We start from the raw sequence: 48,645 nt of genomic DNA, 5'->3' as shown, positions 1-48,645 counted from the left end.
AATCCACCACCGGCTCGCGATACCCCTCGAAATCCGACTCCGACCCGGAATCCGACTCCAAGTCATCCGACGAGGACAGCCTCGGATCGTACTCGGTCTCGGCCTCCGACTCCGACGAGGAATCGGAATCCGAATCCACCACCGGCTCGCGATACCCCTCGAAATCCGACTCCGACCCGGAATCCGACTCCAAGTCATCCGACGAGGACAGCCTCGGATCGTACTCGGCCTCGGCCTCCGACTCCGACTCCGACTCCGACTCCGACTCCGACAAGGAATCCGACTCCAAGTCATCCGACGAAGACCGCCTCGGCCCATAAACCGTCCCGGTCTCCGAGTCCGTATCCGACGAGGACTCTGCAACCCACTCGGGATTCAAGTCCGATTCGGAATCGGACTCGTCACTCCCGCCCGGAGGCAACTCGTTCGGCTCGCCCAAGTCGCCCGGCGCGAACACGTCGTGGTCCTGCAGCGGGTCGGCTGGGTGGATGTCGACGATCTTGCCGTTCTCGATCGTCACCTCCAGCGCCGTCCCCAGGAACCTGGCGAACACGCTCTTCGAACCGGGGCGCTCGGGGTCGTGCGTGATGCGGAGCGGATGCAGACTCACCGAGTACGCGGCGAAAAGCAGGTCCTCACTGGTCCATTCGGCGGGGAAGGCGCCCGCGGGGTGGCGGGTGCGCGGCGCGTCGGGGGCGAGGCCGGCCGTCAGTTCGTCGTGCACCTCCCGCATGCCGGTGACGACAGGGACGTCCGACGCTCCGGTGTCCGAGGGGTCGGGTTCCCTGAGGGTGGTCGGCAGGCCGAGCGGGTTGGCAAGGGAGAGGGCCCGCTCGATGGCCGCCTGCCCCCGCAGGGGATCCATGTCGCCGGTCGGCCGCCATCCGTCGGCCGCGGGAGGCACGCCGCCCGCCAACTGGGACAGGGCTTCGAGCTCTCGCGTGTCCGGCCGCACGCCCAAAAGCCTTGGCAGACCTTCCCTGATCGTCGGGGCGCTCAGCACGTCCGGCCCGACGTCGATCTTCTGGTGAGCCGTGCGCGGGTTCTCGGTGAAGACCAGGGACAGGCGCACCAGTGGCGCCCCGTCCGCACGGACCACGGGACCGTACGCGTCGGCCACCGCCGCCCGCAGACGCACCGACAGGTTTCTGGCCACGGCGACATCAGTACCGGGGGCGACGGCCAGATGGATCCGGGCGGTGAGGACAAGGCCCCGCTGTCCGCCTGCGAACAGCACGTGCCGGACGTCGTAGCCGAAGGTCCGCCCCTCGCGGGCGAAGCGTGCCGGTTCCGCGACCATCTCACCGACCGGCCTCTCCCGGGGCCATCTGAGGTACGGCTGGATCCGGGTGGGCCGGTACGCGACATGTTGGCCGTCCCGGACCAGGCCCTCGATACGGACACCCGCCGCCTCGCCGACCCAGTGATAGGTACGGCCGTCCGGCATCGGCCTGTGCGCACGTGTGGCGACGGCCGCGGCGTGGGCCCGCTCGACGGCGTCCAGTACCCGAAAGGCCGGCCAGTTGTCGGGGAACATGGTGTGACCGTCCCCGTCCCGGTGCAGCCGCCAGCGGCTGGGAAAGATCGTCAGCGGGTCTCCGCGGTGCACAGCGGGGTCCAGGAACCAGACGTCGGCCTCGTAGGTACCGTTGTCGAACAGCGTCCCCCGGCCGATCCGCAGGCCGTGATACCGCTCTTGGTCCGGCGACGGCGCATGATGGACACCGGTGCGGGTGCGGCGGTCGCCGTACCGGGCCACGTCCTCGACCCGCCGCCCGATCGCCGGACCCGACCGCGCGCGGGAGACCTCCGGCGGCGACGGCACATACGCGGGAGCCGGTGTGTCCGGCTGGTCGTCGGAGGGCCGGAATTCGGTGAACGACCCCTGCCTCAACCTCCCCTCGATCCGCACCCCCGCGTACTCACCCACCCAGGAATGGGTCCCGCCGCGCCCCTCGACCGGAACAACCGCCCCCATCCGAAGCGCCTGTAGATACGCCTGCTCCGCCGCGTACACCGCATCGTCCTCGGTCCAGTACGCCGGGAACATCATCAGCCCCCGCGCCGACCGCTCACCGACGTGCAGATCACCGACCCGCGGGAGCCACAGGTCCTCCGACGCCAGCCGCGCGATCACGCCGTCGGACTCACCGTACTCGGCACGGAACGTCCCGTTACGGTTCTCCGTCCCCTCCAGCACCACCGGCCGCGGACGAGCCGACATACCACTCGGGAGAAGATGACCGCCGCCCCCCGAACCGGGCTCCCCGTACAGCACAGCCTGCCGTGTCTCCAGCGAGAACTCCGCACGCACCGGCAAGCCGTCCGACCCGGGCTCCTCGGCGGAGAAGGCCGTGGCGGTGTCATCCCGCGGACCAGCGGCCCTCAGCGCCTCCTCGATCCCCGAACCGATCTGCCGCAGATGACGAGGCGGAATCCACCACCGACCCCGAATCGGATCGCTGCCCCAACCGCTGTCGGGGTGGTCCATGTCCACATCCGGGCGCCCTCTGCCGTCCAAGGGTGATGGACCGTCCATCAGGGCCCCGTCCTGGTACACCGGACGCCGGCCGAATCGGACGCCCTCCCGGTACTCGTCGGCCAGCCCCAGCAGGTGCCCCACCTCATGAGCCAGGACCTCGGTCTCGGTACCGAGCGCCCAGTTGAGGTGGTTCTCACGGTCGAATTCGGCATGCGCCGCGACGACGTGATGAGCGGTGTCAGGATGCGGCACGAACTCCAGGTCGAGCCGGAACAGGTCGCCGTTGGGCAGCCGGGAGCCACCGTTGTAGTGAAGGTCGGCACCTTCCTGAGCGCGCCGGGCGAGCGCGCGCAGTTGCTCCTCCGCAATGGGCGTGCCGTCTTCTGGGACGATGGCGGCGAGATGCACCCGAACAACGGCACGGGTGCCGAACCCTCCTCCCGGCAACCGGTACCGCCGCGCCTCGTACCTCCTCACGTCGTGTGCGGTCATGAAGCCCGCCCGGGCAGCCTCCGGCACCATCTGCGGCAGCACCTCGACACGGGCGACCTCCTCCGCGCCCTCGAACACCGTGCCGTCGAGCGCTGACAGCACATCGGACGGAGCCGTGGCCCGGCTGTCGGGCGCAGCCTCCGACGTCGTGTCAGATGCTGCGGTGGCCTCGCCCTCCTGCAGTACCCGGGTGTGCAGCAGCCGCTCTCCCGGGACGTCGATGTCGTCCACGTTCGGCGTGGGCAGGGCCCGGCCTTCGACGCGGGCCGACTCATCGGCGATCCGATCGGCCGAGCCGGCCCCCGGGAGGATGTCGGCGGAGCGGGTTCTGCGACGCGCGGCAGGCGACGCGGCCGTCCACAGCGTCATGGTGCGTGGCGTGTCCGGATCACCGGTGTCGGCGGTGTCGCGACCGTGCGTGCCGGGGAGTTCAGAGGATTCGCCCGCTCGGAGGCTCTCTGCCGTCACGGACGCCGGGTGCACGTCGACGATCAGTCCGTCCTCGAGCGTCACGTGCAGAGCGACTCCGGCGAACTCGCCCTGCACGGTCTCAAGATCGGAGTTCTCGGGATCCGGCGTGGTGTGCAGCGAGTTCTGGTCCACCTGATAGGCGGCGAAGCGGAGGTCCTCTCGGGACCATCCGGCGGGGAAGGTGCCTTCCGGATGCTGGGTGCGGGGGGCGTCGGGGGCGAGGGCTGTCGTCAGTTCCTCGTGCCACTCCCGCATGCCGGTGACGGCAGCGGGGCCGGACCGTCCGGTGTCGGAGGGATCAGGTTCCCGCAGAGTGGTCGGCAGGCCGAGCGGGTCAGCCAGGGCGAGGGCGTGCTCGATGGCCGCCCGGCCCTGCATGGGGTCCGTATCTGCGGCCGGCAGCCATGCGTCGGCCGCCGGAACCGCACCGCCCACCACCCGGGCCAGGGCTTCGAGTTCCCCCGTTTCCGGCCACACGCCCAGGAGCCCCTGGAGACCGTTCCAGATCGCCTGGTCGCTCAGCGCGCTCGGCCCGACGTCGATCACCTGGTGCGCCGCCTGAGGGTTGTCGGTGAAGGCCAGTGACAGGCGCACCAGCGGCCCCCCGTCCGCACGGACGACGGGACCGTACGCGTCGGCCACCGCCGCCCGCAGACGTGCTGAGAGGTTTCTGACCACGGCGACGTCGGTCCCTGGGGCAGCGGCCAGGTGGATCCGGGCCGTGAGATCGAGGCCCCGCTGTCCTCCTGCGAACAGCACTTGCCGGACGTCGTAGCCGAAGGTCTGTCCGTCACGGGTAAAGCTCGCCGGTACGGCGTCCGTCCCGCCAATCGGCTCCTGCGCCGGCCATCGCAGGTGGGGCTGCGTCGAGGTGGGCCGGTAGGCGACGTGCTCACCGTCCCGGACCAGGCCCTCGATACGGACACCCGCTGCCTCGCCGACCCAGTGATAAGTGCGGCCGTCCAACCGCACGGCCATGCTCGAGGCGTGCGCCTGCTCGACGGCGTCCAGTACATGGAGGGCGTCCCATAGGTTCGGGAACATGACATGCACCTCCCCGTCCTGGTGCAGTCGCCAGCGGCTGGGGAAGTACGCCAGGGGGTCGTCGGGGCGCAGTGCCGGGTCGAGGAACCAGACCGTGGCCTGGTAGGTGCCGTTGTCGAACTGCTCCCCGGGTTCGATCCGCAGGCCGTAGAACTCCTCCTGATCCAGCGCGACCTGGTCCGGCTCGTGGTGGGCCCCGGTGCGGGTACGGCGGTCGCCGTACCGGGCCACGTCCTCGACCCGCCGCCCGATGGCCGGGCCCGATCGCGGACGGGAGACCTCCGGCGGCGGCGGTACGTACGCCGGAGCAGGCGTGTCCGGCTGGTCGTCGGAGGGCCGGAACCCGGTGAACGAACCCTGCGCCAACTCCCCCTCGATGCGCACCCCTGCGTACTCGCCTACCCAGGAGTAGGTCCCGCTCCGCCCCGCGACTCGAACCACTGCGTCCGCCCGCAACGCCTGCAGATACGCCTGCTCCGCCGCATACACCGCATCGTCCTCGGTCCAGTACGCCGGGAACATCACCAACCCCCGCGCCGACGCACGCTCACCGACATGCAGATCACCCGCAACCGGATGCCACAACGTCTCCGAACCCAGACGCCCACCCGCACCGCCCGCACCGCCCGCACCGCCCGCACCGCCCGCACCGCCCGCACCGCCCGCACCGCCCGCACCGATGTACTCGGCACGGTAAGTCCCGTTCGCGTTGACCGACCCCTCCAACACCACCGGCCGCACACGAGACGACAACCCACGCGGCGCCAGAAGACCACCAACCCCTGACCCCGACTCCCCGTACAACACAGCCCGCCGGGTGTCCAGAGAGAAGTGAGCACGCGTCGGCAACCCGTCCGCACGAGGCAGAACCCTGTCCGCGCTGGACACGACCGCCTCGCCCTCACCCCGCAGACGCGCCGTGCCCAACGCCCCCTCGATCGCCGCACCGATCTGCCGCAGGTGACGAGGCGGAATCCACCACCGACCCGGAACCCGGTCGCTACCGAGAGCGGAGTGCTCCATGTCCACATCCGGGCGTCCCCTGCCGTCCAGGAGTGAGGGACCGTCCATCAGGGCCCCGTCCTGGTACACCGGGCGCCTGCCGAAGTCGGTGCCCTCCCGGTACTCGTCCTCCAGGCCGAACAGATGTCCCACCTCATGGGCCAGTACGACGGGCTCGGTGCCGACCGACCAGTTCTCGTGGTTCACCCGCTCGAATTCGGTATGCACGGTGACGACATGGTGGGCGTCGGCGTCATCCGGCACGAACTCCAGGTCGAGCCGGAACAGGTCACCGTTGGGAAGACGGGAGCCGAGGTTGTACCGGTCGGCGACCGCCTCCTGCGCACGCACGGCCAGCTCGCGCAACTGTTCCGCACCGACCGGCTCCCCGTCCGCCGGATCCCCGGGCCGGAAATGTACGCGGATCACCGCGCGGGTGCCGAACTCCCCCGTCGGCAGGCGGTACCGCCGCGCCTCGAAGTTCCGTACGGAGAGCGCGCCCATGAAGTCCTGCAGGGAATCCGGCTCCACCGCCCTAGGGCTCACCTCACCACGGGCGGTCTCCTGCGCACCCGCGAACTCCGTGCCGTCAAGTTCCGGCAGCCCCAGACCCAGCCACCCGGCACCGGGCTCCGAAACAGCCCCTGCCGCAGACGCCTCACCTCCCCCGGCCTGGACGTCGACCGCGCCGCGCACGTCGGACGGCCCCTCGACGTCCGGCCTGTCCCACAGCCGCGGCCGCTTCGTCTCGGGCTCGCCCTCCTGCGCCCCGCCTGACCTGAGTGCGGCCTGTCGGGCCACACCCCGCACACTCCCAGCGGCAGCGCTGCCCCCACCACCCGCCGAAGACCCGGCTGAACCAACCGGCCCGGGCGCACCGGACACCACGGACGGCGCCACATCAACCGCCCCCGGATCCGCCTCGGGATCCGCCTCGACCCGGTCGTGCCGCCGCAGGCGCTCCGCTTCCTCCATGATCCTGACGCTCGCCTGCAGACTCGGCGTGCGTCCGTCCAGGTACAAGTGCATCGTCTGGCGTTGGACGCCGATCCTCACCGCTGCCTCGCGCCACCCCAACCGGTCCCGCAGCAGCGCCACGTCCTCGCTCAGACGGGCCTGACTCTCAGCGACCCGCGTGTCCACCCACTCCAGAAGCTCCTCACCGACCAACCCCTGCTCGACGCCCCGAGCACCCCAGAACACCCGGAAAGCCACATCGAAGTGCGGTTTGACCGCGGCGTTCCGCAGATTGATCAACGTCTGCCGGCCGATACCGAGCGTGGCAGCCACGGCGGTGTCGCTACCCAGCGCCTCCCGCAGCCGATCCACATCCGTCTGAAGGCTCTCCCGAGTCGGCACATCGCCGACACCCGCCACTCGAACGTCACCGCCGCCCGGCCCCTCCCCCATCACCACATCGCCCCGGCCACCGACCGCCTCGGACAGCAACGACCCCAGATCGTCCAAAGCCTCCTCATCCAACTCCTCCAACACGAGCCCACCCAGGCCCTCCCCCATCACCACATCACCCCCACCACCAACCGCCTCGGACAACAACGACCCCAGATCGTCCAAAGCCTCCTCATCCAACTCCTCCAACACGAGCCCACCCGGCGGTTCCGCTCGCAGACGCTCCGCCTGCTCGATGATCCGGGCAGCCGTCGTGAGCGACGGGGCTCCATCACTCATGTAGACAGAGGCCCTCGCACGCGATACGCCGATCCTCCTGGTTGTTTCCTCCCAGCCCAACCGGTCCCGCAGCAGCGCGACGTCCTCCTTGAGACGGACCTGGCTCTCACGGGCCCGCGCGTCCACCCATTTCCGAAGCTCCTCACCGACCAATCCCTCCTCGACGCCCCGAGCACCCCAGAACACGCGGATGGCCACAGTGAAGTGCGGATTGACCGCGGCGATCCGCAGAGTCCTCAGCGTGGACAGGGCGACACCGACCGTGTCAGCCACAACGGAGACCTCGCCGAGCATCTCCCGCAACTGATGCACATCGGTCTGCAGGGTCTCCGGGGTCGGCACATCGTGGACACCACGCAGATGAACACTCCAGTCGGCCGGGAAGACTCCACCCCGGGCCTCCCGACCCCCAGCAGGACCGTCACCCGCCGCCTCGGACAGCGACGGACCCGGCGCGTCCGTCCCGTCCGCCGGCAGCGCGTCGTCCGTCTCCAGCCGGCCTTCCCCGGGCGTGGGAACGCGAGGGCCCGTCACCGTGGGGTAGTTCACCGCAGGCGCCATGTCAGCCGTGGCGGTCTCGTTCGCGGAGAACTCGTCGACGTCGCCTCCGTCTGTCGCACCGGACCGATCCGCCCCGGGGTCCCTGGTCCCGGTCGGCCTCGGCGCGGCCTGCCAGACCCGCCGTCCGCCGGTGGAAGCGGCGGCCCCGGGAGGCCCCTGGAGGAACTCTCCCATCAGGAAAGCAGTCTCGTCCTCGGTGAAGAACGACGTGTCGTCCGGCGACTGCCCGCCGTCAGCCGCGGTGCCGTTCCGCTCTTCGCTGTCCTCGTTCTCCTCACTGAAGTCAGCAGTTGTCCTCAGTCTCCCCGCGGTCGCGGAAGCCGGGCTCACGTCGACGATCAGGCCGTGCTCGAGCGTCACTTCCAGGACGGTCCCGGCGAACTCACCACGCATGGTCGTCGCACCGGGGCCCTCGGAGTTCCGTCTCGTGCTCAGCGGGTCGTGCGTGACCTGGTACGCGGCGAAACGTATGTCCTGGATGGTCCAGCCGGCGGGAAACGTGCCCTCCGCATACCCGTTGCGCGGCGCATCGGGGGCGAATGCCGCTGCCACCTCGCCGTCGAGCCTCTCCATGCCGGTGACGGCAGCGGGGCCGGAGCGTCCGGTGTCGGAGGGGTCGGGTTCCCGCAGAGTGGTCGGCTGGCCGAGCGGGTCAGCGAGGGCGAGGGCATGCTCGATGGCCGCCCGACCCCGCGTGGGATCGGTGCCGCTGGGCGGCATCCATACGTCGGCTGCTGGAACCGCACCACCCACCGCCTGGGCGAGGGCCCTGAGTTCACCGGCGTCCGGCCGCACACCCAGGAGCCCCGGCAGGGCGTTCACGATCTCCCCGTCGCTCAACTGCCGAACCGAGAAGGTCCGGTGCGCCGCCTCGGGGTTGTCGGTGAAGGCCAGTGACAGGCGCACCAGCGGTGCCCCGTCCGCGCGGACGACGGGACCGTACGCGTCGGCCACCGCCGCCCGCAGACGTGCTGAGAGGTCGTCGACGTCCGAGGCGTCGGTGTCTGGGGCAGTGGCCAGATGGATCCGGGCCGTGAGGTCGAGACCCCGCTGCCCGCCTGCGAACAGCACTTGCCGGACGTCGTAACCGAAGGTCTGTCCGTCACGCGTGAAGCTCGCCGGTACGGCGCCCGTCCCGCCAATCGGCTCCTGCGCCGGCCATCGCAGGTGGGGCTGCGTCGAGGTGGGCCGGTAGGCGACGTGCTCACCGTCCCGGACCAGGCCCTCGATACGGACACCCGATACCTCGCCGACCCAGTGATAAGTGCGGCCGTCCAACCGCACGGCCATGCTTGAGGCGTGCGCCTGCTCGACGGCGTCCAGCACCTCCAGTGCCGACCAGGTGTGCGGGAACATGACATGCCCGTCCCCGTCCCGGTGCAGTCGCCAGCGGGACGGAAACTCCGTCAGCGGGTTGTGCGGGTGCAGCGCCGGGTCGAGGAACCAGACCGTGGCCTGGTAGGTGCCGTTGTCGAACTGCTCACCGCGTTCGATCCGAAGGCCGTAGAACTCCTCCTGATCCAGCGCGTCCTGGTCCGGCTCGTGGTGGGCCCCGCTGCGGGTACGGCGGTCGCCGTACCGGGCCACATCCTCGACCCGCCGCCCGATGGCCGGACCCGACCTGGGAGCCATCGACCTCGGCGGCGGTACGTACGCGGGGGCAGGCGTGTCCGGCTGGTCCTCGGAGGGCCGGAACCCGGTGAACGAACCCTGCGCCAACTCCCCCTCGATCCGCACCCCACCGTACTCACCCACCCACGTGAACGCCCCCGACCGCCCCGGCACCGCAACGACCGACCCCACCCGCAACGCCTGCAGATACGCCTGCTCCGCCGCATACACCGCATCGTCCTCGGTCCAGTACGCCGGGAACATCACCAGCCCCCGCGCCGAAGGACGCTCACCGACATGCAGATCACCCGCAACCGGATGCGACAGCGTCTTCGAACCCGACCGCCCACTCACACCGCCCGCACCGCCCGCACCGACGTACTCGGCACGGTAAGTCCCGTTCGCGTTGACCGACCCCTCCAACACCACCGGCCGCACACGAGACGACAACCCACGCGGCGCCAGAAGACCACCAACCCCTGACCCCAACTCCCCATACAACACAGCCCGCCGCGTGTCCAGAGAGAAGTGAGCACGCGTCGGCAACCCGTCCGCACGAGGCAGAACCGTGTCCGCGCTGGACACGACCGCCTCGCCCTCACCCCGCAGACGCGCCGTGCCCAACGCCCCCTCGATCGCCGCACCGATCTGCCGCAGATGACGAGGCGGAATCCACCACCGACCCGCAATCAGACCGCTGTCCGGGTCCTCAGCGGAGTGGTCCATGTCCACATCCGGGCGTCCCCTGCCGTCCAGGGGTGAGGGACCGTCCATCAGGGCCCCGTCCTGGTACACCGGGCGCCTGCCGAAGAAGAGGCCCTCCCGATACTCATCATCCAGCCCCAACAGGTGCCCCACCTCATGAGCCAGGATGTCGGGCTCGGTGTCGAGCCCCCAGTTGAGGTGGTTCACCCGCTCGATTTCGGCATGCACCGTGACGATGTGATGAGCGGCGTCAGGCTGGCGCACGAACTGCAGATCGAGCCGGAACAGGTCACCGTCGGGAAGACGGGAGCCCCGGTTGTACCACTCGTTGACACCGTCCTGAGCACGCTCAGCCAGCTCGCGCAACTGTTCGCCGCTGACGGGCACGCCCCCTTCCGGGGCGCCCTCCTCGAAGAACACGCGGACCACCACGCGGGTGCCGAACTCCCCGGTGGGCAGCTGGTACCGCCGCGCTTCGAAATTCCGCACGGAGAGCACGCCCATGAAGTCAAGCAGGGCATCCGGCTCCACCGCCCGAGGGCTCACCCCACCACGGGCGATCTCCACCGCTCCCGCGAACCCCGACGCGTCGGGCTCCGGCAACTCCGACCCCCACCACGTGGCTCCCGGCTCCGAGGCGGCCTCGGCCCGCGCCTCCTCCTCGCGGCGCGCGTCCGGCCCGTCCCCCAGCCGTGGCCGCTTCACGTCGGGCGCCCCCTCGTCGGACCTGGTCTGCCTCGGCACGGTCTGCCAGACCCGCTCCGCGCCGGTCGTCGTCACCCCGCTCTGCGCGACCGCCCCTGGTCCCTCGACGTCCGCGTCGACGCCACGCCGCACGGGCGACCCGGTGTCCTCGTGCGCCGCGTCCGGCTCGGGGCCGGACTCCGTGGCGAACGCCGGCGTGAACCGCGACGGCTCCCCGTCGTGGTCGGGCTCCAGTTCCGAATCCGGCTCTCGCTCATCACTCGTCGTCTTCCCGGTCCTGCCGCCCTCGGACTCGGCGGCTGTACGGCCGGGGGCGGCCGTGGGTTGATCCACCGGGCGGGTCGGCGCGGAGGCCGGGGCAACGGGTTGAGCCGCGGGAGCAGGGGACGCTGTCGCGCCGGGGAGCGCGCCCTCGGACGTCCCGTCCACCGTCTGCACCGACAGCGCGGGCTGCTCGTCCGGCGTCCCCTCGCCCGTCCGCGAACGCTCCTCGTCCACCGCCGGATCAGCCGAAGTGCCCCGGGCGGGCCGGGACGGACTGTCCGACGAGGCCTGGGCAGACGACCCCGGTGCGGCAGACGACGATGCGGCGGACGACGATGCAGCAGATGCCGGTACCGCGGACGACGGTACCGCGGACGACGGTACGGCCGAACCGCGCGGCGCCGCCGTGCCCGTGGCTGGCTGGGCGGCGGCACCGTTGGCCGCGACGGGCGATGTCTGGGGCACACCGGTGTCCTGGGTCGCGTCGCCGCTCCTGTCAGCATCCTGGGGGCCGACGTATTCGGTGTCATCGGACGCGGGGCCGCTCCGGTCGGCGGCAGTGCCAGGTGCGCTGCTGCCTGTGCTCACCGTCGGCGGCTGCGTGGTCGATCCCGCCGAGGAGGGCTCATCGGACATGGCGTCGGCGCTCTCCGCACCGGACGACGACGGATCGGCGTCCACGGTCGTGGGCACCGGGGCGGTGGACTGAGGAACACCGGTGCCCTGCGAAGAGGTTGAGCCGGTGGGACCCGCCGCGCCGGTGGAACCAGCCGAACCGGTCGAACCGGTCGAACCGGTGGAACCAGTCGAACCGGCCGCATCGTTCCCACTGGTCGATCCGGTCGAGCCCCTCGAACCCGCCACACCCGTCGAACCGGTCGAGCCCGCCGAACCCGCCACACCCGTCTTGCCCGTCGAACCCGTCGAACCCGTCGAACCCGCCGAACCCGTCGAACCGCCGACCGACCCCGACACCCCGACATCCGAAAAGTCGGTGTCAAAACTCCCCGCATCCGAGCCGCCCACCGTGCTCGTCCGCGTCGGCCATGCCGTGGCGGTCCCGCCCTCGGCGGCGTCTTTGGTGTCAGGGTCCGTGCTCGTCGTGGTGACCGGTGTACGGGAGCCGTCGGTGTCGTCCTCGGGAGCGAGTGCGGTCTCCTGGGAGTCGGCCGTGGCGGGCGGTGTGGTGAACATGGCCCTGTTGATGGCCAGTCCGGTGCTCTGGGCGCCGCCGGCGAGCCATTGGTTGGTGTTGCCGCTGATGCCGGCGCCCAGGAAGGAGTCCCAGCTGGTCGCCCAGTTCCCGGTGGTGAGGCCGCCGCCGACGACCTCGGCCAGCGCCTCCGAACCGCCCTCGGCGACGAAGCGGTTGGTGGTCCGGGGCACCGTGCGTACGCCCTTTTCCGCCAGCGGCAGGTTCCCGGCGTCGGGCCGGGCAGCCGTCTTGCCGACCTTGGAGGTGACGTCCTCGGCGACGTTCTTGGTCACCGGGGTCTGCCGGACGGCCTGCTTGACGGAGTTGCCGATCTTGGAGCCGGCGCCGGTGTAGGCGCCCATGAACCCCCCGGCCAGCGCGCCGAAGAGGGCCTCCTTTCCCAGCGCGCCCCAGTCGAAGTTGTCGAAGCTGCCCTCGCCAGAGGTGAACGCGATCAGGCTCAGCCGCACGATGAATGCCTGGAGCGCCTCATCGAAGGCCTGCCCGATGATCGGCAGGAGGTGCGTCCTCTTGATCAGTGTGTCCAGGACGGTCAGCACCACGACCCGGCTGCGCGCCTTGGCGACGGCGACCTTGCCCGCGCTCGCGCCGCCGCTGAAGACCGACAGCGCCAGGATGACCAGCAACTCGACCATCAGCCGGATGACTTCGGCGATGATCTGCCACTTGGACTCCGTGATGTTCCACGAGGTCTTCACCCGTCCGTGGGCGATCTCGTCCACCTGCTGCGCGAACTGCTTCAGGTAGTTCGTGCCGCCGTCGTTCACGAGCAGGCCCATGGCACGCCGGTAGTCGTTGCCGACCTGGGGCGGCAGGCCCTTGCTGGCGGTGACGATCGAGTCCTCGATGGCGTCCGACAGGTCACGCAGGTCCTGGGCCAGCCGCCGGTAGGGGCCGTGGCTGCGGCGTGCCAGGTCCTCGTTCGCCTGGATGAGCCGCTCGCCGATCAGGACGAACAGCATGTTGTTGACGGACTTCGAAGCCTCGATCGCCATGGTGGGGTCAGTGCCTGCCGCTGTTGGCCGTGCTCGCGTTGCCCGCCGCCTGGATGGCCTCCAGATGGGTGGCCTGGGTCTTCAGGATGTTCTGCGCGTTGTTGTTGGTGCCCGTCGCGACGGCCACGATCGCCTCCGACAGCGTCTGCGTTGTGCTGCTCACCGTCTCGGTCTCCTTCTTCTCCTGCGGGCCGGCAGATTTGCAGAAGCTGTCGTCGACCCCGGGCCAACTACGGGTTCCGCTCACATCGCCTGCGAAGTTCAGCAGGATCCTCCGTGCGGCGAGGCTGATCTGGTCGATGGCCTCGGCGCTGACCTGCACCTGGAACGCGTTGGCTGTGTAGGAGTTGCTGCTGTCAGACATGGCGGTCCTCGTCCTCGGCGTCGTCGTTGATCTCGTCGTGCAACCGGTCGCGTGTCCTGCGGGCCTGGGCGGGATACGGCTCCTCCAGCACGTCGGATCCGAAGATCTCGGCCCAGTCGACGTCCACGCCCGTCAACTCAGGTACGGAGGAGCTGGGTTGGGTAAAGGGCCGGAACGTCTCCATCACCTGCCGGGACATCTGCGTCCGGGCGCGTTCCGTCGCCTCCAGCACACTGGCGGCGAGTTCGCCGGCCGCCATGGTGCGGTACTTGCCGTCCAGGAACCTGAGCGCGGTCAGCTCGCCCTGGTGCCCGACGGTGGCCTCCACCGCCCGGTCCTTGGAGCGTACGGTGACGGAGGCGCGGCGCAGTTCCGACTCCGCCCGGGCCACCGCCGTCTGGACCGCTTCCAGTTCGGCCATCGCGTCCGCCAGTCTCTGCTCGACCGACGCCTGGGTGGCCGCCGTCTCCTCGGGCCCGGCCGTGCCGGCGCGTCGGCCTTCCGGAGCGGTTCCGTTGCGCGTGTTCATCGTCCGATCACCGCCGGAGCTCCTCCTTCGTCCGTGCCCCACACGTCCTCGTCCTCCGTCAGCCAGCTGGACCGGTCGCGGTCGCCGCTCTCGGTGGACAGACCGCCCTGGCCGCCGGCTCCGCCCATCGGGAGATACGGCGAGGAGCCTGCCGTGGGCACTCCGCGCCGGGTGAGGATCACGTCCTCGTCCTCCTCGTCCGCCCCCGCTGCGCGCGCCCTGGACCGGCGTCGTACGGCGGCGCCGTCGCTGTCGGTCAGGACGTTGCGGACCCGTTCGGCGTTGGACTGTCCCGAGCCGCTGCCGCCCATGCCCCCCATGCCACCCATACCGCCCATGGGGGCCATGGGGGCCGAGCCGCCCATGGCGTTGAGCGCCGACGCGCTGTTCAGCGGCGTGCCGTCGTCGCCCTGCATGCCCGTCGCCGAGGTGGCGGAGGACGCCTCGTCGGCGGGCGCGCCGAGCGAGCCTCCCTCGTACGGGGTGCTGTCGTACTCCTCGTACGAACTGTCGTCCGCGCCGCCCGAGTCACCGGACGAGCCCCAGGCCGCGCCACCCGACGAGTCGTCCGTCGAACCTTGCGGGGACGAGAACAGGTCCGCGAGATCGGAGAGGGGCGACGTGAAGGCGGTGGTCGAGCTGTCGCCGACGGAGGTCCCGCCCCCGCCGTCGGTGAAAAAACTGCCGGGCGTCAGGTCGTCGGTCTGCGTGGTCGTCGTGGACCCGTCGGAGTCGAACGCGCCGGTGCTGCTGTCGTCCGCGACGCCCGTGCCGCCCGTGTTCGTCGACGGGTTCAGCTGGGTGGTGGTGACCGTGCCGTCGGGCTGAGTGGTCGTCACCGTGCCGTCGGCGCCGATGGACTGGACGGTGCCGTCCGGGTACCTCGTGGTGAGCGACCCGTCGGGGTTCAGGGAGGTCGTGCTGCCGTCCGCGTTGGTGTACGAGGCGCCGGGGTTCAGGTCCTCGCTGCTGGTCTTCCCGTCCGGTGTCGTCGTGGTGACCGTGCCGGTGTCGGGGTCGTACGTCTCGACGCTGCCGTCGGGATGGGTGGTGGCCAGCGAGCCGTCGGGCCCCAGGGTGGTGGTGCCGCCGTCGGCGTTGGCGATCGTGTCCGACGACGGGTTGAGCTGGGTGGTGATCACCGTGCCGTCGGGCCGGGTTGTCGTCACACCCCCGGTCGAGGGATCGATCACCGTGCTGGTGCCGTCCGGGTATGTGGTGGTGAGCGTCCCGTCCGGGTTGAGGGTCGTCGTGCCGCCGTCCTCGTCGGTGACCGCCGTGCCCGTGGTGAGCTTCTCGCTGGTCGACTTGCCGTCCGAGGCGGTCGTGGTGAGCATGCCGGTCGCGGGATTGAACACGCTCAGGCCGCCGTCGGGGTACGCGGTGGTCAGTGACCCGTCGGCATTGAGGGTGGTGGTGCCGCCGTCGGGGTTCCGCAGGCTGCTGACCGCGCTGTCCACGTCCGGGTTCAGGCTGGTGTCGGTCGTGGTGGACTGCCAGTCGTCGATCACGTTGGAGAAGTCGGTGGTTCCGCCGGTACGCGCGGTGTCGGTGGTGTCGCCGGGGGCGAACACGCCGTCGTAGCCGGACGTGTCGGTCGTCGACCAGTCGTTCAGACCGGTGGTGTCCGTGGTCGGCCAGTCGCTGAGGCCGGTGGTGTCGGTGGTCGACCAGCCGTTCAGGCCGGTGGTGTCCGTGGTCGTGGCATCGGTGCCCAGGGTGTCGTTCAGGCCCGCGCCGAACTCGCTCATCCCCTCGCCGATGCCGCCGAGCGCGTCGTTGAGGTCGGAGAAGGTCGCGCCCAGCCCGCCGCTCATGTCGTTGAGGCCTTCGCCCACCTTGTCGAGGGCTTCCGCGATGCCGTCACCGGTCTTCTCGGCCGCCTCCTTGCTGACTTCCGCCTCCTCCTGCTGCCACTTCTCGGTCAGGGTGCTGGTGTACTTGCTCGCCAGCGGCTCCTCGAAGGCCGTCAGGACGTCGGCCCAGCTGTTGTTGAGGTTCGACAGCGCTTGGCGGGCCACCGGGACGAGCACGTCGTCGGCGGCCGCCTGCCACTTCGCGACCGCCGCCTCACCGACCGCCTTCCACGCCGCGTCCGTCGTGAGGTCCCCGTACTGGGGATGCACCTGACGGAAGGCGGAGGAGGTGTAGTAGTCGATGACCGCGCCCTTCAACGGCTGCCGGTAGAGGCTGGGGCGGTTTGTGGTCACCACCTTCTGGACCTGGGTGATGTTGTTGTCGACCAGCCAGTCCCACAGGTCCTGCAGGAGCCGCACCACCTCGTAGTGCGGGTCGTGGGCGCCGCTGCGCTCCCACTCCTTCCACTTCTTCCGCAGACCCTTCGCGTTGCGGACCAGGCTGAGCTGCGCCCCCGCCACCGCGTCGCCGACGTTGGAGCGGGGGGTGTAGGCGGCGTCGACCGTGGTGTTCTTGCCCGCGTAGTCCTTGCCTCCGAGCTGGTCGACGTAGTCGGCGTAGTTCAAGTGCAGCTGCTTGACCAGCTGGCGGAAGACCCCGGCCGCCTGCCCCCGCCAGGAGGCCTGCTCCTCGCCCAGGCCCTTCTCCCACTGCGCCAGCACGTCGGCCCGGTCGGCGAAGAACTTCTTCGTCCGGTCCACCGCCTCGGCCGTGCGCGTGAAGGTGCTGAGACTGACGGCGTTGCCGTTCGTCACGGTCTTCCCCGCGAAGGACAGGTCCCTGGTGCTGTGATCCTCGACCAGCGCGTCGAGTGCCGTCCTGGCCCCGAAGACGTACTGGATCAGCGCCGTCGAATCCGCACCGGCGGACTCCGCGGTCGGCACGTTTCCGGGCCCCCACAGGACCGGCCGGCCGTCACTGCCGTTGAGCGCGCCGAGCAGCGAGATGCCCACCCGCTTCATCCTGACCTTCTTGTGCGCCCCGTCCCCGCCGGCCGTGTAGAAGACGATGCTGTAGTCGTAGTCGCCCTTCACGTGCCGGCCCTGGGCGGCCGCGGCGTCGAGGGGGTCCACCGGCCGTATGGTCAGGCTTTCCGTCCGATGGCTGAAGAGAGGAACTCCCTCCGGGCTCTTCAGCTTCTCGAAAAGCGTGTCCCGTGCGGGCATCGGATAGCCGGTGAAGAGCCGTACGGCCCTTTGCCAGTCTTCGAGGTCCTGCGTATCGGCCACAGAGGTGCACTCCGCGAAGTAGGGAGGAAAGGGCTGGAGGGAGAAGGGAGTTGCTCAATGCGAGAGAGGCCAAGGCCCCGGCCCGGACGGTCGGCCGTGGGGATCAGCCGTGGGCCGTCATTTCCTCGACCCGTCCTCGCCGCTGAGGTCGCTGTCCACGTCGGCGAAGATCTCGAGCAGCTTCTCGCCGTCGATGGCGGCCAGGCTGTCGCCCTGGTTCGCCAGCAGGGTCTTGATGGTCGTCTGCAGGTCGCTCTTGATGTCCTTGAACAGGGCCTGCTGCGCCTTCAGGATGTCGTCGATCGCCTGCGCCGAGCCGGTGACGGCCTCCACGAGGCTCTTGCCGTGCACGGTTTCGTCGGCCGCCAGGGCGCCGATGGCCAGGACCTGGTTCTGGTCCAGGGTGTCGGCCGTGGTGTAGCCCTCGGTCAGGGTCCGCAGCGCCCGGGCTCCGTCGGACCGGTCGTTGCGGATGGCCTTCAGTTCCCTGACGAACTCGGCCACCTCGGTCGTGAGGAATGTCTGGAGCTCCTCAGCGTTCAGATGCGTCAGGTCGGCCATCGCTCAGTCTCCTGACGGGTGTTCAGCGGCCGATGGCGATGTCGGACCACATCTGGGAGAGGGAGTTCTCGCTGTACTTGTAGCCGCCGTGGATGTCGTTGAGCAGCCCGGCGTGCGAAGTGAGCAGCCTCTCCATGTTGGTGACCGCCTGCTCCCAAGCGGCCTGCTTCTGCCGGTAGACCTCGGCGTCCGCGCCGTACCAGGTCTTCTTCAGCTCCATGAGCTCCGCCTCCAGCGAAGCCAGTGTGGTGGCGATCGCCTTGGTCTGCTGCACCATGTCGTCCGCGGCGTTCTGCACGTGCGCGTAGTCGACGTGGATGTATCCGTCGGTGAGGTTCTCGGACATCAGAGTTCTCGTCTCGTCGTCGGGATGCGGAGGGGAAGACGCCTGCGCCGGATCAGGAACCGGTGAGCGTCTGGAACACCGCGTCGGACGCGTGGGACGCCTGCTGGATGGCGTCGGTCGACGCCGTCTGCGTCTTGCCGTGCTCGACCAGGCTGGTCTGCAGCGCCTGGATCATCTCCCCCAGGTTCTTCTGGATCACGGAGCACTGCTCGTCCCACTTGGTCAGCAGCACCCCGAACTGCGCACCATCACTGCCCTGATAGCCGCGGGCGAGGTTCCCCCGGGTGTCGTCCACGTCCCGACGGGATCGCGCGACACCCTCCAGGGCCGCCTCCAGAGCACGAATCCCGTTCGTCGTCGCCTGCGCGCTTGACTGCTGTCCGCCACCGGCCATGGGCTGCCGTCCTTGAGTCGGGAGATCGATGAAGGTCCTGCGAAGCTTTCGTGTGGATCGTAAAGATCAAACCCCTGACGATGCGCCACTTCTGAGCAGAACTTGAGCTTTGAGCTGATGAACTGACGTAACGTCAAGAAGACGTATCAGAGGGCCACTTGGTCATCTGAACGTAGCGATCAGGCCAAGCGGCCTGATCCTCACTCAGTCGCAGACGCACCCGAGGAACCGGATCGCACGGCGGAACTTCTGTCATCCTGCGCGCAGTTGGGAGCAGTGCTCAGGGCGGTGCCGTCGCCCGCGGCGGCGACCGGGTCCAGGTCCGGTCCCGAGCCAAGCATCGACAGCAGTGGTGACGGCAGCGCCACCACGTCGTCCTCGCCGTACCCAAGCGCCTTCAGCGCGTCCGCGGACGGCACCCGGTACTTCACGCCGTTGTCGGCCACGAGGTAGGTGGTGTCGCCCACCGTCGCCCCGCCCGCGCCGAGCACCCTCACCAGCGCGCCGCGGCCGGGCCGGACCACCACCTCGTCCACCGCCAGGCAGGCCGCCGCCGACTCCCCCGCCGCCGCCTGGGTGACGGGGGCCAGCGCGCTGCGCGGCACCAGCACCGAGGTGATCCGGGTGTGGTCTTCGCCGGGCTGCACCTGGGCGCAGGCGGCCATGTCGTCGGCGACGCCGACCGCGCGGGGCGGGGAGTCGGGCAGCGTGGCCAGGGAGGCTGCCACGCTCTTGCCGCCGGCCAGATGCGTCCTGAGCAGGTCTGCGCCGAGTTCGAGGGCGGTGGGGGCCTTGCCGCCGTACGCCTTCGCACGGGTGGCCGGGTCGCCGAGCACGAGGGCGACACCGGTCGCGGTGAGCGGCACGAGGCCCTCCTGCCGGAGCAGGTAGTACTGCGCGGCCGAGCCCGGCACACGTACCGCGAACACCTGCCCCACCGTGCTCCTGGCGCCCCCCAGTGCCGGGCCGGCGCCGCCGCGGCCCGGCACGGCGGGCGAGGCCAGGACGGGGCCGGGGGCGAGGGCGTCGAGGAAGGCCGCGGACACCGGGCGCGGTGTCAGGGAGCCGTAGCCGAGCGAGACGGCGGCGCCGGAGTCCTTGTCCAGCCGGAGCCGGGAACCCTGCCAGACCAAGTACGACACCTGGTCGGGGCCCGTCACCAGGAGGCCCTGGTCGGCGGCCACGGCCTGCCCCTGCGTGGGGGCGCCGGCCACCAGGGCGGTGACCGCGGTGGTGGTGCCGGTCGTGTCCTCGGCCCGGCCGACGGTGGAGCAGACCTGCCAGGCGCCGTCGTCCAGGTCGCTTGCCGCCGGTACGGAGTCGGGGGCCCCCGGGATGCCCACCGGGGCGCCGACGGGGGTGCCCCGCAGCGAGGCGGTGCGCACGTCGGTGCTCGTCAGGCCGCCGCCGCCGATCAGCAGGGCCGAGGCGTAGTTGCGCACGGGTCTGAGGCGGCCGTCGATGTAGAGGTAGCGGGCGCCGGTGTCCCGGTTGACGATCAGGCCGCCGGAGGTCTTCCAGGAGGTGTTGCCGCCGGGCGAGACCAGCCCGTACACGAAGGCGCCGGCCGCGACGAGGACCCCGATGAGGCACCCGATGAACACGCCCCGGGTGGTCCGGGCCAACGGGCTCTCCGGGGCGTCGGGATCGGCGAGCAGCATGCCGGAGGTGAGTCGGCCCATGATGAAGGTGTGTGCCTGGACCTGGTCGCGCTTGGACTGCATTGGATCGGGTACCTTCCGGTGTCTTTCCCTGGTCGGCGGTGGGCCGGCGGGCGTCAGGCGGTGGCCGGCGGGCCGGCCGACGGTCAGCCGTTGAACGCGCGCAGGGCGGCGAAGGCGCCGAACACCCAGAGGGTCAGCGGCAGCAGGGCGATCGCCAGGAGTGAGTGCAGCAGTTCGGCGGCGCGGCCCCAGTAGGGCAGCATGCGGCGGCCCGGCACGGTCCAGGAGGCCACGGCCAGGCCGGCGGTCAGCGCGAGCAGTCCCGCGACCAGTGCGGGACGGTCGGACGGGGAGAGGGCCGCCGCGGCGCTCAGCAGCAGGAGCACCACTCCGCAGCCGCCCGGCACCACCAGGGCCAGGCGCTGCCACACGTTGACCATGCCGCGCCCGTGCACCAGCAGGAGCAGCGACACCGTGCCCGCCGTCAGGACCTCGGGCAGGCCGGGCCGGCTGACCAGGGCGGCCAGGCTGCCGACGCAGACGACGCCGGTCGCCCCGTACAGGGCGGTCATCCAGCCACCGGCCAGCGCGGTGCGGGTGGCGACGTCCCGGCCGCTGTAGGGGTCGATGCCCTCCTGCAGCTGTTGGGGGTTGGTGGGCAGGGCGGGCATCCGCATGCCTGCGAGGCGGAAGGACAGGGCGGGGACGAAGCTCCCGAGGACGACGACCACCGCGGCCACCGCCGCGGCGGCGCTCTCCAGCGGCACGTCGAGCAGGCTCATGAGCGCTCCGGCGGCCGCCGTGGCGATCGCCACCACGGCGGTGGCGGCGAAGAGCGGTATGTACACGGCCACCGCCGCCAGGGCCAGTACGGCCGCGCCCGCCCCCGCGGCGCCGACGGCGAGGAGCCGGGCGCCCAGTACGTGGTGCGCGTGCGGGCCGGCCAGGTCGCCGCCGGGCAGCAGCCAGCCGGCCAGGGCCAGACTGGGCGCGGCCAGGACCCCCAGGGTCGCGCCGGCCGCCCCGTCGCCGACGGCCCGGGCGGCGGAGGCGGCGCCCGCGAGGAGCAGCAGCCCGGTGACGCCCGCCAGCGCGGCGCGGACGGCGACCGGGCCGCCGGGCCAGGCCAGTACGGCCAGGGCGGTCAGCACGGCGGCCACGACCATGCCGCGCAGCAGACGGCGGCCCGCCTCCGGGCTCCAGCCGTGCAGCCGTTCCCGGGTGGCCTCGGCGATCCCGTCGACCAGGTCGTCCAGCCGTACCTCGGGCAGGGCGTCGGCGTGCGGCCGCAGGTACAGGACCTCGCCGTCCTTCAGTTCCAGCGCGGACAGGGTGCTCTCGTCGTCCAGCGGGCGGTCGCCCAGCCGTTGCAGCACCCAGCCGCTGTGGTCCAGGCCGTTTTCCTCCAACTCCTCACCGGCGTAACGCAGTACGGCCGGCAGGAGGTCGGCGACCGGCACGTCGGCGGGTAACGCCAGGTCGACGGTCTTGGCAGGGGCGCGAACGGTCAGGTGGCACAGTGCGGCCACTGAGGTTTCAGTCATGGAGATGGGGACCACGCTTCCGAGGAATGTCATCGATGAGCTTTGCTCTGCGTGTTGATCACATGCAGACTACTGAGGCCCCGGGTCTGCCGTCGACGACCGGGGCTTCTCTTCGGTTTCGGCCCGGCCTTCTGGCCGGAGAGCCCGCCGCCCCGGTAAGGAGTCCGCTCTTGAGTGTCGTCCTCTTTCGCCGCCCCGCCCGCCGACGCGGCCCGGACATGCCCGAGGGCGAACTGAGCCTGCAGGAGCCGCCGACGCTGCCGGAGGTCGTTCCGGACAACTCCGCGGTCTGGACCTACCTGCCCATGGCGATGATGTCCGTCTCCATGATGCTGATGTTCCTGCGGCCCGGCGGGACCAGCGTCATGACCTACGTCGCGCTGGGCATGATGGTGTTCGCCTCGGCGGCCATGATGGTCGGTCAGGTGATGCGCAAGAGCGGTGAGCGCAAGCAGCGCCTGGGCGGCGAGCGGCGGGACTATCTGCGCTATCTGTCACAGACCCGGCGCAAGGTCCACCGGACGGTGGTGGAACAGCAGTTGGCGCTGGCCTGGCGGCATCCCGCACCGGCGACGCTGCGTTCGCTGGTGCGCACGAGCCGGCTGTGGGAACGCCGGGCCAGGGACGAGGACTTCGCCGAGGTCCGGGTGGCCGTCGGGGACCAGCAGCTGGCCACCCGGCTGACACCGTTGTCCACCAAGCCGGTCGAGGATCTCGACCCGATCGCCGCGCACGCGCTCAGGCGTTTCGTGCGGGCGTACAGCACGGTGCCGGACCAGCCGATCGCGCTGTATCTGCGGTCCTGGAGCCGGGTGTTGCTGCGCGGCGACGAGACCGCGGTGCGGGACATGGTGCGGGCCATGCTGTGCCAGCTGGCCGTGTTCCACGCGCCGGAGGAGCTGTGGATCGCGCTGTGCGTGAGCGACGAGCGGCAGGCCGAGTGGGAGTGGGTGAAGTGGCTGCCGCACAGCCTGCACCCGCACGAGCAGGACGGCGCCGGGCCCGCCCGCATGGTGGCGTCGGCGTTCAGCGGCATGGAGGACCTGCTGGGCGCGGAGTTCACCGAGCGTCCGCCGTTCGATCCGGACGCCGTGCCCGGCCGCGAGGAGCCGTTCACGGTTCTCGTGGTGGACGGGGTCCAGATGCCCTCGGGCCACCGGTTCGATGCCCAGGGATTTCGCAACGCCCTCGTGATCGACGTGTCGGAGGGTCTGCGGTGGCGTCCGGGCCGTACCACTCTGCGGCTGGACGTACGGCCGGACGGGGTGCGGCTGGTGCGCACCGACCGCAGCCGCAAGGAGCAGTCGACCCTGCTGGGGCGTGCCGACGCGATGGGACCGGTGGGCGCGCAGGCGCTGGCCAGACTGCTCGCCCCGTACCGGATGAGCCTGACCGCCGACGCCGTCGAACCGCTGTCCACCGACGTGGAGTTGACGGCTCTGCTGGGCATCCCTGATCTGCACCGGCATGATCCGGCCACCTTATGGCGGCGCAGTACCGGTGCGGCGCGGCTGCGCGTACCGATCGCGGTGGGGGCCGACGGGGTTCCTGTGGAGGTGGACATCAAGGAGGCCGCGCAGGGCGGTATGGGCCCGCACGGCATGCTGATCGGCGCCACCGGTTCGGGCAAGAGCGAGCTGCTGCGCACTCTGGTGGTGGGTCTGGCGCTGGCCAACTCCTCGGAGACGCTGAACTTCGTGCTGGTGGACTTCAAGGGCGGCGCCACGTTCCTGGGGTTGGACGAACTGCCGCACACCTCCGCGGTGATCACCAACCTGGCGGACGAGACGGCCCTGGTGGAACGAATGCAGGACGCCCTGCACGGCGAGTTGATACGCCGTCAGGAACTGCTGCGGGCCGCGGGCAACTACACCTCGGCGCTGGACTACGAGAAGGCGCGCGCCTCGGGAGTGCCGCTGGCACCGCTGCCGAGCCTGTTCGTGGTGGTCGACGAGTTCAGCGAACTGCTGGCGGCGCACCGGGAGTTCATGGACCTCTTCGTAATGATCGGGCGGCTGGGCCGCTCCCTCGGGGTGCATCTGCTGCTGGCCTCGCAGCGCCTCGACGAGGGCCGCATGCACCAGTTGGAGAGCCATCTGTCGTACCGCATCGGTCTGCGTACGTTTTCGGCCATGGAGAGCCGCGGGGTACTCGGGGTCCCGGACGCCTACCAACTGCCGTCGCAGCCGGGTTCCGGCTTCCTCAAGAGCGGGGTGGAGGCGCTGACCCGGTTCCGGGCCGCGTACGTCTCCGGGGCGTACCGGGAACGCCGGAGCGCGGTGGTCCAGGCGCGGGTCGCCAGCCAGGTGGTGCCGTGGAGCTCGGGATTCGTGGTGCCGCGTACGCCGGCCCAGGTTCCGGAGCCGGAGCCGGAGCCCGAGGAGGAGGACGAGGGCGGGCCGACCCTGCTGTCGGTGGCCGTGGACCGGATGCGCGGCGCCGGGGCCGCCGCCCTCCAGGTGTGGCTGCCGCCGCTGGACCTGCCGCCCACCCTCGACGAGCTGCTGCCGGGGCTGGCCGCTGACCCGGTGCGCGGGTTCGTCTCGGCCCGGTGGCCGGGGTCCGGCGGGCTGCGCGTGCCGGTCGGTGTGGTGGACAAGCCGTTCGAGCAGCGGCGCGACCCGCTGGTGGTGGACCTGTCGGGCAGCGGCGGGCATCTGGCCGTCGCGGGCGGTTCGCAGAGCGGCAAGTCGACGCTCCTGCGCACCCTCATCGCCGCTCTCGCACTCACCCACACCCCTCGCGAGGTGCAGTTCTACTGCCTGGACCTGGGCGGCGGCACGCTGACCGGGCTGGCCGGGCTACCGCATGTGGGCGGCGTGGCCAGCCGTCTCGACGCAGAGCGCGTGAGCCGTACGGTGGCAGAGGTCACCGCCGTGCTCAACCACCGTGAACAGTTCTTCCTGGACCACGGCATCGACTCGATGGCCACCTACCGCAGGCGCCGCGCGGCAGGCGAGTTCGCGGACGAACCGCACGGTGATGTCTTCCTGGTGGTGGACGGCTGGGGAACCGTGCGCCAGGACTTCGACACGCACATCCCGGCCTTCCACCAGATCGCGGCCAGAGGGCTCAACTACGGTGTCCACCTGGTCGTCTCGACGGCCCGCTGGATCGAACTGCCGGCTCAGGTGCGTGACCAGGTGGCCACCCGGCTGGAACTGCGGCTGGGCGACTCCATGGACTCCGTGGTCGACATCCGCAAGGCGGCCACCGTGCCGCGCAGTCCCGGGCGCGGTCTGACGACCGAGGGCAAGCTGCACATGCTCACGGCGCTGCCGCGGATCGACGGGCGGGAGAGCGCGGACGACCTCACGGAGGGCGTCGCCGCGCTGACTGAGCGGGTCGCCGGGCACTGGACCGGTCCCGCCGCGCCGCCGGTGCGGACGCTGCCGCACCGGCTGCCGGCCGCGGAACTGCCGCGGCCGGAGGTGGCGGACGGGCTGCGGATCGCGCTGGGCCTCGACGAGGAGACCCTCTCCCCCGTGTGGCACGACTTCAGTCGTACCCCGCATCTGGTCTGCGTCGGCGACAGCGAGAGCGGCAAGACCAATCTGCTGCGTCTGGTCGCCTCGGCGGTCACCGCCCGCTACAGCCCGGCCGAGGCGCGCATCCTGATGGTGGACTACCGGCGCGAACTGGTGGAGGCGGTGCCGCAGGAGTACCGGCTCGGGCACGCGGTGTCGGCCGACGTCCTGCGCGAGCTGGTCTCCGGTGCGGCCCGCGCCACCGCCACCCGGCTCCCGGGGCCGGACATCACCCCGGCCCGGATGCGCCGGGCCGACTGGTGGACGGGGCCGCGGCTGTTCGTGCTCGTCGACGACTACGACATGGTGGGCGGCAACATCGCCTCCCACCCCTTCGCCCCGCTCCTGGACCATCTGGCGCTGGGACACGAGGTGGGCCTGCACATAGTGGTCGCGCGCTCCGCGACCGGTGCCGGGCGAGGTTTCAACGACCAGTTGCTCAGGCGTCTCGACGAGGTCAACACACCGGGCCTGCTGCTGTCCTGCCCGCCTTCGGAGGGCTACGTCTTCGGCAACGTCAAGCCGCGCAACCTGCCGCCCGGCAGAGCGCTGCACATCGCCCGCCGCAAGGCCGTGCTGATACAGACGGCACTGGCGGAAGCGGGCTCGGAGGAGGGGCCGGACGGGGCTTGAGCGGGCGGGGCGGCTGTACAAGACGGCCGTACGGGGCTTGAGCGGGCGGGTTGGCGGTACGGGATGGCCGTACGGTGTGGCCTCCGGGGCGGACGTACAAGTCGGCCGCCGGGCCGGTCATACCGGGTGGCCGCCGGGTGCGGACGTACGCCCGGCACCGGACGCCGTCTCCGTGTTCGGGGGCGGACAAACCGCGCCCCCGGGCCGCGGCCCGCGTTGCGAGCGCTCCGGGGCCGCACAGGCCGCCCACGCGGCGGGCGGGCCCATTGCCCCGCGCCCGGCGTCCCCCGGGCCGGTCAGGGTCCTCCGGCGGGTCGACGGGCCCGCAGGCCCGCCGCGCGACGTACCGCCGGTCGACGGGCCTGCGCCCAAGGACGGCCTGCCCCGTGGGCGACCGCCCGGAGAGCCGGCCGGCGGGGACCGGCGGGTCTTCGTAGCGCGAGGGTGCCGCTCAGCCGGGGCCACCGACCCGCTCATGGCCACGGCCGCCGCGCGACGCCCTACCCCTCCGCGGCCTCGCGCTCCCCGCCCTGCGTCTCCCCGCGGGCCGGGCGCCAGCCGCGGGCGCGCCCGCGCGGGATCACCACGGCGACCCAGGCGACCAGCAGGACGAGGCCGCCGCCGGCGCCCGCCAGCAGCAGGGCGCGTCGGGTCGCGCGGGCGGCGTCCTCGTCCCTCGCCAGGTGGACGGGGGTGGCTGCCGGGGCGGACGCCGCCGGTGCGGCGGAGGCGGCCCGCGCCGTGGTGAGAGCGGCGTACGGGTCGAGACGGGGCGTGTCCGCCGGGTAGGCCGTGGCGGTCAGCCGCTGTGCCGTCGCCTCGGCCGTCAGGGCGGGGTGCGCGGCCCGTACCAGGGCGGCCGCGCCCGCGACGTAGCCGACGGCGAGTGACGCGCCGGAGCCGATGAAGTGGCCCTTGCCCCGGGGGCCGATGCCGAGCACACCGTCGCCCGGTGCGGCCAGGTCGGCGCTGCGGGGCCGATAGGCGCCGTCGGGGCGCCGCCCGTCGACGTCGACGTCGACGACGGACAGCACCCCGGGGGCGGCAGCGGGCCAGTAGTCCCTGGCCAGCGGGGCGGAGGCGGCCCCGGGGCCCGCGGGGACGTCGGGGACCGCGGCGGCCACGATCAGGGCGTCATGGGCGGCGGCGTAAACAACGGCGCTCCGGAGGGGCGCTGAGTCCTGGGCCAGGGCCGGGGACACCGCGACGACCTCGGCCCCGGCCGTCACCGCGGCCCGGATGCCGCGCGCCACCGTGGCGGCGGTCGCCCTGCCGCGCTCGTCGGTGCCCCGTACGGCGAGGATGCGCGCCTGCCGGGCCACGCCGGCGAAGCGGACGTCCCGCGCAGGGGTCGCTGCGATCAGCCCGGCCACAAAGGTGCCGTGGCCCACGCAGTCCTCGTCCGCGCCGTCCACCGCGGTGACCCGGCCGGCCAGCGCGGGCGCTTGAGCGGAGACACCCGTGTCGACGACCGCCACGGTCACCCCGGCGCCGGTGACGGCGGCGGACTGCCAGGTCCGGGCGAGCTGGAGGCTGCGCTGCTCCCACGGCACGGCGGAGACCACGTCGGCGGAGCCGCCGGTGCACGCGGCCCCGGCGGCCAGCCGGGACGGCATCACCGGCAGCTTCACGGTGGCACCGGGCGCCGAGTCGGCTGCCGCGCTCCCACCGAGCAGGAGCGTGACGGCCGACGCCAGGGTGAGCAGGACCGGCACGGCAGGCCGGGGACGGCGCATGGGGGAATCCTCAGTCGGCTCGACGGATCCGGACGTACTTCACTCGGGCACCGCGTCCCGCCGCACCACGTCGTCGGGGAGCAGCAGGCGGAGGTCGTCCACCCCGGGCAGGGACATGGCGCTCAGGCGGCCCGCCTGACGCGTCATCATGCCCTCCAGCATCTGGCGCGCGAGTCTGGCGTTGCCGAAGGATCGGTCCCTCGGCAGTGCGTCGAAGTGGCCGCGCAGCACCTGCCCGGTGCCCGGCCCGCACTCGTAGCCGGCCGCGGCGGCGTGCTGGCGGACGATGGTGACGAGTTCGTCCGAGGAGTAGTTGGGAAACTCCACCCGGCGCGAGAAGCGCGAGGACAGGCCCGGGTTGGAGGAGAGGAAGTGGTCCATCTCCTCGGTGTAGCCGGCGACGATGACCACCACCTCGTCGCGGTGGTCCTCCATCAGCTTCAGCAGGGTGTCCACCGCCTCCTGCCCGAAGTCCGATCCGGAGCCCGGCCGAACGGGGGTGAGGGTGTAGGCCTCGTCGACGAACAGCACGCCGCCCAGGGCTCGTTCGAAGACCTCCCGGGTGAGCTGCGCGGTGTGGCCGATGTAGCGGCCGACGAGGTCGGCGCGGGAGACCTCGACCAGCTGGCCGCGCGGCAGCACACCCAGCGAGGCGAGCAGTTCGCCGTAGAGCCGGGCCACGGTGGTCTTGCCGGTGCCCGGCGGGCCGGTGAAGACCAGATGGTGGCTGATGCGCGGCACGGGCAGACCGGCGGCCTCCCGCTGGCGGGTGATGGACAGCAGGTTGACGAGGTCGGTGACATCGCGCTTGACGCCGGCCAGGCCCACCATGTCGCCGAGACGGGCCAGCGGGTCGTCGTCCGGTCCGCCGGCCGCGGTTTTGCCGGAGACGGCGCGGGCGGCCTCCTCGCTCACATCCTCGGGCAGCAGCAGCTGGAGGTGCTGTTCGGTCATGTCCGTGAGGGCGGCCAGCCGTGACGCCTGCCGGTCCACCATCTGCTCGAACACCTGGCGCGCGGCCCGGCCGTTGCCGAACGCCGCGTCCTTCGGCATGCGTTCGAAGTGGAGGGTGAGCGCGTCGCGCGTGCTGTCGTCCAGCACGTACTGGTGCCCGGCACACATGCTTTCCATGATCGCCACGAGTTCGGGCACCGAGTAGTTCTCGAACTCCACGGTGCGCGAGAAGCGGGACGCCAGACCCGGGTTGGAGGCCAGGAACGACTGCATCTCGGACGAGTAGCCCGCGGCGACCACCACGATGTCGTCGCGGTGGTCCTCCATCAGCTTGAGCAGGGTGTCGACGGCCTCCCGCCCGAAGTCGGCGCCCGAGCCGCGGCCGTCGGACAGCAGCGTGTACGCCTCGTCGACGAACAGGACGCCGCCCAGGGCACGGTTGAAGGTGTCGGTCGTCTTGATGGCGGTGCCGCCGATGACCTGGGCCACCAGGTCGGCCCGCGACACCTCGACCAGGTGGCCGGAGCGCAGGGCGCCGAGTTCGGCGAGGACGGCGCCGTACAGCCGGGCCACGGTGGTCTTGCCGGTGCCGGGCGGGCCCGCGAAGACCAGGTGACGGCCCATCGGCGGGGCCGACATGCCGAGCCGGGCGCGGCGCTGGGCGAGCTGGGTGAGGTTGACCAGGGTGCGGACCTGCTGCTTGACGTTGTCCAGTCCGATCAGCGCGTCGAGGGCGGCGAGCGGCCCGTCGTCCCGGCTGAGCCAGCCCTCGTCTCCCGCCGTGCCGCCGGCCGGTCCGGTGCCCTCGGCCTCGCCCGTGCCCCAGGCATCCCGGCTGGCGTTGCCGGTGCTGGTCAGCCCTTCCACAGCAAGGCGCTCTCCGGGCCGGGACTGCACGAGTCCGCCGCCGCCGTTGTCGCGGGCCGTGCAGTTGACGACGGATACCGGGTCGGTGGAGTCGATGCGGAAGCCGTCCCTCGAACTGCCGCCGACCTCACAGGCGTTGAACGAGCCGCGGCCGCCGTCGGCGATCAGGACGCCGTGCCCGCCGCTGCCGGCCACCCGGATGCGGGTGGCGGTCATCTCGCCGCCCGCGTCGACGGCGACCCCGCACTCCTTGGCCTCGGAGATCTCGAGATCCCGTACGGTCAGGACGCCCTCGGCGCCGAGCGACAGGCCGGCTTCGGCGGGCAGGGTGACGGCGCCGCTCCCGACGTACACGTTGCCGCCGTCCTCCACCCGGACACCGCAGCGGCCGGGCTGGTCCACGGTGCAGTCCTCCAGCCGGCCCCGGCCGTCCTTGGTGACCTCCACTCCGTGACCGCCTACGGCGCTGATCCGCGCGCGGCGCACCAGCGGATTGGCCCCGGTGCGCACGCAGACGCCGGCGCCCTGGGCGTCGAGGATCTCCAGGCGGTCGAGTTCGGCCGCCGACTCCTCCTCCAGCAGTACCGCGGTCGCCGCGCAGTCCCTGACGGTCAGGCCCACCAGGACGGGGGCGGCCAGATTGGTGACGCGCAGCGCGGGTTCCTGCGCGGCGTCCAGCCAGCAGTCCTCGAACGTGCCGCGGGCGCGTTCGGTGACCAGCAGTCCGTGGCTCTTGGTCCGCGCGGTCCGGCAGCGGCGCAGCAGCGGGTCGCTGCCGCCGCTGACCGCGATGCCGACGCCGGTGGTGTTGGTGACCCTGACGTCCTCCAGGGTCGTACGGGTCTGGCTGGAGACGTGGACCCCGGTGCTCGTGTCGTGCACGACGGTGCGCAACACCCGCGTGGTGCTGCGGGCCTCCAGCGCGATGGACGGTTTGTCGGTCGAGGAGATGTCGCACTCCTCGACCGAGCCCTGCGCCTCTCCGTTGGCGAGCACGCCGTTGCCTCGGGCGTCACGGATGGTGCAGCCGCGCAGGGTGATCCGGCCGCGCTCGCCGATCACCACACCGGAGGTGCCGAGGTTCTCGATCGTGCAGGACTCGACGGAGCTGTCGGTGGCGGAGGTGACCACGACCCCGGCGCCGCGCGGGTTGCTGATCCGACAGTCCCGCAGAGCGAGCGAGCCGCCGCCGCGGGCCAGCAGAGCGGCCCAGGCGGAGCCGACGATCTCGCAGCCGTCCATCGCCGCCTGTCCGCGCACGGCGTCGACGGCCGCCACTTCCTCGTCCCGGCCGCGCAGCACGAGGTCGGTGAGCATCACGGCCTCGGCCTTGAGGACGAGCACGCTGCCGCGGCGCGGGGCGATCTCCACCGTGCCGCGGGACTGCTCCGCCACGATGGTGACCGGGGTGGTGATCGTCAGGTTCTCCGCGTAGGTGCCGGGCGAGACGCTGATGACGGCGCCGCTGCGTGCCCTGGCCAGGGCCTCACCGATCGTCCGAAAGCCGTCCGGCCGGTCCGGGCTGACCGTGAGTACCTGGCGTGACACGCGCCTACCTCCAGTTTCTGGCATCTCGCAGCCCTGGCAAGGGAGTTGAGGACGGCCGACGACATCATGCCGGGCACGGCCGCAAGGGTCCAACGTGGTCCGGGAGCGCGGGCGGAACTCAGTCCAGGCGCGCGGCAGGTTGGTCGATCCGACGCCGGCGTGCTCGGCGAACATGGGGCGCGGCTCCTCGAAGCGTCCGAACACCGCGGCGTCCCGACGGACCGGGGTCGCCACTGGACGCAGTCTCATCGTCCGGTGCCCTCAGGGCAGGGTCAAGATCGTCTTTCTGCCAGCGGCACGGCCGGAAACAGTTGCCGACGGCCGGGCCACCGGGCCGGCCGGTCCGGCGCTTCGAGGCGGGCACGCAATGGCCGGCTGATCACACGCCGCCGGGCGTGTACCAGCCCGTCTCTTCCTTCTCGACCCCGCCCGTGTTTTCCTTCTCGACCCCGCCCGTGGAGCGCCGCCCGGCCCCTGCCCCGGTAGCCGCATCGACCTCGAAACGTGAGCAACGGCTGACTTACGGACATCCCAACCAGTCGGTATGGTACGCCGCCTGAACCCACCCCCCGTTCCCCCCTCCACCGATCCGAGCCGTAGTGGAAGGCCAGGCGATGACGTACCCCGACGAGAACCGCTATCCGCCGTCAGCACCACCGGGATGGCCCCTGCCGCACACCGTTCCCCAGTCGTACGGACGGGACGCCTTTCTCTACGACACGTACGGGCAAGCCCCTTGGGTCGAGCCGTACGCGCATGAGCCTCGTCGACCCAGTGCCGACCTCGCCGCCCTCCGCTCGGCCTACCGCGTGCTGCGCCGCACCTCCACGCTCGCCGCGCTCGGCTCCTTCGTCGTGTATGTCGTGCTCTCGTGCTGTGCGCCGGGCCTGATGGGGGCCAGGATCGCCGGAGAGCTGAGCCTGGGAATGGCCCTCGGGGTCCTCCAACTTCTCGTCACCTTCGCGGCGCTCTTCTGGTACGGCCGCAGTGCACGACGCTCGGTGGACCCGTTGGCCCGTACCGTCAGGGAGCGGGCCGTTCCCGCGGCCCGGGGCGCGGGGGTGGCGAGATGAACGACTTCAGCTCCGGGACGCAGGCCACCGTCCTCATCCTGTTCACCGTCCTGGTCACCCTCACACTGCTGATTTGCGTGATGGCGGGACCGGACCGCGACGACCTGACGAATTTCTACACCGGCTACCTCTCGCTCACCCCGTTCAAGAACGGCCTGGCCATCGCGGGCGACTACATCTCCGCGGCCACGGTACTGAGCACCACCGGCATCGTGGCGCTCGCCGGATACGACGGCTATGTCCTTGCGGTGAGCACCGCCCTGTCCCTGGTGCTGCTGATGTTCCTGCTGGCCGAACCGCTGCGCAACGCCGGCAGGTTCACCATGGGCGATGTCCTGGCCCGCAACATGCCCGGGCGGGCCGTGCGTGTCGCCGCCTGCGTGGTGACGCTTTCGGCGACTCTGCCCTTCCTGGTCGTCCAGCTCTCCGGGGCCGGGTCACTGCTCACCTTCATCCTGAACCTCCCGCACGTGGCGGGCGCCAGGACCGTGTGCATCGTCATGATCGGCAGCCTGATGATCATTTACGCGGCGCTCGGCGGGATGAGAGGCACCGCGCTCATCCAGATGATCAAGATCGTGATGCTGCTCGGCACCAGCGCCGTCGTCGCCGCCCTGGTGCTGAACCGCTTCGGCTGGAGCCCCGGCAACGTGCTCAGAGCCGCCCAGCACGGCAGTGGCGCCGGCCCGGCGTTCCTGCGGCAGGGCCTGCAGCTGGGCACCTCGGCCGTCGACCGGCTGGACTTCATCGGTCTCCAGATCACGGTGGTCCTCGGCGTGGCCTGTCTGCCCCACATCACGATGCGTCTGTACTCCGCACGGGACGTGCCGGCCGTACGCCGCTCCATGTCGTGGGCGGTCGGCACGGTCACCATGTTCTGCCTGCTCGTGATCACCATGGGTACGGGCGCGGCGGCGCTGGTGGGGTCGCGGTACATCACCGCGGCCGACCCGCAGGGCAGGACGTCGGTGCTCATGCTGTCGCAGGTGCTCGGCGGGGCTCACGGTTCCGCGGGCACGACGATTCTCTACTCGGCCGTGGCGGGCATGGTGTTCATCACCCTGCTGTCGTCGGTCGCGGGGATGACCCTGGCCGCGGCCTCGTCGCTCGCTCACGACCTGTTCGCCCATGCGGCGCGGCGGGGGCAGGCGGAGCCGCGTACGGAGATGACGGTGGCGGTGTGGACGAGCGTGGCTGTGGGAACCCTCGCGATCGGGCTCGCCACCCTGGTCCAGGGCTGGGACGTCGGCGTGCTGACCACGCTGGCCATCTGCATAGGCGCATCCGCGGTGGCACCCGCGCTCACCTACTCCCTGTTCTGGCGCGGATTCACACGGACCGGCCTGCTCGCCACCCTCTACGGCGGCGCGGCCTGCGCGCTGCTGCTCATGGTCTTCTCCAAGGCCGTGTCGGGCACGCCGTCCGCCGTCTTCCCGGACGCCGACTTCCACCTGTTCCCCATGCAGTCCACCGGACTGGTCTCCGTCCCGTTCGGTTACCTGGCGGGCTGGCTGGGCAGCCGTCTGGACCACTGGCGCCGCGCCACGGACAGCGCAAGGACCCGGCGGCTGTACGAGGAGAGCGAGGCACGGCTGCTCGCCGCAGCCGAGTGACCGCGGCGGTGGGGCCCCGGGCATCACCGCAGCCTGGTCGGGGCGTCCCGGCAAGGCCCGAGACGGTCAGGTGAACATGCCTGCCAGTGGTTGCTCGGTCCACACGGTTTTGCCCTCGCGGGTGTAGCGGGTGCCCCAGCGTTCGGTCATCTGGGCCACCAGGAACAGGCCGCGCCCGCCCTCGTCGGTGGTGCGGGCGCGGCGCAGATGAGGTGAGGTGTGGCTGGTGTCGCTGACCTCGCACACCAGACACCGTTCACGGATCAGCCGCAGGGTCGCGGGGCCGCCGGCGTAGCGGTAGACGTTGGTGACCAGTTCGCTGGCGACCAACTCGGTGGTGAACGCCAGGTGCTCCAGACCCCATTCGCTCAGCTTGGCCGAGGTCAGTTCCCGGGCCCGGGCGGCGCTTGCAGGCTCCAGCGGCAGACGCCAGGAGGCGACATTCTCCGGGGGCAGCATGCGGGTGCGGGCGATCAGCAACGCGACGTCGTCGCTGGGGCGCGCGGGCACGAGCGAGTCGATCACCGCCTGGCATGTCCGTTCCAGCGCGTCCGCGGGGCGGGTGAGCGCTGCGCACAGCTTGGTCAGGCCGACGTCGGCATCAATGTGGCGTTCGCCGATGAGACCGTTGGTGTACAGGCACAGCAGGCTTCCCTCGGCCAGTTCGACCTCCCGGGCCTCGAACGGCAGGCCGCCCAGGCCGAGCGGTGGGCCGGCCGGCAGGTCGAGCGGAGTCACCTGTCCGTCCGGCGCGGTCACCACCGGCGGTGGATGGCCGGCGCGGGCCACGGAGCACCGCCCGGAGACCGGGTCGTACATGGCGTACAGGCAGGTGGCGCCGACGACCTGCTCACCCACGGGCCGTTCGCCGGCTGCTTCCTGTTCGGCCGCCGGCAGGATGACCAGATCGTCCAGGCGGGAGAGGACCTCGTCCGGTTCCAGGTCGAGGCTGGCCAGCGTGTGTACGGCGGTACGCAGCCGTCCCATGGTGGCGGCGGCGTGGATGCCGCGTCCCACCACGTCACCCACGACGAGGGCGACCCGGGCGCCGGACAGGGGAATGACGTCGAACCAGTCACCGCCCAGGCCCGGGGCCGCGCTGGCCGGCAGATACCGCAGGGCCACCTCGACGGCCGACTGGTCCGGGACCGTCCGGGGCAGCAGGCTGCTGTGCAAGGTGAACGCGGTCTGCTGCTGCTGGGTGAAGCGGCGGGCGTTGTCGATGGCGACGGCGGCGCGCGAGGCGAGTTCCTGGGCGAGGGTGAGATCGTCCGCCTCGAAGGGATCGGGGCGGAGCGAACGCCAGAGGGTCATCACGCCCAGCACCAGGCCACGCGCGGCAAGAGGTACGACGATCAGCGAGTGGGCGCCCAGGTCCGGAGCGTGGGCCCCCTGGCGGCCTCCCGCGGAGAACCAGTCCGGCGGGAGAACCGGTTCCAGAACGGGTCGCCCTTCGCTCAGGCATCTGGCCTGGGGTGTGTCGGGCGCGAATTCCACCGGCTCGCCGTGCGGGTGGGGCGGGCCGGGTTGCTGGGCACCGACGCTGCTGGCTCCCAGCCGTACTACAGGCCCTGCCAGGGCCTGCGCCACTTCCTCACCGCGCGTCACCGGCTGAAGCAGGTCCACCGACGCATGGTCGGCGAGGTGGGGCACCATCACCTCGGCGAGTTCCCGGGCGGTCTCCGCCACGTCAAGGGTGGTTCCGATACGGGTGCCGGCCTGGTCGAGGAGCGCGAGCCGGCGCTGGGCCCGATGGCGTTCGGTGATGTCCTCGATCAACTCGGCCACGCCCAGGACGCGGCCGGCGGGATCCTCCATCCGGAAGGACGAGACCAACGCGACCCGCTCTCGTGTCGGATTCTGCTCCAGGCGGGCGAACTGCTCGGAGTAGACCAGCGGTCGACCGGTCTCCATCACCTGGCGCACACGGTCCACGGCCTTGCGCGCGTCGTCGGGGAGGAGCATCTGCCCGGTGGGGATCCCCCGGAAGTCTGCCGCCGGGACGCCGCTGAAGCCTTCGATGGCCCGGTTGACCCGGAGAAGCCTCAGGTCGGTGCCGTGAATGACCAGGCCGATCGGGCACCGGCGGTACAACCCGTCGAGAAGCGCGCGGTCCCTTTGCCACTCCAGGACGTCGACCGCGGGCGCCCCGGCGAGAAACCACTCACGGAACCGGTCGTCGCGGGAGATCTCATGGGCCCTGATCCCCATCTCCACGAGCCGCCCGTCGCGGTGCCGCACAGGGAGCACCCCGAACCAGCCGCCGGTTCTCCTGCAGCTCGCCACGACGTCCCTGAGAGCCGGCAGATCGCGGGGATCGACCAGGACCTCGGACGCCGGACGGCCGATCACGGCCGTGTCCGGGTGGCCGAGCAGTTCCTGGGCCCGCCGGTTCCATCCGATCACGGTTCCCCGGTCGTCGAGCACCGCCAAGGCGGCGAGGTGCAGGGCGAACGGATCGTCGTGGCCTTCGCTGAGCTCCGTCATCCGCTTCTCCACCGCCGGACACCACCTTGTATTCGGTCACCGCTGTGCTGCCGCGGGTCCTGACCGCGACCGGTGACCGGCGTGACGGCGTCCCCGCGGTGGCTCGGCGTTCCCACACTCATGCTGACCTGCTGCTGCCATGCAAGCCTAGTGAAACCCGTCGGAACCGCGGCCGCGCCCGCGGCGTGGCACGGCGTGGCGGACCGGGCGATACGGCGGGCACGAGGGCCTCCGCACGGAGACCGTCCCCCACCACTACGGAACTCCGCCATGAGCGGGTCCTGGTCTCGTGACCGGCGGCTTCCAGCAGCCTGCCGGCGGCGCGGAAGGAGCGGTGCACCGTGGCCAGGTCCGGACGAGGCGGTCGCCGGAGTCGTCGAGGGGAAGCCGCAGACCGGCGCGGCGGCGGGCGTCGGACAGGGCGGAGGCGACCTCCGCCTGCCGGTGGACGGCGGCAATCTGCAGGCTCGCGACGTCCGCGAGCTCCCACAGGCACTTGGTGCGGTCGACGATGAGCCCGGGATCCAGCCCGCGCCCGGTCGCCTCGGCGACGAACAGATCATTTCACCCGCATTCCGCTCAGACGCCAGGGCACTGCCTGGGAGGTGGCGGAAGCCGTCAGGTTCCTGCTCTCCGACCGCGCCGCCTACATCACCGGGCAGAGCCTGGTCGTGGACGGAGGGCTGAACGCCGTCTGAGCACGCGGGCGTCTTCACGCTCCGCGAGGCGGGGGCGGTCCGAGGGGAAGGGGCATCGACCGGGACCGCCCCCACCGGCTCACTTCGCCGGCGGACCGAACTCCTTGCGGGTGTCCACCGGCTTGCCGAACAGCTGCCACCGCTCGCCTTTGAACCGCATCAGCCGCATCGTCTCGAGCGGGAAGGCGTCGTCGGACCCGGTGGAGAGGGTGACACCGGGCAGCAGCAGGCCCACCTTCACGTTCTTCAGGTCGCGCACCGCGTCCCGCAGCCCTTCCCTGGTCGGGCACTTCATCGCGTCCAGGGCCTTGTGCAGGCTGGAGGCGACGGCCCAGCCATAGGCGTTGAACTGGTTGGAAGGGTCGGAGTCGGGCGCGTACTTGTGCAACGCCTCCTTGTACGTCTTCATCTCGGCGTCATCGGCCCACTGCGGGTCGGCAGGGTCCTTGAAGTAGGTCGCCGAGACCACTCCCTGGACGTTCTTGAACCCGACGGGCTGGAGCACGGCGGCAGAGGAGGACACGTTGTTCACGATGTGCAGCGGGTTCCACCTGGTGTTCTTGGCGTCGGTGGCCAGGGCCTGACTGCCGAACTTGGGGGTGGTGACATCCAGCAGCACGTCCGCCCTGGAGCGGGAGAGGCTCGCCATCTGTGCCGACACGGAAGGGTCGGTGACCTCGTAGCTCTCCTCGGCGACCACCTTGATGCCGCTGCCGGCGACCGCCTTCTTGAACCCGCCGAACAGATCCTTGCCGAAGTCGTCGTTCTGGTACAGGACGGCGACCTCGGCCTTCGGCTTCTTCTCCTTGAGGTACTTGGCGTACACCCGTGCCTCGGCCACGTAGTTGGGCTGCCAGCCGATGGTCCAGGGGTGCTTGTCGTCCGTGCCCCAGACGGAGGCGCCCGTGGCGACGAAGGGCTGCGGCACCTTCTGCTGGTCGAGGTAGTCCCACACGGCTGCCGTGGACGGGGTGCCCAGGGTCTGGAACACGGCGAAGACCTTTTCCTGCTCGACGAGTCTGCGGGCCTCCTCGACCGCCTTGGGCGGCTGGTAGCCGTCGTCGCGGACGATGAACTGCACCGTGCGGCCGTCTATGCCGCCCTTGTCGTTGACGTATGTGAAGTAGGCGGCCACGCCCTTGCTGATCGTGCCGTATGCGGAGGCCGGTCCCGAAAGTGGATAGATCCCGCCCAGCTTGATGCTCTTGTCGGTGATGCCGGTGGTCTGCTGGCCCTTGCACGCGCCGGCGGCGGCGGTGTCCTGGTCCTCCTGGCCTCGCCGGCTGCTGCAGGCAGTCGCGGTGAGCAGGACGGCGGTCGCGGCCGCGGCCGCCCGCAGAGGGGTCGTCTTGCGCATGTGATTCAGTCCTTTTCCGTGCGGGGCGGGGCGCCCACGGGCTCGGTGTCGACCACTGCGGGGTCCGCAGGGTCGAGGGTCGCGCAGGGTCCGGACTCGGCCCCGGACTTCGGCTCCGCATCGGGTGCGGATGTGACCTCCGGCGTCCGGTCGACGGCGCTGGCGGCGGTGGCGCGGGGCAGGCGACTGGCGACGGCGCCCAGGACACGGCCGGGCAGGCCGGCCAGTCCCGTCGGGGCCACGAACATCACCGTGATGATCAGCAGGCCGAACACCACCCCCGGCGCCGCCTCGCTCAGATCCTGGGAGACGCTCGGCACGTACATCACGAACGCCGCCCCCAGCAGGGGTCCGTACAGCGAGCCGAGCCCCCCGACCACCAGGCCCGCCAGCAGCGTGATGGACAGAACGAAGCTGAAGGAGTCGGGCGAGACGAAGCCGATCACCCAGGTGTACAGACACCCGGCGACACCCGCGAACATCGCGCTCCACGCGAAGGCGAGGGTCTTGTGCAGCGACAGCCGCACGCCCATGACCTCGGCGGCGCTCTCGTTGTCCCGCACGGCGAGCAGTGCCCGGCCGACCCGGGACCGCAGCAGGTTGCGGGCGAGCAGCAGGGCCACCGCGGTGACGGCGAGAACGACGAAGTACATCCACTGGTCCTCGGCCAGCCCGCTCCACGCGGGCGGTCGCAGCTTGTCCACGGTCAGCCCCATGGAGCCGCCCGTCACCGGTTCGAGCCGCTTGAGCAGGGGTGGCAGAAACACCGCGAACGAGAGGGTGACCAGGGCCAGGTACAGCCCGCGCAGCCGCAGCGCGGGCACTCCGAACCCGAGGCCCAGCAGGAAGCATCCGGCGGCCGCGACCGGCAGCGTGGCCAGGTGGCCGGTGTCGTACCGGTCGAGCATGACCGCCGCTGTGTAGGCCCCCGCCGCGAAGAACGCGCCGTGCCCGAGCGAGATCTGGCCGCCGAATCCGACCAGCAGGTTCAGGCCGGCCAGCGCGACGGCGTACAGGAGCACCATGGTCAGCTGGAAGACCTGGAAGGGCGTGAAGTAGAAGGGTGCGCCGACGGTGACTGCCGCCGCGGCCAGCACGGTGAGCGTGGCCCGCAGCCACCGGGCCCGGTCGGTGCCCAGTGCCGCTGTGAGGGTGCTCATGCGCGTTCCACCGCCGCCCGTCCGAACAGGCCCTGGGGCCGCACCAGCAGCACCGCCAGAATGATCATCAGGGGGACGCCCACCTTCAGATCGGCACCGATCACGTCCACGTACGCCCCGGTCAGTGTCTCGGCGACGCCCACGACCAGGCCTCCGACGACCGCACCGACCGGGCTGTCGAAGCCCCCGAGGGTGGCCGCGGCGAACGCGTAGATCAGCACCCCGCCCATCATGTTGGGTTCCAGGAACAGCACCGGGGCGACGAGTACGCCCGACACCGCGCCGACCGTCGCGGCCAGTCCCCAGCCGAGCATCAGCACCCCGCCCACCCGGATGCCCGACAGCCGGGCGGAGGCCGGATTGCAGGCGACCGCCCGCATCACCAGGCCGACGGAGGTGTGCTGGAACAGCGCATACAGCAGGCCCATCACGACGGCCACCACGCCGATGATCCCGAGCGTCGAGAAGTCCACACGCACCCCGGACAGGTCGAGTCCGCCGTCGGGGAAGGGCTGCGGGAAGTCCTTCACGGTGAACGACCAGATCAGGCCGGCCAGCGCGTTGACGAAGATGAACAGGCCGACCGTGACGATGACCACCGTCAGCTCGGGCGCGCCCTGCACGGGGCGGATGACGATCCGCTCGATCAGCATGCCGCCGGCGAAGGACACCGCGAGGGTGACCGGCAGCGCCAGCCAGAACGGCATGCCGGAAGCCACCAGCTGCCAGGCGACGTATGTCGAGAGCATGGCCAGCTCGCCCTGCGCGAAGTTGACGATCCCCGTGAACCGGTGGATCAGCACCAGGGCCAGCGCCAGACCGGCGTACACCGCGCCGGAGCCCACTCCTTCCACCACTTGCTGGAGAAGATCGGTCACGGCGCTCACCCGGCCTTCCGGGAGCGGAGCGAGACTCCGAGGTAGACCTCGGCGACCTGCCCGTCCTCGCGGATCTGCTGAGCCGGTCCGGACAGCACCAGGCGGCCGGCCTCCAGTACGTGGGCCCGGTGTGCGATGTCCAGCGCGAGCTGGGCGTTCTGCTCGACGACGACCACGGTGGTGTGTTCCTCCTCGTTGACGGCACGGACGATCTCGAACAGCTCGCGGGTGACCAGTGGTGCCAGCCCCAGGGACGGCTCGTCGAGCAGCAGCAGCGAGGGGCGCAGCATCAGCGCCCTGCCGATGGCGAGCATCTGCTGCTCGCCGCCGCTGAGGCTGCCGGCGGCCTGGCGCAGCCGCTGGCGCAGTCTGGGGAAGTAGCCGTAGATCCGTTCCAGGTCGGCCGCCACGGCCGCACGTTCGGCACGGCCCCGCCGGACACCGGTGCGCAGGTGGGCGCCGACGCGCAGGTTCTCCTCGACGGTCAGTTCGTTGAAGGTGCCCCGGCCCTCCGGCACGTGCGCCACGCCGAGCCTGGCGGCCTGCTCGGGCGAGCGGCCCAGGAGTTCCGTACCGTTCAGGGTGACCGAGCCGCGGCCGCGGACCATGCCGCAGAGCGCCCGCAGTGTCGTGGTCTTGCCCGCGCCGTTGGGCCCGAGGATCGCGCACACCTCACCGCGGGCGACGCGGAAGTCGAGGCCCTGCAGCACACGGGCCTGGCCGTATCCGGCGTGCAGGCCGGACACCTTCAGGAAGTCAGGCTGCGCGCTCGCCGCGGCCTCGGCCTCGGGGCGGTCGGTGGTGGGCTCGCTCATGCGGCCACCCCCAGGTACGCCTCGACGACCGCCGGGTCGCGCTGGATCTCCTCCGGCGAGCCCTCGGCGATCTTGCGGCCGAAGTCGAGGCAGACCACCCGGTCGCACAGGCCCATCACGAACCCCATGTGGTGTTCGACCACCACGAGGGTGAGGTCGAACTCCCGGCGCACCGAGCGGACCAGATCCGCGAATTGGTCGACCTCGCCGTGGCTGAGCCCGTTGACGGGTTCGTCGAGCAACAGCAGCCGGGGCCGTACGGCGAGCGCCCGGGCGAGTTCGACGCGTTTGAGTGTGCCGAACGGCAGCCCGGAGGCGGGGTGGTCGGCGACGTCCGCCAGGCCGAGCCGCCGTAGCAAGTCGTCCGCCTGGTCACGTAGTTCCCTCTCCTCCCGCCGGACGCGGGGCAGCCGGAGCGCCGCGGCGAGATGTCCGGTGCGCCCCCGGCTGTGGGCGCCGACCATGACGTTCTCCCGGACCGTGAGCCGGGGGAACAGGCCCAGGTTCTGGAAGGTGCGGGCGATGCCGCGCCCGGCCACGGCGTGCGGAGGGAGGGCGAGCAGGTCCTCGTCCTCGAACCGCACCGTCCCCGCATCAGGGGTGCAGCGCCTGGTGAGGCAGTTGAACAAGGTGGTCTTGCCGGCTCCGTTCGGTCCGATGAGCCCTACGGCGGTGCCCGGCTCGACGGTGAAAGCGACACCGTCCAGTGCCGTGATCCCGCCGAAGCGCACGCTGATACCGTCGACCGCGAGCATGAGTGACGCTCCTTCCGACGTGCTGGGGGGTGGGCGAGCGTCACAGTAGGTGGGGGCCTTCCGGGCACACATTGGGTGCGAGCACCCAACTTCGCGGCCCCCGACTTGTGCGCCGCGCCCAGCTCCCCGGACATGTCGCCCGCCGGGCCTGTTGACGGGACACGAGGCGGACGGCGACGATCGGCGCCATGCCTCGTGGTCCCGCCCAGGGCGCCCCCGCCCTCTCCGAACCGCTCAGCCGGGAGCGGCATCGGATCCTGCACGCCGTGCAGGACCGGCTCGAGGAGGTCGCCAGGACCGCCGTCGCGGTGATGCGTACGGAGATCCCGTCGTACGCCCTGCAGGACGAGCGGTTCTTCGACGACGTACGGGACCAGGTGCTGACGCACTACCGGATGCAGTTGGCAGCGTTGGCCGGCGACCGGGACATGGCCCCCGAAGACCTGGTCTTCAGCCGCGCGGCGGCCATGCGCAGGGCACGCGCGGGGTTCGCCCTGGAGGACTGGATCAGTGCCTTCCGAGTCGGCCGGCAGGTGCTGTGGGACACGCTGCTGGACTGCGCGGGCACGTCCGCCGAGGCCCAGCAGGCCGCGCTGTCCCTCGTCACCCCGCTGATGCGGTACGTCGACTACGCCAGCACCCATGCCGCGCAGGCATACGTCGAGTACCAGCAGCACGTGGTGGCGGACGCGGACCGGGAGCGCCGGGATCTCCTGGACCAGCTCCTGGCCGGCGTGGCACCGACGCGCGGTCCGCTGTTCGCCGCCGCGCAGGCGTACGGCATCGGACCGCGCTCGCCGATGATGGCGGTCGTGGCGGTGTGCGTCGACGAGACCCGCACCGGGGACCTCACCTCGGCCGAGAACGGGTATGCCACCAGCGCGTCGATCAGCGTCGCCGGGCCCTGGGCCGGCAGAACCCTGGTCGTCGTGCGCCACGGCGAGGTGGTGGCCGTGCCCGTCGTCCGGACCGGCCTGAACGCAGAGGACATATGCGTCCACTTCGAGGCCGTGCAGCGGCGGCTCGCGCGGGAGGGAACCATGCTCTCCATGGGGATCAGTACGGTCGCACAGGGCGCAGGTGAACTTCCGCGCGCCTACGAGGAGGCTCGGGCCGCCCTCGACCTGGTGCCGGGCGGGGGCGGGGTGGCGGCGCTGCCGCGGCTGTCCCCGTTCGACTACCTGGCGCTGCGCGCCGACGACCTCGCCCGCCAGCTGGTCGATCCCCGGGTGCGGGTGCTGCTGGAGGACGACCGCAGACGCGGCGACACGCTGGCCACCACCATTCGGGCCTTCGCGGAGGCGGACCTCAATCTGCGGCTGGCCGCCGACCGGCTGCGGGTGCACCACAACACGGCGCACTACCGGTTGCGCCGGATCGAGGAACGCACCGGACGCAATCCGCGCCGGATCGCCGACCTCCTGGAACTACTGGTCGCCCTCGCGATCCGCGACGGGGCCGGGGAAGGCGGGGATGGTCAGTGAGCGGCATCGTGGAGTCTCCCGGGACCGAGGCGGCACGTCAGCTGCCGGGCGGTCAGGGGGACATGGACCTGGCGGAGGGGTACGCCGGGCAGAACCGAACGGTCCGGCGTGCGCTGCTGGACGCCGCGCTGGAGGTGTTCACCGAGCGCGGTTACACCGACGCCGGTCTCGCCGAGATCGGGGCGCGCTCGGGCATCCCGGTGGGCAGCCTCTTCCAGCACTACGGCGGAAAGCGAGGGCTCTACCTCGCCCTCTGGGAGGAGTTCCGGGAGGAGCAGGAGCGCCGGACCGCGGCCACGCTGACCGCCGAGCGCAGCCGCGGTGTGGACGACCCCGTCGCGCTGTTCGTCGCGGGAGCCAGGGCCTACCTGGAGGGCGTCTGGGACAACCGGTGCCTCGGCATGCTCCTCGTGGAGGACGACGCCCCGGCCGGCTTCGACGCGCTGCGCCGCCAGTGGGACCGCGCATGGGTACGGCGCAACGCCTGGCTCCTTGAGGTGGACGAGAAGCGGCGCGCCGGCCGGGTCCGGGTGAGCGTACTGACCACCGTCATCGGAGGGGCGGCGCGCGAGTTGGGCGACTGCGGGGACGAGACGGAGGCCCGGGAGATCGTGGACGAGGTGTGCGGCATCCTGATTCATCTGTCGGCACCGCCCGGCTGACACACCCGGCGCGCGCGACTGGATCGCCGGATCAGCTGTGGCCGGGGAAGCGCAGGGCGTTCGCCCAGAGCCGGGTGACGGTGGACACGAGCTCCTCGAAGTCCACCGGCCCCCCTTCTTCCTGCCTTTCGCCGAGCACGTAGGTGTTGTAGGCCATGACGCTCACCATGCCCGACAGCGCACGGGAGGCCATCATCGGATCGACCTCACGGTCCGCGACACCACGCGCTTGCAGGTCGGCGATGCCGCGGGCGTTGCGGCGGATGAACGCGTCGGCGCGCCGGCTTCGGAATTCACGGAACTCCGGCTCCACTTGTGCGACCTGCTCGAGCAGGGCCATCAGCTTCGCGTTCCGTTTGTACGCCTCGAGATACGCGCGGTTGCTCGCCTCGAGTACCGCGAAGGGATCGTCGGTGTCCTGCACCCGGCCCATGCCGGGGTGCATCATGTCCTCCTGCGCCTCCAGGAGGACGGCGGCAAGCACCTCTTCCTTGTTGGCGAAGTAGGTGTAGAAGGATCCCGCCGCGCACTGAGCCTCTTTGGTGATGTCGGTCAGGCGGGTGTCGAGGTAGCCGTCCCGTTCGAACACCTTCCGCGCGGCCTTCACCAAAGCGGCCCGTGTCCGCGCTCCCCGCTTCGTCGTGGGCGGCTCGCGAAGCTGTGAGACGGGCGCCATGGGCGGTGCCTTCTCGCCGTCCGTCTCCTCGGGTGCAGTGCTGTCCATCACGGAAACTGTACTTGAATCCGACGCCATGCTCATAAGCTCACAAGGGCCCGAAAGGCGCGCCACCGAAGTCCACCAGGACCACGGTCCGGGTCTTCCCCACCGCGTTCGACACGGTATCCACGTCTCTCTCGTCGTTGGCCTTTGTCCGGCAAGGATGTCGAGCTCAGGCGACCTCGAACAGGCCGGCTGCGCCCATTCCGCCGCCGACACACATCGAGATCACCACATACCGGACCCCGCGGCGCTTGCCTTCGATGAGGGCATGCCCCACCAGCCGGGCACCCGTCATTCCGTACGGATGACCGACCGATATCGCGCCGCCATTCACGTTGAACCGCTCCGGGTCGATATGGAGTTCGTCACGGCAGTACAGCGCCTGGGAAGCGAAGGCTTCATTGAGTTCCCACAGACCGATGTCGTCGATGGTGAGGCTGTGCTGCTTCAGCAGTTTCGGAATGGCGAACACCGGACCGATGCCCATTTCGTCCGGCCCGCAACCGGCCACCGTCATGCCCCGGTAAACGCCCAGCGGCTCCAGTCCGCGGCGCTCGGCCTCCTTCGACTCCATCAGCACCGACGCCGAAGCCCCGTCCGACAGCTGCGAGGCGTTGCCCGCCGTCACGCTGGAACAGGCGCTCACCTGACCGTCGGGCAGCACCGGCGCCAAGCCTGCCAGGCCTTCCAGCGTCGTCGACGCGCGATTGCCCTCGTCCCGGGTCAGCGTGACCTCCTCGTCCCGCACCTCCCCGGACTGCTTGTCGAGGACCTTCTTGACGCCGCGGAAGGCGACGATCTCCCGGTCGAACCGGCCGGACTCCTGCGCCGCAGCGGTTCGCTGCTGTGACACCAGCGCGAACTCGTCCTGGCGTTCCCGGCTCACGCCGTAGCGTTCGGCGACGATCTCCGCCGTCTGCAACATCGGCATGTAGATACTCGGCGTGTGCTCGACCAGCCAGGGATCCGCCATGCGGTGGGTGTTCATGTGGTCGTTCTGCACCAAGGAGATCGACTCGACACCGCCACCGACAGCGACCTGCATGCCGTCCGCGACGATCTGCTTGGCGGCCGTCGCAATGGCCATCAGGCCCGACGAGCACTGCCGATCGATCGTCATACCCGACACGGTGTCCGGAAGTCCGGCACGGAGAGCGGCCTGACGCGCGACATTGCCGCCGGAGGACCCCTGCTGCACGGCACAGCCGAAGATCACGTCCTCGACCTCACCTCCCTCGAGCCGTGCGCGCTGCACGGCGTGCGAAAGGGCGTGGGCGGCGAGTTCCTGCGCCTGGGTGTCGTTGAACGCCCCGCGATAGGCCCTTCCGATCGGCGTCCGCGCCGTCGAAACAATGACCGCTTCCCTCATGTCGCCTCACTGTCTCTTGTTGGTCCGGTTCACATCGGCAGCTGCGCCTGCCCATCGGTTTATAGTTGAATCCGGCGTCAGGTTCAACAGAGTCGCCGGGTGCTCTCGGGCTTGACAGCCGACCCCTCTCACTGGAAGGTACCGACCAGTCGGTACAAGAGGTGGGTCGTGACGAAGCTGAGCATCTCCACCGCTGCGGGCGTGTTCGACGCGATCGTGGCGGGGCCTCCCGAGGGCCGCCCGGTGCTGCTGCTGCACGGCTTCCCGCAGACGGGGCTGGCATGGCAACGGCAGGTCGCGGCATTGGCCGCGCACGGCTACCGGGTGGTGGCACCCGACCAGCGTGGGTACTCCCCCGGCGTCCGCCCCCAGCAAGCCGAGGAGTATCGCATCGGCCTGCTCGTCGACGACGTGGTCGCGATCACCGAGGAGCTCGGCTGGGCGGCGTTCAACCTGGTCGGCCATGACTGGGGAGGCGCCGTGGCCTGGTGGACCGCGCACGCCCACCCCGGCCGCGTACGCACCCTGACGGTTGTCTCGACCCCACACCCCGGCGCTCTCGCCACCACCCTGCGCACCGACCAGGATCAGCGGAAACGCTCGCAGTACATGATCAACTGGCGTGAAACACCCGCGACCGAGGAGCGCATGCTCGCCCACGATGCCCAAGAGCTCCGCGACCTCTACTCCGGAAAGGTGCCGCACGACAGCGCCGAGGCCTACCTACGGCACCTGTCCCGGCCGGGCGCTCTCACCGCTGCGCTGAACTGGTACCGGGCAGGCCGCCCGGACGCCGCGATCGGCGTGATCGACGTCCCCACGCTGTACGTCTGGAGCACGCAGGACAGCGCATTCGGCCCGACCGCGGCACAGGAAACCGGGCGGTGGGTCAATGGGCCGTACCGGTTCGAGACCCTCCAGGGTGTCAGCCACTGGGTCCCCGAGGAGGCACCCGAAACGCTGAGCCGCCTGCTGCTCGAACACCTGCGAGCGCACGGCGAGTACGGAACCGCAGCGCATACCCCGTTCGTCGACTCCCCGAAGAGGTGACCCATGAAGACAGCGCGCGCGGCCTGGCGCCGGCTCGAGCCCGTGCACGGCATGATCTACTTCGTCCCCGAGGCGAGGCGACGGTACGCGGACCTCGGACTGAGCGGACGCGCCGGGTATTTCGCCTCCCGCAGCGCCGCGTTCGGCCGGGCATCCGCCGAGCTGGTCATCTCGACCTTCTACAACTTCAACCCCGATTTCGTTCGGCAGGCGGTCGACGGGACCTGGGAGGCGACCACGCCGCAGCAGGTGCTGGACGCGCGGTACGCCGCGGCGGGCGAAGCCCTGCGACGGGCGGGAATCCACCAGCTGTCCGACGTGGACGAGGTCGTGACGCTGACCCACCGCGCCGCCGAGGCGGCCTGCGAACACCCGCAAGGCCGCCCGCTGTTCGCCGCGCACGCCACACTGCCTTGGCCGGAGGAGCCGGTACTGCGGCTGTGGCACGCCCAGACGCTGCTCCGGGAGTTCCGTGGAGACGGCCATGTCGCCTGCCTGCTGAGCGAGGGCCTCGGGGGGTTGGATGCCCTGGTTCTGCACGCCGCCACCGGTGAGGTTCCCGTCGACTTCCTCAAGGCGAGCCGTGCATGGCCCGAGGAGGAGTGGGCCGACACCCAGGAGCGCCTACGCGAGCGAGGTCTCCTCGACGGTGACTCCCTCAGCCCGGAAGGCGTACTCCTGCGCCGGCACATCGAGGACCGCACCGACCAATTGGCCCTCCCCGCCTACGCCGCCCTGGGCGACGCCGACTGCGAGCGCCTCAGCGAACTGGCGAGCGCGTTCGGCCGTGCCGTCCTCGAAGCCGGCCTCCTCAAGCTCGGCTGACGCCGACCCCGGCCCGCGAAGTGGCTGACCAGGGCCTGTCCGGCGGATCAGGTCGCAGGAAAGCGACGGGGCCTCATCGGCGCTGGTGAGCGGGGCCTGGTGCGTCCAGCTGCAAGGCGGAGGAGGGCGTCGACGCGATGGGGGTCCCCCCGCGCGAGCGAAGTCGAGCGTGGGGGAGTCGGCAACCGACGACAACGCCGGTGGGGGCACCTCCCGCTCGAGCGAAGCGAAGAGTGGGGGAGGGCGTGCCAGGCCCCGCGTCTGCGGCATGATCCGCCGGACAGGCCCTCGCGCTCGACGGCGCGTTCCGGGCGGGAGACAGCGCTGTTTGCCCGGGTCGCGGGAACTCGCCCGATGGGCGTGCGGGAGCGTGCCGAGGGGCCGGTTGGCGGTGGCCGCACGGGGAGAAGACCGGTGCCTTCGGGGTGGCGCGAGCAAACTGACCAGTAGGTATGGATGGTCAAGAGGCGTGGGTCGAGTTTCTTCGCGGGCCGCCCGCACCTGATCGAGGTGGCGGACCGCGCCAGTGACACCGGAACCGGATCCCCGTACAGGGTGCCCTCTCTATCCGGCCAATCCCCTACCGGTCAGTAGACACGCAACTCTTCGAATGGAACGCTCCCTACAGAGCGCGGACGGTTCACGCAC

27 protein-coding genes are annotated in these 48,645 nt (G+C 71.0%); 8 read left to right on the top strand and 19 right to left on the bottom strand.

The window, feature by feature from the left end; all coding sequences use genetic code 11:
* The 9 genes from ACFYWX_RS33960 to eccD all read right to left on the bottom strand — a co-directional run.
* Nucleotides 1–13,237, bottom strand: a 13,237-nt coding sequence (locus ACFYWX_RS33960; RefSeq protein ID WP_389428673.1) for an EndoU domain-containing protein, incomplete at its 3' end; no start/stop codon positions are given.
* Nucleotides 13,238–13,244: 7 nt separating this feature from the next.
* Entirely contained in the window at nucleotides 13,245–13,601 is a 357-nt protein-coding gene (locus ACFYWX_RS33955) for a hypothetical protein (RefSeq protein ID WP_389428672.1), read from the bottom strand.
* On the bottom strand, nucleotides 13,594–14,022 hold the full coding sequence (locus tag ACFYWX_RS33950) for a YbaB/EbfC family nucleoid-associated protein (RefSeq protein WP_389428714.1): 429 nt from the start codon (nucleotides 14,020–14,022) through the stop codon (nucleotides 13,594–13,596). Before ACFYWX_RS33950 ends, ACFYWX_RS33955 begins: the two co-directional genes overlap by 8 nt.
* A 104-nt stretch (nucleotides 14,023–14,126) precedes the next feature.
* Nucleotides 14,127–17,276 carry an AAWKG family protein gene (locus ACFYWX_RS33945; RefSeq protein ID WP_389428671.1) on the bottom strand — a complete coding sequence of 1,050 codons (3,150 nt, stop codon included), beginning with the start codon at nucleotides 17,274–17,276 and terminating at the stop codon, nucleotides 14,127–14,129.
* A gap of 117 nt (nucleotides 17,277–17,393) precedes the next feature.
* Nucleotides 17,394–17,837: a type VII secretion system-associated protein gene (locus ACFYWX_RS33940; protein WP_389428670.1), complete on the bottom strand. Its 444-nt coding sequence runs from the start codon at nucleotides 17,835–17,837 to the stop codon at nucleotides 17,394–17,396.
* Between the two features lie 22 nt (nucleotides 17,838–17,859).
* The gene (locus ACFYWX_RS33935; protein WP_389428669.1) at nucleotides 17,860–18,183 is read right to left on the bottom strand and encodes a WXG100 family type VII secretion target; all 324 of its coding nucleotides are present in this window, start codon (nucleotides 18,181–18,183) and stop codon (nucleotides 17,860–17,862) included.
* A 52-nt stretch (nucleotides 18,184–18,235) separates the two neighbouring features.
* Entirely contained in the window at nucleotides 18,236–18,577 is a 342-nt protein-coding gene (locus tag ACFYWX_RS33930) for a hypothetical protein (RefSeq protein ID WP_389428668.1), read from the bottom strand.
* A gap of 200 nt (nucleotides 18,578–18,777) precedes the next feature.
* The gene (gene eccB / locus ACFYWX_RS33925; RefSeq protein WP_389428667.1) at nucleotides 18,778–20,301 is read right to left on the bottom strand and encodes a type VII secretion protein EccB; all 1,524 of its coding nucleotides are present in this window, start codon (nucleotides 20,299–20,301) and stop codon (nucleotides 18,778–18,780) included.
* An 83-nt stretch (nucleotides 20,302–20,384) separates the two neighbouring features.
* Nucleotides 20,385–21,785: a type VII secretion integral membrane protein EccD gene (gene eccD, locus ACFYWX_RS33920; RefSeq protein ID WP_389428666.1), complete on the bottom strand. Its 1,401-nt coding sequence runs from the start codon at nucleotides 21,783–21,785 to the stop codon at nucleotides 20,385–20,387.
* 218 nt (nucleotides 21,786–22,003) lie between these two features.
* Here eccD and eccCa point away from each other — a divergent pair, with 218 nt between their 5' ends.
* Entirely contained in the window at nucleotides 22,004–25,945 is a 3,942-nt protein-coding gene (gene eccCa / locus ACFYWX_RS33915) for a type VII secretion protein EccCa (RefSeq protein WP_389428713.1), read from the top strand.
* Nucleotides 25,946–26,445: 500 nt separating this feature from the next.
* Here the strand turns inward: eccCa and ACFYWX_RS33910 are convergent, their stop codons facing one another.
* Both ACFYWX_RS33910 and ACFYWX_RS33905 read right to left on the bottom strand, forming a co-directional pair.
* Nucleotides 26,446–27,681: a S8 family serine peptidase gene (locus tag ACFYWX_RS33910; protein WP_389428665.1), complete on the bottom strand. Its 1,236-nt coding sequence runs from the start codon at nucleotides 27,679–27,681 to the stop codon at nucleotides 26,446–26,448.
* A 39-nt stretch (nucleotides 27,682–27,720) separates the two neighbouring features.
* A complete protein-coding gene (locus tag ACFYWX_RS33905; protein WP_389428664.1) occupies nucleotides 27,721–31,074 on the bottom strand; it encodes a right-handed parallel beta-helix repeat-containing protein in 3,354 nt (1,117 codons plus the stop codon).
* A 590-nt stretch (nucleotides 31,075–31,664) separates the two neighbouring features.
* On the opposite strand from ACFYWX_RS33905, the gene ACFYWX_RS33900 reads away from it, so the two are divergent.
* Complete coding sequence (locus tag ACFYWX_RS33900) at nucleotides 31,665–32,123, top strand: DUF485 domain-containing protein (protein WP_389428663.1); 459 nt, start codon at nucleotides 31,665–31,667, stop codon at nucleotides 32,121–32,123.
* Nucleotides 32,120–33,736 (top strand): cation acetate symporter, encoded by a 1,617-nt coding sequence (locus ACFYWX_RS33895; RefSeq protein ID WP_389428662.1) that lies wholly within the window; start codon nucleotides 32,120–32,122, stop codon nucleotides 33,734–33,736. The genes ACFYWX_RS33900 and ACFYWX_RS33895 overlap by 4 nt, the downstream gene beginning before the upstream one ends.
* Nucleotides 33,737–33,802: 66 nt before the next feature.
* Here ACFYWX_RS33895 and ACFYWX_RS33890 read toward each other — a convergent pair whose 3' ends face one another.
* Nucleotides 33,803–36,223, bottom strand: coding sequence for a SpoIIE family protein phosphatase (locus tag ACFYWX_RS33890; RefSeq protein ID WP_389428661.1), 2,421 nt, complete (start codon nucleotides 36,221–36,223; stop codon nucleotides 33,803–33,805).
* A 605-nt stretch (nucleotides 36,224–36,828) separates the two neighbouring features.
* On the opposite strand from ACFYWX_RS33890, the gene ACFYWX_RS33885 reads away from it, so the two are divergent.
* The gene (locus ACFYWX_RS33885; protein ID WP_389428660.1) at nucleotides 36,829–36,921 is read left to right on the top strand and encodes an SDR family oxidoreductase; all 93 of its coding nucleotides are present in this window, start codon (nucleotides 36,829–36,831) and stop codon (nucleotides 36,919–36,921) included.
* 79 nt (nucleotides 36,922–37,000) lie between these two features.
* Here the strand turns inward: ACFYWX_RS33885 and ACFYWX_RS33880 are convergent, their stop codons facing one another.
* From ACFYWX_RS33880 to ACFYWX_RS33860, 5 genes are read right to left on the bottom strand one after another with little or no spacing between them, the layout of a single operon-like run.
* A complete protein-coding gene (locus ACFYWX_RS33880; RefSeq protein WP_389428659.1) occupies nucleotides 37,001–38,278 on the bottom strand; it encodes an ABC transporter substrate-binding protein in 1,278 nt (425 codons plus the stop codon).
* A 5-nt stretch (nucleotides 38,279–38,283) separates the two neighbouring features.
* Nucleotides 38,284–39,438, bottom strand: coding sequence for a branched-chain amino acid ABC transporter permease (locus ACFYWX_RS33875; RefSeq protein ID WP_389428658.1), 1,155 nt, complete (start codon nucleotides 39,436–39,438; stop codon nucleotides 38,284–38,286).
* Nucleotides 39,435–40,316 (bottom strand): branched-chain amino acid ABC transporter permease, encoded by an 882-nt coding sequence (locus tag ACFYWX_RS33870; protein WP_389428657.1) that lies wholly within the window; start codon nucleotides 40,314–40,316, stop codon nucleotides 39,435–39,437. The genes ACFYWX_RS33875 and ACFYWX_RS33870 overlap by 4 nt, the downstream gene beginning before the upstream one ends.
* Before the next feature lie 5 nt (nucleotides 40,317–40,321).
* Nucleotides 40,322–41,131 carry an ABC transporter ATP-binding protein gene (locus ACFYWX_RS33865; protein WP_389428656.1) on the bottom strand — a complete coding sequence of 270 codons (810 nt, stop codon included), beginning with the start codon at nucleotides 41,129–41,131 and terminating at the stop codon, nucleotides 40,322–40,324.
* On the bottom strand, nucleotides 41,128–41,886 hold the full coding sequence (locus tag ACFYWX_RS33860) for an ABC transporter ATP-binding protein (protein ID WP_389428655.1): 759 nt from the start codon (nucleotides 41,884–41,886) through the stop codon (nucleotides 41,128–41,130). Before ACFYWX_RS33860 ends, ACFYWX_RS33865 begins: the two co-directional genes overlap by 4 nt.
* 188 nt (nucleotides 41,887–42,074) lie before the next feature.
* On the opposite strand from ACFYWX_RS33860, the gene ACFYWX_RS33855 reads away from it, so the two are divergent.
* Together ACFYWX_RS33855 and ACFYWX_RS33850 are read left to right on the top strand one after the other, a co-directional pair.
* Nucleotides 42,075–43,370 (top strand): PucR family transcriptional regulator, encoded by a 1,296-nt coding sequence (locus ACFYWX_RS33855; protein WP_389428654.1) that lies wholly within the window; start codon nucleotides 42,075–42,077, stop codon nucleotides 43,368–43,370.
* On the top strand, nucleotides 43,367–44,032 hold the full coding sequence (locus tag ACFYWX_RS33850; RefSeq protein ID WP_389428653.1) for a TetR/AcrR family transcriptional regulator: 666 nt from the start codon (nucleotides 43,367–43,369) through the stop codon (nucleotides 44,030–44,032). Before ACFYWX_RS33855 ends, ACFYWX_RS33850 begins: the two co-directional genes overlap by 4 nt.
* A 31-nt stretch (nucleotides 44,033–44,063) precedes the next feature.
* On the opposite strand, the gene ACFYWX_RS33845 is transcribed toward ACFYWX_RS33850, so the two are convergent.
* Both ACFYWX_RS33845 and ACFYWX_RS33840 read right to left on the bottom strand, forming a co-directional pair.
* Nucleotides 44,064–44,756 (bottom strand): TetR/AcrR family transcriptional regulator, encoded by a 693-nt coding sequence (locus ACFYWX_RS33845; protein ID WP_389428652.1) that lies wholly within the window; start codon nucleotides 44,754–44,756, stop codon nucleotides 44,064–44,066.
* A gap of 166 nt (nucleotides 44,757–44,922) precedes the next feature.
* A complete protein-coding gene (locus ACFYWX_RS33840) occupies nucleotides 44,923–46,122 on the bottom strand; it encodes an acetyl-CoA C-acyltransferase (protein WP_389428651.1) in 1,200 nt (399 codons plus the stop codon).
* 168 nt (nucleotides 46,123–46,290) lie between these two features.
* Between ACFYWX_RS33840 and ACFYWX_RS33835 the strand changes: the two genes are divergently transcribed.
* Complete coding sequence (locus ACFYWX_RS33835) at nucleotides 46,291–47,172, top strand: alpha/beta fold hydrolase (protein ID WP_389428650.1); 882 nt, start codon at nucleotides 46,291–46,293, stop codon at nucleotides 47,170–47,172.
* A 3-nt stretch (nucleotides 47,173–47,175) separates the two neighbouring features.
* Nucleotides 47,176–47,997, top strand: a complete 822-nt coding sequence (locus tag ACFYWX_RS33830) for a hypothetical protein (RefSeq protein WP_389428649.1) — start codon at nucleotides 47,176–47,178, stop codon at nucleotides 47,995–47,997.
* Nucleotides 47,998–48,645 lie beyond the last annotated feature (648 nt).

Origin of the sequence: Streptomyces sp. NPDC002888 (assembly GCF_042888465.1) — a bacterium.
Taxonomy (GTDB): Bacteria; Actinomycetota; Actinomycetes; order Streptomycetales; family Streptomycetaceae; genus Streptomyces.
Note: the sequence above shows the minus strand (reverse complement) of the source record. Positions and strands in the feature narration are given on the sequence as shown.

What these genes read in the sequence shown, in the direction of transcription:
- ACFYWX_RS33955 (WP_389428672.1), bottom strand. Translation starts at nt 13,601, where the DNA reads ATGTCTGACAGCAGCAACTCCTACACAGCCAACGCGTTCCAGGTGCAG.
- ACFYWX_RS33950 (WP_389428714.1), bottom strand. Translation starts at nt 14,022, where the DNA reads ATGGCCGAACTGGAAGCGGTCCAGACGGCGGTGGCCCGGGCGGAGTCG.
- ACFYWX_RS33940 (WP_389428670.1), bottom strand. Translation starts at nt 17,837, where the DNA reads ATGGCCGACCTGACGCATCTGAACGCTGAGGAGCTCCAGACATTCCTC.
- ACFYWX_RS33935 (WP_389428669.1), bottom strand. Translation starts at nt 18,183, where the DNA reads ATGTCCGAGAACCTCACCGACGGATACATCCACGTCGACTACGCGCAC.
- ACFYWX_RS33930 (WP_389428668.1), bottom strand. Translation starts at nt 18,577, where the DNA reads ATGGCCGGTGGCGGACAGCAGTCAAGCGCGCAGGCGACGACGAACGGG.
- eccB (WP_389428667.1), bottom strand. Translation starts at nt 20,301, where the DNA reads ATGCAGTCCAAGCGCGACCAGGTCCAGGCACACACCTTCATCATGGGC.
- eccD (WP_389428666.1), bottom strand. Translation starts at nt 21,785, where the DNA reads ATGACTGAAACCTCAGTGGCCGCACTGTGCCACCTGACCGTTCGCGCC.
- eccCa (WP_389428713.1), top strand. Translation starts at nt 22,004, where the DNA reads ATGCCCGAGGGCGAACTGAGCCTGCAGGAGCCGCCGACGCTGCCGGAG.
- ACFYWX_RS33910 (WP_389428665.1), bottom strand. Translation starts at nt 27,681, where the DNA reads ATGCGCCGTCCCCGGCCTGCCGTGCCGGTCCTGCTCACCCTGGCGTCG.
- ACFYWX_RS33905 (WP_389428664.1), bottom strand. Translation starts at nt 31,074, where the DNA reads ATGCCAGAAACTGGAGGTAGGCGCGTGTCACGCCAGGTACTCACGGTC.
- ACFYWX_RS33900 (WP_389428663.1), top strand. Translation starts at nt 31,665, where the DNA reads ATGACGTACCCCGACGAGAACCGCTATCCGCCGTCAGCACCACCGGGA.
- ACFYWX_RS33895 (WP_389428662.1), top strand. Translation starts at nt 32,120, where the DNA reads ATGAACGACTTCAGCTCCGGGACGCAGGCCACCGTCCTCATCCTGTTC.
- ACFYWX_RS33890 (WP_389428661.1), bottom strand. Translation starts at nt 36,223, where the DNA reads ATGACGGAGCTCAGCGAAGGCCACGACGATCCGTTCGCCCTGCACCTC.
- ACFYWX_RS33880 (WP_389428659.1), bottom strand. Translation starts at nt 38,278, where the DNA reads ATGCGCAAGACGACCCCTCTGCGGGCGGCCGCGGCCGCGACCGCCGTC.
- ACFYWX_RS33875 (WP_389428658.1), bottom strand. Translation starts at nt 39,438, where the DNA reads ATGAGCACCCTCACAGCGGCACTGGGCACCGACCGGGCCCGGTGGCTG.
- ACFYWX_RS33865 (WP_389428656.1), bottom strand. Translation starts at nt 41,131, where the DNA reads ATGAGCGAGCCCACCACCGACCGCCCCGAGGCCGAGGCCGCGGCGAGC.
- ACFYWX_RS33860 (WP_389428655.1), bottom strand. Translation starts at nt 41,886, where the DNA reads ATGCTCGCGGTCGACGGTATCAGCGTGCGCTTCGGCGGGATCACGGCA.
- ACFYWX_RS33855 (WP_389428654.1), top strand. Translation starts at nt 42,075, where the DNA reads ATGCCTCGTGGTCCCGCCCAGGGCGCCCCCGCCCTCTCCGAACCGCTC.
- ACFYWX_RS33845 (WP_389428652.1), bottom strand. Translation starts at nt 44,756, where the DNA reads ATGGACAGCACTGCACCCGAGGAGACGGACGGCGAGAAGGCACCGCCC.
- ACFYWX_RS33840 (WP_389428651.1), bottom strand. Translation starts at nt 46,122, where the DNA reads ATGAGGGAAGCGGTCATTGTTTCGACGGCGCGGACGCCGATCGGAAGG.
- ACFYWX_RS33830 (WP_389428649.1), top strand. Translation starts at nt 47,176, where the DNA reads ATGAAGACAGCGCGCGCGGCCTGGCGCCGGCTCGAGCCCGTGCACGGC.